Here is a 57,671-nt window from a genome sequence, read left to right on the forward strand (position 1 = left end):
ACGGTCGAAGCGTGGGACCGAGGTGGCTGCGCTTTTCTATTCGTACGTGGAGAGCGCGAAGCTCTGCGGGCTCGACCCGAAGGCGTACCTACGTAGGGCGGTCATGGCGGCGTTGCGCGGAGAGAGGATCGCGCTGCCGCATGAGGTCGCGGCTCAGGGATAGCGCAAGGCGAACGGCATGCCGCATTGTCCGGGCCGAAGGCGGCGCGACGAGGGCACTGGACTGCTCGGAGTATTGATCGCTTGCGACGAACCGGGCAGTCCCGGGAACGCGCCGGCCGCGCCCTGCCACGTCTGCGGGCGTCGAGCAAGACGTGGCTGCGCGAGGAGATACGGCCAACCTCCTCCCCGCCTCCTCCAGATCCTCCTTCAGATGATGCACATACCGCTGCGTCGTCGCGAGATGCTTGTGCCCCGCCATCCTCTGCACCACGTGCACCGGCACGCCCACTCGCAACCACATCGTGATCGCGTAGTGCCGGCAAACAATACACCGACCACCCCCCAACCCCCACCTTCCGCCGCACCCTCTCGAACGCCTGCACGATCCCGTACTGCCCCCACGCCCGCCCCCGCTCATTCAGCGCCACATACTCCTCCCGCCCCGCACCCGTCGCCCCTCGATCCCCGCTAGCAACCTCCCCAGCTCCGGCGCCACCGGCACCTCCCGCTGCCCGGTCTTCGGCGTGTGCGTCTCCCCGTGCGACCGCCCCTCCCGCACGCTCACGAACCCGCCCACGACCTCCCCCTCCCGCCGCAGCCGCACATCCCGCCACCGAAGCGCCCGCACCTCGTTCGGCCTTAGCCCCGCATACGCCATCAACGCGAAGCTCACCCGATGCCGCTCGCTCGCGGCCGCGAGGATCCGCTCGACCTCCTCGTCCGACGGAATCTCCAGAATGCTCTGCCCCACCGCCTTGAGCCGCGGCATCCCCTCGGGCATCGCGCGTAGATACTTCCGCGCCACCGCGAATCGCAGCACCGACCGGATCACACGGTAAGCCGGTGGAGAATGCGCTTGACAAATCGGTCGGGTCCGCCGAAGAGGCTGGAGATGGCCATCGACTTCATGGTAATGCCCCTCAGCCGCTATATCGCTGGTGACTTCATCTCGCCTGCGATGCGGACCGCGTGGGATGCGGGCTTGCCTTACTCGCTGCTCGGCCCTCACGGCATGCTGCAGATCCCGAAGGACACACCCTTCGGCGGTCCGGACGCACCTGCCCGGCGCGAGGCCATTTTGGAAATGCTGCTCGGCGACCTGCGCGCCCTCCCCGCGATCGGAGACGCTTCGTGGGACGAGCGCTCCGCCGCGGAGCCCGCTTTTCACCGCGTCGATCCGGGGTCGTACGAGGCTCTGCTGGAGGAGGCGGCGCGACCTCGGAAACGCGGCCCCTTCGGCCTCTTCGGCACCGCGCCCTCGGCAGTGGTGCACCTTGGCATGACGCTCCTGGTTCCGTGCGACCTCGCAGCGCCGATTGAGATGAGCTCGCCCTTCGAGCGGCGCGTGGGTTCGACCCCGCGGGCGCTTCAGGAGCTGTCGAGCAGGCCGTGGTCGACAAGGGCGGCGAGCGCCGTCGAGACGCTCCGCGCAGCGCTCCAGGACGCGGCGCGCCTGGGCCTACCCATGATCGTGGACCAATGAAGACGACGCCCAGAACGTAACGGTTTGTCAGGTGCTGACAAACTTTGGTGCCGCAGATCTGGTACAGTCGCGGCCCCGAAGATTGCTCCTGCTCGGCTCACCCTTCTGGGCTTGGCGGTGCGCCGAGCGGTGAAGCCATCCAACCTCCGGAACTGCGTGCGACCGCCCCTCCCGCACGCTCACGAACCCGCCCACGAGCTCCCCATCCCGCCGCAGCCGCACATCCGGCCACCGTAACGCCCGCACCTCGTTCGGCCGCAGCCCCGCGTACGCCATCAGCGCGAAGCTCACCCGATGCCGCTCGCTCGCGGCCGCGAGGATCCGCTCGACTTCCTCGTTCGACGGAATCTCCAGAATGCTCTGCCCCACCGCCTTGAGCCGCGGCATCCCCTCGGGCATCGCGCGCAGGTACTTCCGCACCACCGCGAATCGCAGCACCGATCGGATCACCACCTGCACTTTGTAACCGAATCTAGGTCAAACAATGTCCGGACGCGGGATTTCATGTGCCGCGTGCGCCATGGACGGTGCTATCCTATCTATATCTCGCGCGCGGCCCCCGTTTTGAATGGCGCATGACCGAGCTGGTTGTCATGCGCGTCGGCGCCGCGGGATTGATGCCAACATACGATGTCATGAGGTGACCCATGTCCAAAAACGCTGATATCAGGCAAAAGTTCGAGGCCCACGAACTCGTTGCCAGGTTCGCCGATCTCGTGAACCGCAAGGCGATGGGTGAAATGCACCACCTCCTCACGGCGGACGCGGTGCTCGACATCCCCGGCCATCACGTCGTCGGCCGCGACAACATCGTCACGTTCCTGGCCGACATCCTGAACAAGTGGAGCAGTATCATTCAGGCGGTCCACTCCGGCACCGTCGAGCTCGTTCCGGACGCGCACCCCCAGCGGGCCACGGGGCGCTGGTACCTGAGCGAGTTCGGCGTGCTGGAGGGCGTCGACACCAACGTGGGCGGCGTCTACAGCGATGAGTACGTGCGGACGGCGAGCGGATTCCGGTTCACCCGGCGTCGGTTCGATCTCCTTTACATGCGCTCCGGGACGAGCGTCACGGCCCAGCCGTTCCCCTCCGACCTGCCCTGAAGACCCTGCCGAGCCGCTCGGGGTCGGCCCCTTTCGCGAAGACCCTGCGACCGCCCCTCCCGCACGCTCACGAACCCGCCCATGACCTCCCCATCCCGCCGCAACCGCACATCCCGCCACCGTAGCGCCCGCACCTCGTTCGGCCTCTTAGCCCCGCGTACGCCATCAACGCAAAGCTCACCCGATGCCGCTCGCTCGCGGCCGCGAGGATCCGCTCGACCTCCTCGTCCGACGGAATCTCCAGAATGCTCTGCCCCACCGCCTTGAGCCGCGACATCCCCTCGGGCATCGCGCGCAGATACTTCCGCGCCACCGCGAATCGCAGCACCGACCGGATCACCACCTGCACATTGTTCCGCGTCGCCCGCGCGAGCCCCCGCTCCGACAGCTCCAGGTCGAGCTGCGCCGCCGCCGCGCCGTCCACCTTCCCGATCGCGAGCTCGCCGAACCTCGGCAGCAGCGTCCCCTCGAGCAGCGCCGCATACCCCCGCCGCGACGACACCTTGAGCTCCGTCACCATGAACGTCGCCCGATACTCCTCCACGACGTCCCGAAACGTCTTCCCCGACCGCGGCACCGCGCCCGCCTCCGCCTCGCCCGGCGCATACGGCTCGCCGTGCTGCGCGATGTTCAGGAGGTATCGCTTCTCCTCCTCGCGCGCAGCCGCCATCGTCTGCCCCTTCGCGTCCCGGCGGAATCGGCCCTTGCTGCCATCCGCTCGTCGATATCGAAGATCGATGAACAGAAACATCTTCCCGCGCCGCGTCATCTTCCGGACCGCCATGACCCCGCTCCTTTCCGGGCGCTCAAGGCGCGCCCCACGCTTCCGAAAACTTCACCCGCCAAAGCCGCCCGAACTTCCGCGCCCGCACCCCGTCGAGCAGCGCCTCCGTCCCCCCAATCGCCGGCGCGTATGGCCCGGCGCTCCATTGACTTGCGCAGCGCCCCAAAAGTGGACCTTGCTGGGATGCGACCCCTGGGTGCAGCGTGAGTCTCCGCACGGCTCACGGTGCGCTCGACAGGCTCGTTCGCGGGCAGCTCGCCACCGAGCAGGAGCCCGCCCCACGTTCGCCGAGGGGGCCACGCCGAGTCCACTGGTCCTGGACGTGGACTGCCACTGGCCGGGACTGGCATTTCCCGGTGGAAGGACCAGGCAGGCTCCGCTGGACGCCGACGCTGGTCGCGCGTAATGCGCTCCCGATGCTCTCGCGCGTCCTCTCCTCGCTCGCCCTCATGTGTCTCGTCGGTTGCGGAGTGCTCGGCGCTTCCTCGCGCGGTGCGGAGGGGCCGATCGACGCGAACGCAGCCAAGCCCCACGCCGCCATCATCCCGGCGGAGATCGACTACGTGAACGGCGAGATCGTCGCGACCATCCTCTTCGACGATGCCGCAGGCGCGGCCAACGCTGTCGGGACGCTCCGTGGTCCCGATGGTTTCTTGGCCTCGATCCCGATCGCGGGCGCGAACGGGAAGTGCGACAGCGTCTTCTTCACCTTTTTCAAGGGGGCCTGCGCGTGGCGGGTCCCGGACCCCAAAAAAGGCCCGTACACGCTCGAAGTGCGCGCCGGGAGCGAGGTGCTCAGCACCGCGACGTTCGAGCTCGTCCAGGTCCCCGCCTACGACGCGAAGCGCGATTTCACGGTGAAGCCGTCGAGCCGAACGGACTTCGGGTACGTGCGCGAAACGCACGTCGTCGCCTGGGTGCCGTTCGATCTCCGTGACGAGCCGCGCGGGTACCGCGCGATCGTCCGCCGGAATGGCCAGGTCGTGCAGGACGAGAACTTCTCGTTCCGCGCCCACAACCTGGCGGACAACCGGGCGAGCCACGCCTTCGCGCTCGAGGCGCGCCACGTCGATGGCCCCGGGGCGTATGAAGTCGGGTTCGCCGACACGGCTACCGGCGACGTGCTCGGCGCGTGGTCGTTCGCCATCACCGACTTCGACGGGCGCTCGAAGGGTGTCGACGTCTGGCTCCATTACGGATCTTACGTCTTTGGAAAGCTCACGCCTCTGCCGGCGGATAGGGCGAAGGCCTTGTTCACCGGGATGACCACGATTGCGCCGAGGGCGGTCGACGAGCCGACGCTCTGCGCGCGATTGTCCGACCCGACCTACCGGCGAACCGAAACCTGGATGGGCGAACGCGTCCGATACGGCGTATCTGCCGAATACGACCAGCTCGAGACCGCGGTGCGGGACCCCTCCACGTCCCCCTCGGAGCGAGAGCGCGCGCAGCGACGGATGGCGCAGCTCGAGCCGCAGATGCGAAAGGAATGGGCCAGTCGCAACGCGTCCGAACGAGAAGCGCGCGCGAAGCTCCACGCCGTCCGGAGCAAGTTCGCCGCCGGGTGCTTCGACAAGCTGCTAGACGAAGCCTCGGCCGCGACGCCCTGAAGCCCAGGCACGGTCCACGTCTAGCCGCTCCCCGTGCCTCGGCGAAAACGGCGTTCGGCCCACGCAATACAACGAAAGTAGCAAGATGCCCCGGTTCGGCGCGGCTGGGGCTATGGTCACATCCTCAAGCGGGTCGTGCCGCGCTTCCGCAAGGTGGGCTTGATCGACGCCGAGCTGCGCAAGCTGCTCATCGACAACCCCGCCGCTTGCTGCCCTTCACGAAGCCAAAGGCGTGAAGGCGGCCGTGATAGGGCCTTCTGTTGATGATGGGGTTTCTCGGTCCCGTTTCCAGAGCAAAGCTTGTGCAGCCGTGCGCAGTCAGGATTTGCTCGGTGCGAGGCCTAGCCAGCGGCAGGCGTTGGGGGCAGTCTCGTTGAGAGGCGGGGGCGGCTCGGCGGGGGCGTGGCAGGTAAAACAAGCTGCGACGCGCACCGCAAAACCGGGCCGGCGTCGGACGAAGTTGGTGGATGGGAAGCTACGCGGCGCCGGTCGGAAAGGGCAGGTTGTTTGCCCTGCTCACTGTCCCGCTTTCCATTCCCCTGCGGGCACCCCCTCTTTGCACGCCTTGGCCGCCGCATCCGCCGCCTTGGGGAGCGGGCCGTCGTTGTAGTAGATCTTCGTTCCTTCCGGGGTCGCGCAGGATCCAACGCGCTTGTCTGCCGGACACGCCGCCATCTTGAATTCGCCGGTACACATGTTCTTGAGGAAGTCCTCGCCGGCCGCCGAGATGTTCTCATCGCCGAACTGCCGGCAAATGCTTTCGGTCTTGATCACGTTGCAGGAGGCGACCTTGGCACTTGCGGGCTCTGCTTTCTTTTCGGCCTTCTGCTCGGCCTTGCCTTCCGGCTTGGCCTCTCCGGGCTTGGCGCCCTCCGCCGCGGGCTTGTTATCGCAACCCGCACCAAACAGTCCGAAAAACACAATGGCGACAAGGGTAAGAGACGTTCGAGTGCTGAACATGAGATATGCCTTTCTTTTTCCTGTGTTCGGGGCGAGCGAATACTCCCGATGTCAGGCGTGGTCAAGGGGAATGATTGCATGGCGGTTATCCTCGGCCAAATCGAGGACGAAGCGACGAACCCCTCGATGCTGTGAACCACAGTGTCGCGCCATCCATCTATGTACGCGTCATAGATTTCGTGCCGACGTGCCGCACCTTCACGATGCCAGCACCGCGCGAGCACATCAGAGGCGCCGGTTGGTGACGCCCTGATCAAGACTGCCATCCTACGCGCTGGGCTGGTCGTCGGACGGGGTGACCACAGCGAGGCCGACGTCGCGGTCAGCGCTGTCGGCGGCGTCTGTCGTGGCGAGTAGCGTCATCGCCCCGAGGGCGTTCCAGGCTCTCCACCAGCCCCCTCCGCACCCCCTCGCGAAAAGGCGACAGCCCCCCTGTTCAGAGCACCGAACGCATTTCCTACACCGAAGGTCGCAGGTCCAATTCCTGCCGGGGGTGCTGAGTGATTCCGTGGGGTTAGCTCCTCTCGCCGTCCCGCCGGTGGATAGATCTGGATAGATCGAGGCGGGCGGCGGGGGCGAGCAGAGCCCCCGGCGCGAGGTGAGCGTACCGCTCGGTCGAGTCCCTCGAGGCGTGTCGGGATGTGGTAGATCCGGCCGTTCTTGCGGGGTTTGCCGTGGGAGCCGTAATGCACGGTGATCATGTTCCTCTGAGGGAGGCGGACTGATCTTCCCCCGCGGCTGTGGACAAACCGACTATGCCGCGAACGCGGCCACTTGTGCTCTCCATTCGAACTCGACCGGGCTGAGGTACCCCAGGTACGAGTGCCGCCGGTCGTGGTTATAGAACCGCTCGAGGTAGAACTCATCCCATCATTCGAGATACACGAGAGGTACACGAAGCCGGCTGTGAGCGAGGCTCTCTGCTGCCGCCGCGAGGTCTTTCGATTCAAGCATCATTCCGCGAATGGACGATTGAGCTCCTCCTCATCGAAGGTCAGGTTGGTCGTCGGTCCGACATCGCGCAAGATTTTCTTCGCGATGAGCGCATTCGTGGGTTCGAGGATGCTGCCATGGTCCGCTCCCTCCACTGCGTAGAAATGAACGTTGTCGTTTCTGGAAGCTCGTGCCATGGCGTGAAGCGCACGAACGTTACCCCCCGCGGTGCCTTCGAGCACGAACACTGGACTCTGGATCGAGTGTAGCCAGCGTATCGGCGCCCGAAGCTCGGCCTCCCGTGGGTCCGAAGTATCGAATAGAATGATCCCCGGGCCCCAGCGCGTTATATCGTCGATCGGTCCGAAGGAGAAGACGGCGCGGAAGCGAGCGGTCGACTCGGCCACCAGAAGGACCAGCGCGCCGCCACAGCTATGACCGCCCAGGTAGATGCGATTGGGGTCCACGTACTCCTGCTTGGCAAGGTGATCGGCGGCGGCAATGATGTCGTCGACTTCTCCGAAAAATGCTTCCTTGAAGCCTGGGTTGTCGTTGCCACCACGCTGCGATGGAAACATCATGATGATACCGGCCCTGCGGTAATCGCTCGCATTTTGGTCAGCGTCGTCGGGCAATTCCGTCCAGAGATTGCCGATCGAGTTATAGTCGAGGCCTCCGACGACCCAGATGATCGCCGGGTGTTTCTTACCATCTTGCGGGTCGGGGCTGATGTACGCCGCGAGCTTACCGGCTGGAGCATCGTATCGGATCTTGCGGAACACGCCCGGAGGCGGCTCGGGGGCTGGTTCGCCGTAGGACTTGTACTGCGTGAGCTTCGTCCTGAAGCCGTACCGGGCCTCCGACAGCGAAAGCGATTGTTCTGGCTGGTAATCGACCGTGTACTCGGAAATGTATTTGACGGACTGCTGCTCTTGACCACCGCAACCGGCGAGGTTCGTCAATGCCAGAAGGAGCACGAGACAATGCAAATGTTTCATGACACAGCCTTTGCTACCCACGTAGCCGAACGGGTGAGGTGGAGAGCCAAGCCTCGTCGACGAGGCTCGGCAGCGGCCGTGGGCCACGCAGCATGAGGATTTCGAGCGCGCAAGCGAGCAGCGCGAGAACTCGACCGTAAAACGTGATGAAGCCGTGCGAAATGACGACCGGGCAGCCCGCAGCCTGGAAACAGACGGCGAGGTTGCTCGGCTCTTCGGCCAAACAAACCGCGAGCAGCACGCTATCGTACGTAGGTGCCCCAGCCTTGATCCGCTCGCTGAACGCAGCGCGAAGCGTGCCGAGATCCAGCGGACCGTCGTGTAGGTGCAAACCGTGTTCGTCCTGATGCGCCACGAGGATCAAGGATCGGCCAGCGCAAGGAGGCGAGAGGTGCTCGAGGAGATCAGCTCGAGTCACTGGACTCACGAGCTCGACACCGGTATCACGCGCGAGCTCTCGCAATAGAGTCTCGAGCGTGTGGATCCGCTGGATCTGCTGGAGTTGCGCAGGAGATTGCTCGAGAACGCGGCGAGCTACGGGCCGAGGCAAGCGGGACAATCGCTGCAGGAATCCGCCCTCGGCCGCGAGCGGCGCGAGCAGCACGACGGTTCGAGCTGGATCCACGAGTGGAAGCGTGTTCGTCGCGGAGATGCCGAAGAGCCTGTCGAATGCGCGAACGTGCCAGAGGGGCAAGCTCGGAAGACGCATCAATACATCCGATTCGACGACGGCGGTTCGGATCATCTCGCGGAGCGAAGCACGGAAACTGAAGTGCTCGAGTTCGCTCGCTCCGGGATAAGCTACGATCGCCTCCCGCGCGGACAACTCCGCGAGCAGCGGCGCGACGACATGTTCGGCATCCCAAGCACGTAGGATCCGCCAGGCGATCTCTGCGCGACCCGTCGCCATGTCCTGATCTGGACTGCCACTATAGGCGCCGAGACCGCCGCCTTCCCGGCGGAGGGATACGGCTTGCCGGACCATCTCCGCTCGGGAACGCACGCGATCCGCGCTGAGGATGAGCTCGTATTCGGGAGGGGCCAAGCGCACGCCGATCTCCGAGCCCTGAGGCACAATATCAAGGAGAGCGAGCTGCACGGCTTACCTCGTCGCGACCTGGGTCGGCGCCTCGTGCTCGTCATGCTCGGTCTGTTCGGCCGGCACGAATTCGAGAGCCTTTCCTCTGATGACGGCGGAGCAGTTCGTTTCGGTGCAAACGATTTCGTCGATGCGGTTCGGCTGGGTTTCGAGTGCCTTGGGCAGTAGCCGTATTGCGTCCTTCAGCCTCTCGAGCAACACTTCCTTGTTGATGTTTCCCTTGGGCAACTCCACCTTGATGATCTCGGTCCCAGCCGCCCGAAAATCGACGACCAACTCGTTGCCTGTGAAAGATACCGTTGCGGTCGGCGGTGGTGGTGTCGTGCCGGGACGTACGCCTGCGGGGATCCCTTTCGCCTCGAAGGCGGCTGCATCCATTTTGATCGGGTCTTTGGATTCGAGTCGAGAGCGAACCGATAGCTCGAGCGACAAATAACTGGGCCGCTCCACACGCCCCGCCGTGGTCGCACCCGCAGCATCGACCGCAGGGGCCTTGACCGGCGGTGCGCTGGGGAGCTCGCTCGGTTTGGTGCCGGGGACGCGCAGCTCCTCCCGCAGCTTCGCGACGACCGGGCTCGTTTGCGGCAATGGTGTCTCGACCTTCGCCGCGCCCGCGGGGGCCGAGCGAACAGGGGGACGGAGAGGCGGCACGCTGGATTTCCCGGCCCAGAGCTGCCCAGCGAGGAGGAATGCAACGAGGAACGAAATGTAGGATGCAAACCGCGATGATGACATGGTGGACCTCCCGCTTACCGTGCAATCAGGTTCTGCTCGGCGGACGCGGATTCGTAGCGAACTACGCCTGCACGGACGTCGGCGACCTGAAATCCTGGGCCGGACATGACGTACGTCGGCGTCACCAGCACGCTGCGCTCGTCTTCGGAAAGGCGCGCGTGAAACATCACGTTCGATAGAAGAAGACTATGACTGGCCTTCGAGAAGGTGATGCCCGCTTGCGACAGCTTCTTTTCGATCGAGTCCCATACCTTCTCCTGCTGGGCCAGGATCCATCGATCGTACATTTCGTTCGTTTCTCGAGAATCGAACGAGGCTGGCCAGCCGCGCAGGAACGCGTCCACGAGCACGGGTATGGGGCTGGTTAGCCGCTTCTTCTCGGCACCCTTGGCCTGAGCGATCTTGGCGCGCAGCGTCTCACGCTGGCCCTCGAGTATCTTCACGGCGCCCGCAGAAGGAGTCGTGTCAATCGCCGCGAACTCGACGTCACCGAATACGACTTCGTGCACGTCCGATCCCGACGCAATGTGGTCGAGCCGTTCGAGCACGTGCTGATTCTCCGCCCGCGCGTGCCGGAGAGAGTCCGCGAACCGAACGAAGCGGGAAGGGGCGCGTCCAAGCAGGAGCGTCGCCTCGATGGCTTGTTCCTCGTATTCGAGCGCGCGCTCGATGTTCGTCCGCGCGGCCACGATTCTCGAACGAATTTCGGGAATGGCAGTGTCATTGAATTGGGACCCCTTGTACACGATCCTCTTGGGGTACTGTCCTCCGGGGCGCAACAGGTCCAGCACCAGTTCGACGTGCTCGACCTCCGCCTCCAGATGGCCAATTTGGCGCGTCATCCCGTCGAGGGTCAGGCCTCGCAAGACTGCATTCGGAATTTTGAGTTCTTCCAGGGAGAGATGGATCGTGAGCGGCGCTCCATCGGCGCCCATGGCCACGGGCACGAACCGCGGGAGCCCATCGAAGGCGTTATGCCATAAGAGGATGGGCCGGCCCACTCGTTCCGCGCTCTGGAAGACCTTCCCTGCGAGCTTGTGCATCTTTTCGGATGCGGCATGGATCTCATCCGCGCGCAATCGATGTAGCTTGACTTGGCCACTGCAGTCCTCGTGCACCGTCGTGTTGGCGAGCTTCTCACCCAGCTCACCCAAGCGCTGTTGCTGCGAAAGATCAGCCGCTCTGATCAGCGAGACGCCGTACGTGATCCATGCGCTCTTGAACGCGGGGTCATTTGCGATGTCCTCCAAGAAGCCGGAGATTCGCAGATTGCATGCAGCGTCTGCGCGGCCCACCATATAAATGGCCTCTGCTCGATGCGCCGCCCGCGCAGCGATCCACACATGGATCGGACCGTCGTTCAGATCAGCCGTACGTTCGCCGCTATCGACATCACCGCGCCGCAGACTTCCGACCGAGGAGGGGTTGCCGCCGGGGATCACGACCTCGACCGAGAACTGCGAGAGCGGTATCCCTGCGCCCATCACCGGTTTCCGCACGGGCGCCGGAGGTTTCGGCGCCGCGGCGCTGCAGCCGATCGCGGACGGCAAGAATGACATGAGCAGCAGCAGCAGCGACGACATTCTATGCAGCATCGAGCTCACTCCAAGTCGTGGCGGCCTCGAGCAGCGTTAGTTCCTCGACGGCCGTGGGGCCGAGGCGCTCGTCGAACCATGGCATCAAGTGCTTCGACAGCGTGGTAAGCCCCGTCCAGACCCGCGCCTTGAGGCCAATCAGAGGGCTCTCGACCCCGGCCTGGACGCGCACGGCCACGCCCGCTTCCTTGACGTCGACCTGAATGACAGTCTCTTTGGCGACCGGTACCCTCGCGCTCCGCGTGGATCCAACCGTGCCGCCGCACGCATGCCCTGGTGCCCGGAATTCGAGCATCCAGCCATCGCCGCGGCGGCAAAGCGAAATCCAAAGCGCATCCATCGAATCCGACCCATTGTCCTTGGCGGCGGCCGCGAAGCGTCGCACGGCAGCGGCTGCGGCGATCCCTGGCCGATCGAGGCGGGAAAGCGCGTCGGCGAGGACATCGAGCCCTCGCGCCCGATCCGCGTGCGCGAGATCGAGAAGCAGGCATTCGCACCGCGCCTCGAGCGAGCGTAAGGCAGGGATGCGCGCGCACGAGACGCCCACCCGCGCGAGGAGCGCGGCAAAGGAGGCTTCGTCCGGACAAGCCGCCGCGAGGAGCTCGGCCGTGGTCGCGAGGAGATCGGCAGGCTCGCTCGCCGTGCTGCCGCGGAAGCGATCACCTGCGCCGAGGCCATCCCTCGCCGGTATGCCGTGATCGTGAGCGCGCGGCACGGAAGCCGTGCCGGCGAGGCGCTCGGTAGGCTCGAAGAGAATGGTCCGCGCGACATCGACGCCGGCGCGCGAGAACAGCATGGGAATCTCTGCACCGGGCAGGCCGTTCAGTCGCAATGCGCTCCGGGCGACCTCGAAAGCATCGCCGAGGGAAAGTCCAGAGGCGATCGCCTGGTAGAACGCCGACGCGAATGCGATTGCGGCACCGTCCTCGATGGAGCGGGACATCCCGATCGCCGCATCGATATGCCGGATCATTGCCTCCGCATGCGATTGGGAGTCGCGCGCGTTGAGAACGACCAACCGGATCTCGTCCCGCAGGGCACCAAAAAGCTCGGCAAGCACATGACCGCTGACCGCTCTCGTGTCGCCGACATCGTCTTCGAGCAGGATCCCTTGGGGCGTCATGGCATATCCGCTGAAATGCACGATGCGCGGGCGTAGGTCGAGCACGGCCTGCAATACATCGTCCGGACATACGGCCCAGCGTACGTGCACGACCATGCCTCTGCCCTGATTGGTCTTCAAGAGTCGCTCCTGGATCTGCCGGACCTCGCGGTCACTCCGTAACCGCGCCTGCCGATCTGGGTTTGCCGCGAGCAGCAGCATGACGAGCTCCTGTTTTCCGGGCGGAGAGCCTTCGAGGTTCGGCGGCGATGGCCTCGAGGCAGTCCGTAATCGGATGGAGTCCGGATTTCGCTCGGGTCGATGGTGTAGCTCCGGCACGTCTTCATCGGGAAGGCCCCGCAGGTCGATCTCGTTGCATCCGAAGTCGAACGCCGTCTTGACGCTGCTGCCTTTGGCGAGCGCCCGGTAGAAGCCCACGGCGAAAGCAATCGCGGACGCATCGCCGATGGCGCATTTCATGCCGATCACGCAATCGACGTGCCGCGCGAGATCCTCGGCCTGCTTTTTCGTGAAGCAGGCATTCAGCACCACACAGCGCAAGGGTGTGCCTCGCTGCACGATCTGGATGAGCGTGGTCAGCGCCTCGGGGCGCACCGCCACGGCGTTCCCGTCCCGATCTTCCAGCAGAATGGCGCCTGCGTCTTGCTCTGCCGTCTCGTCGATGAATTCTCGTGTGATTCCCTCTGCGCCCGACCGAGCCCCCGAGCGCCCCCTTCTCCCACCGCCATGACCGCTGAAATGAAGCACTTCGGGCGCGTGCTTCTGCAGATGGCTCTGCAATTGTTCGGGTCTCACGGCAAACTCGGCTTCGACGTGAAGAAAGTCGCCGGCGCCAGCCTTCGCAATTTCGTCTTTCACGTGGCCGACCTCGAGACCGACCTGGAGGCGCGTGGTATTGCGCGCATTCGCGCCGAGAAACAGGATCTTCACCCTTCCCATCGATGTGCCTCCTTCGCCCTGAGCGTCATGGTGCGCAAGCCGCCGCGACGAACCACACCTCCGCGTTCGTCATTCAGCACGTCGTGTGCCACATTCTCTCGAGCAGCCGATAGGGTACCAGCCGTTCTTCTCGCCTGGCGCCGGCCTTCTGTCTGCGACACGGACGCGTCAGCGCCCCTCGTGACGCGTCAGCGATCCTCTTGACGCGTCAGCGATCACCTGACGGAGTCGACCTGCGCGTGCGTCACGGGGGCGTACTTCTACACGCCCCGCGCACGGTTGCGCCAAGAACACGTTTACGAGGTTATTTGCCTCAAGCCCTCGCGCGACCCAGATCGAGTGGAAATACCTGGCATGAAGGTTGCCCCCGATCCCCGCGCGCGTTTGTCCTCGAAACACCTCGCCGGCCGGACCTCTGGCACCGTCGGCCCCTCCCGCCGTGCGCGGCTCTCGAAAAGAAGGCTCTCATGGCTCGAACATTTTGGTTTGCCACCATCGCGCTCGCGCTCGCCGCCCCCGCGCTGGCCTGCAAAAGCAAGCCCGGCCCCACGCCCGATGCCGACGCAGGCGACGCCGCGCCCGCCCCGACGTCGACCTCGCCCATCCAGTCGCTCCGCAAGCTTGCCGGCGCGGAGGCCCGCGTGCTCGACGTGATGTTCTCCGAAGACGGCTCGCAGATCTTCACCCTCGAGGAGAGACCGCCGAAAGACGAGGCCTCCCGACAGCCTCCGACGAACGCCGTCGTGCGCCGCTCCATCGCGGGTGGACCCGCGGTGGAGCTGCTCGTCACGCAGGACGAGATCCTCGCAATGGCCGTGCTCGGCGGCGACGCCATCGTGATCCAGAGGCCCGCCCTGCCCAAGCAGGACGACGACGAGGACGGCGACGATTACTACGAGAAGCTCGGCGACGCGTTCGCGAAGACAGCGCTCTACCGCCTGCCCGCAGCCGCAGGAGCGCCCGTCCGCATCTCGCCGGAAGGATACCGCTGCAGCACGGTCGCCCAGGCCGTTTCACGGCGATGGATCGCCTATTCGATCGGCAAGGTCGATTCCAAGGACGGCAGGGCAGCCTTGCGGTCGTACGAGGCGGCCGACGAAGAGACCCATGTGCTCGGCGCCATGGGCGAGGACGTGAAGCTGACGCCCAAGGGAATCGTGCACGATATCTCCTCCGACGGCGCGCGCGTCCTCCTGAGGCGACCCGCAGAGCCGAAGAAAGACGACGTGCGCGACTGGTGGAACCAGAGCGACGCCCGGCACCTCGCGCTCGTGAACGTGAAAGACCAATCCATCACCGACCTGCCCGCGTCGATCTCGGTGGACGGCGCAAAGATCGAGACAGGAAAGCTCTTCACGGCGTTCGTGGGCGATGGGCTCCTGTTCCGCACGGGCGAGGGCGCGATCTACCGTGCGGGGCTCGACGGCTCGGGCGCCAAGCGTCTCGCCGGAGAGCCTCCGCCGCCGGACCCGGACGCGGGCGCGCCGGATGACGCAGGCCCCTCCGATGACTCCGTGGCGCCCGCAGCCCCGCCCCCCAAAACGAGCCGCGTCTTGAGCCCCAAAGGCACGCTCTTCGAATTGCGAGAAGAAGCCGATTCCGTGGTCCTCGCGGCGGCAGGCTCGAGCGAGCCGCTCGCCGAGCTCGAGGGGCCGCTCGCAGCAATCGGCGCATTCACCTTCGACAGCGACGAGACGCGCGTCGCCTTCGTCTCCCTCGCGGACACCTCGCGGGACGGGCGCTTCGACCGCTTCCACGACAACGCAGAGGTCTTCGTCACGGACAAGGCGCCCGGCGCGCTCTCCTTCGGGCGGGCCGAGATCACCCCACTCTCGAGCGAGCTCAGGCCAAAGATCGCCGAGGCCGCGATGGTGCCGGAGCCGGACGTGCAGTTCATCGCGGGCTGGGATGACCTGTACATCATCGTGGTCTTGCCCTGGCTCGACGGCGAGGGCGCGAAGGAGCTCATCGAGCGCGTCTTCGTCGACGCGCGCGCGCTCGTGCCGATCGTGACGGGCAAAAAGATGCGCCTGCACCTGCGCGCAGGCCCGATCGATTTCCAGGTCGAGCGGGAGGAAGACAGCCAGGGCAATGCGTACGCGACGCTCTACGCGTCGGGCATCGGGATCGTGGATCCGGCCGCGACGCCGCTGGTCCTGAAGAACCCGGTGAACATGTCGAGCTGGATGCACTCGAACCGTACGCTCTCGGGCTCGCTCGAGAACACGGGCAAAGAGCCGACGCCGCCGATCGAGGCGTTCGCGCGGTTTCGCCAGATGCGCAGCTCCCCGGAGGGCCGCGAAGAGGTGCGCGAGGTGAAGAAAGCCCTCGGCGTGATCGAGCCGGGCAAGGCGGCCAAATACTCGCTCATCCTCGCCGATGTCTCGTACGGGAGCCATCCGACGGTCTCGTTCCGCGCGGGCGACAAGAAGCTCGTGGTGCGGAACGAATACGCGACGAACCACTCGATGGATTGGCTCGGGGTCTCGCTCGAGGCCTACGGCGCGCACAACGCCTGGGCGAAGCACGGCCTGCGCACGAGCCCCTTCGGAGGCCCGCCCCCCTCTCGCGTCTTCCTCACGCCCGAGCAAACCAAGCTCCCGGCCGCAGAGCGCGAGGCCCTCATGAAGAAAATCGCCAAGGTGCTCGACAAGCACAACGACCGGTTCCACCGCGGCGACGCCGTGGGCGTCGATTTCATCGATCCCGCGGGCGGTGGCTGGCGACTCGAAGTTGGCAAGAAGATCGCCCGCTACGAAAAAGAAGAAAAAGCCAAGGCGCCCTGATCGCCCCCGCCGTCCCTGTTCGCTTGCATTCTGTATCTGCAAGAACGTAGCGTCTTCTCCATGGAGGCCGAAGACGAGATCCACATGGTGTGCATCGTCGCGGATACCTGAGCCGGGTTATGCCTCGTCGCGGATGAGGCCGTACGCGAAGGGGGCAGAGCTCGAAGGCTCCCAGCTGCTCAGGGCGAGAGGCCGAGCGCCTGTTCGAGAGCCGCGCCGTGCTGCGCAAACCACCCGCCCTCGGCTTGCTGCACCATCGCGGTGATTCTCCGCCGCGTAGGTTCGTCCTGGCCTCTCGCCGCCGCAATGATGGCCAGGAGGCGATCGGGTCTCTGTCGCGCCATCTGCACGGCGGCGAGACCGAGCAGGTTGGCATCCGCGCCCGGTTGAGCTCCCACCCGCTGGAACAACGATTCGACCTCGTCCGTCAACGCGCCGCTGGAGAGCGCGAGCAGGCGCAGATCACTCCGTCCGGCGCGCTCGAGCACCGCATGAACCCGCTGCGCGAGCGCCTGGTCGCCCGCAGGCAATCCCTCCACGAGGCGCTGCAATGCATCCCCGGCGAGCGTGCCGCTGCGCTGGCCAGGTCCATCGGGCACCCCTCGCCCTTCCAAGCGCTCGAGCAACGCATCGAAGAAGGGGCGGTGCGTCGAGACGTTCGCGATATTGACGATCATCCGGAGCACGTCTGGATGATCGGAGCGCCGCAAGAGATCCGTGGCCGCCTGGTGAATCGCGACCGCGTTGCTGGTCCGATGCACCTCTTCGCTGAAGCGGTCCGACGGGAATCGCTGCCCGCGATGTTCACGCATACCGAGTCGTGCCCACCGCTCCATCTCCTCCGCCAGCGAAGCCGGAGGCGCGCTCGGGGCGGCCGATCCCGCATTCGCTCCTGAGACCGCGTCGTCTTTCTTCATGGGGTCCTTCAAGATGAGCTCGGCGAATGCGTGGTCGGCGATGGCGCGCGCGGCCCGGCACTGCTCCGTGACCAGGACCTGAAGACCGGCCACGAACCGAGATTCTGCAGTATCGCCCCACTTCACCAGCGCCAGGTCCTCCGCGTAGTACACGACCGACGCGGCTTGCAAGATCGCCTGCGTCGTCTGTGGCGTGACGATATAGGCCTGCACGGGGCCGAGCTGTCCGAGCGTCATCGTCGTGCCCAGCAAGGTCTCGAGCGCAGCTCCGCCGGTGCGCGCCGGCTGGGTCGGCGGGCGCTGCACCCAAAGCGGGCTCGTCAATCCATCATAGGGCGACGGGCGAACCACCTGCACCGAAGTGGCATCGGGGATGTTGAAGCGCACGAGGCCATACGGGTACCACTCCGGCGCGAGCGAGACGATCTGACACATGGCGGAGAAATCGTCGTTGCCCTGCTCGAAGCTCGAGCTCGAGGGTCTGTCCATGCGCGCGTCCGGACTCCACCAGCCATAGAGTTCGGCGGCGGCGCTGGATGGCTCCAGCATCTGGGCGGGAATCTCGCTACCATTGGTGATGGCGGCGATCCAGGATGCATAAACGGGCGTGTCGGGGCTGTCGTAATTCACCTTGGAAGGATCCAAGCCCAGCAGGATCGCCGTGGCCACCTTCCAGGACAACCTCACGTTATACTGGTAGAACGTCTGCGCCCCTGAAACATGGTGCAGCGTGCTGAACGGGGCGGGAGGGGGCGCCGAGCCGAGTCCGTCGAATGCGCTCGCTGTCGCGCTCATGGCGTCGTAGAGGGCGGTGAATCCGGATTGGCTCGAGAGGCTCACGCCGACCTGCTGCCAAAACTCGGGCAGCTTCTCCTGAACGACCGGTGTCAGATCCCGCTGCAGCTCGCCGAGCTTGCGGGCGGCGGTCGAAGAGAAGACCTTCTCGAACGCGACGTCGGGCGTGATAATAATTTCTAGAGGGATTGAACTGGGAATTTCTTGATGACGGGAGCTGTTTGTCAATGGAATCTCCTGTTCAGGAGCGCCGCAGCGCTTTCAAGGACCAGCGAAGCGTTTCGCAGTCTCTCGCGCCCGTCAAGCGAAAGAATCTGGGCGCGCTGGCTCGAAGCGCTCGTATCCCGAACGTTGAGCGTCTCGCCGAGCCATGTCTCTTGTGGTACTCCTCGGCCGCATCCCGGTTCAGCTTTGTAAACAATCCCGAGGAAGGGCTTGCGATGATGAAGGACACGGAACGGAAGAGCGGGGGCTGGCGGCGTCGCGGCTTCGCTTTCGCTCTTATGACCTGGCTCTTCGCCTGCGGCGCCGACAGCGCGCCACCGAAGACGGAGGGCTCGGCGTCGGCGCCGCCTTCCACGACCGAATCCTCGGCGTCCATGCCGCCTGCGCTGCGTGCCGCCTACATCGAGGCGGTGCAGCGAGCGGCGCCCGAGCCGTATGTCGCTGTGGACCTCGGACTGGGGCTCATCCGCGCCGAGAATGACGCCCAGCGGTTCTCGGCGACGCTGGGCCCGTCGGGGATTTTGGTCTCGTCGCGCGAATGGTCTCTGGCCATGCGCGCGGCGGCCCTGGGCTGCGAGGGGGCGCTGTCGCCGTTGCCCGCGGCGGAGCCCGAGGCGGCGGGCAACCGGGTTCGGTATCGGCGCGAGCGGATCGAGGAGTGGTACCTCAATGGCCCGCTGGGTCTGGAGCAGGGATTCGTGCTCGACGAGCCGCCGAGCTGCGCGGGGCCGAAGGTCATCGCGCTCGAGCTCGGCGGGGAGCTCGACGCCGAGCTCGAGGACGAGGACGGCGACGGCCGTGGGGAGGCGCTCCGGTTCGTGGACAGCGAGGGTCGGAGGGCGCTCGCCTATACCGATCTGTGGGTAAAGGACGCGCAGGGGAAGAGCCTCGCGGCGTGGCTCTCGGTGGAGGCGGGGCGAGCGGCGATCCACGTCGAGGACGAGGGGGCTCTGTACCCCATCGTGATCGATCCGTTGGTCTGGACGCAGCATGCCAAGCTCCTGCCCAGCGACGGCGCGGCGGAACACGACTTCGGCCTCGCGGTCGCGCTCTCGGGCGACACGGCGCTCGTGGGGGCGCAAGGCGACGACGACCAGGGGAGCAACTCCGGCTCGGCGTATGTATTCGTGCGGAGCGGCGAGGTCTGGACGCAGCAGGCCAAACTCCTGCCCAGCGACGGCGCGGCGGACCACCACTTTGGGTTTTCCGTCGCGCTCGCAGACGACACGGCGCTCGTGGGGGCGTACGGGGACGACGACCAGGGGTCATTCTCCGGCTCGGCGTATGTGTTCGTGCGGAGCGGCGCGGTCTGGACGCAGCAGGCCAAGCTCCTGCCCAGCGACGGGGCGACAAGCGACTTCTTCGGCAGATCGGTCGCGCTCTCGGGCGACACGGCGCTCGTGGGGGCGGAGGGTAACGACGACCAGGGAGCTCCTCCGGCTCGGCGTATGTGTTCGTGCGGAGCGGCGCGGTCTGGGCGCAGCAGGCCAAGCTCCTGCCCAGCGACGGGGCGGTAGAAGACTCCTTCGGCATATCGGTCGCGCTCTTGGGCGACACGGCGCTCGTGGGGGCGTGGGGCGACAGCGACCAGGGGATATACTCCGGCTCGGCGTATGTGTTCGTGCGGAGCGGCGCGGTCTGGGCGCAGCAGGCCAAGCTCCTGCCCAGCGACGGGGCGGCAAGCGACTTGTTCGGCGGCTCGGTCGCGCTCTCGGGCGACACGGCGCTCGTGGGGGGCGCAACGCAACGACGACCAGGGGTCATTCTCCGGCTCGGCGTATGTGTTCGTGCGGAGCGGCGCAACCTGGATGCAGCAGAGCAAGCTCCTGCCCAGCGACGGGGCGGCGAACGACTTCTTCGGCCATGACGTCGCCCTCTCCGAGAATACGGCGCTCGTTGGGGCGTACGGGGACGACGACCAGGGCGACGCCTCCGGCTCGGCGTACGTGTTTTTCTTCGGCGAGCTCAAGAGCAACGGCGAGGCCTGCACGGCCGGGCTGCATTGCGCGAGCGGCATTTGTGTCGACGGCGTGTGCTGCGACGACGCCTGCGGCGGTGGGTCTCCGAGCGATTGTCAGGCGTGCAGCGTCATGATGGGCGCGGCCGTGGACGGGGTCTGCGCGGCGCTCGCTGCGGGCACCGAATGCCGCGCTTCGACGGACGTATGCGACATGGCGGAGACGTGCGACGGCACGGCGAAAAATTGCCCGTTCGACGGCGTAAAACCATTCGGCACCGAATGCCGCGCTGCGGCGGGCGCATGTGACGTGCCGGAGGCGTGCGACGGCGTTACGATCAATTGCCCGTTCGATGTCATGAAGCCATTCGGCACGGAATGCCGCGCTTCGGCCGGCGTGTGCGATGTGGCGGAGACGTGCGACGGAGCTCTGGCCGATTGCCCCGCGGATGCCAAAGCCGCGCCGGGCACGGAATGCCGCGCTTCGGCCGGCGTGTGTGATGTGGCCGAGACGTGCGACGGAACTCTGGATGACTGCCCTGGGGATGCGCAGGCGCCCGACGGAACGCCGTGCCAGGGAGGCGCTTGCATCAGCGGCGCGTGCGAGTCGGGGACCGGCGGCAGCGGCGGCGGCAGCGGCGGCGGCAGCGGCGGCAGCGGCGGCGGCCCAATCGCCGAGGAGGGCGGCTGCGATTGCCGCGCCGCACCTGGAACCCCGAGCGGCAGCCCTGGCCCGCTCCTCGGTTTGCTCGGCCTTGGTCTGCTCGCCTTGCGCCATCGTCGGTCTGCCGCCCCGAAGAGCGGGTGCTGATTACGACGTGGGCAACGGACGCATGACGATTGTATGCGTCCTACGCGTTCCAGCGCGGGACACGCACGACTCCATCGGCCGCCGGATAATCCGTGGGATCAGGGCGGCCGCTCCCCATGGCCGCCGCGTGGAGATCCCGAGCGACGCGCTCGATCAGGTCCCTCAATTCGAGCTGCGAGAGCCAATGCACCGGCAGCGCTGACGCGCCGAACATGACGCCGACGAGGTTGCCGGTGATGCTCCCCGTGCTGTCGCTGTCGCCGCCATGCGCGACGGCTCGCCACAAGGTCTGCGCCACGCTGCGCGCGGTCGCCTGGAGTACGCAGGCAATGGCGATCGCGAGCGCCTCTTCCGCGACCCAGCCCCCGCCGAGCTGCTCGATGGCCGAAGGAGACAGGGCGCCTCCCGCCGCGAGCGCTCGCGCGCGAGTGAGCGCCGCCGCGACCTCTTGGTGCTCACGCTCGCGCACCAAGAGCGCATCGGCCAGGCCCATGGCCTCTTCGAGCGTCGCGCCCCGCGCGATATCGTGCACCAGCGCCGCCAGATACGCGGCAGACAGATAACCGCTGGGGTGCCCGTGCGTGAGCACAGCGGCGTCTCGCGCGACGACGAATGCATCCTCACGGGTGCGCGCCGCGAGCCCGAAGGGGGCCGCGCGCATCACGGCGCCACATCCCTTGCTGCCGTTCGGAGGGTCGTCGATGGTCGCGATGGAGGGACGCGTGAAGCTCGACGAGAGAGCGCTCAAGCACGTCTGTCCGGGCGCGCGGCGAGCGTAGAGGCGCGGATCCGCGAGGAGCAATCCTTCGCCGCTGCGGTGGCGTACGCGATCACGCGGTGCCAATTCTTGCGTGACGTACCACCGCTGGTAGGCGCCCAATGCGAAAGGTACGATCGCGCCGCTGCCGGCGCTCCGCGCGCGCAGGAGGGCTTCGGCGGAGAAGAGGGTCATTTGCGTGTCATCCGAGACGCGTACCTCCGACGCGTACGAGAGGTCCGGAGGCGCCGTGGCGCCGAACCGCTCGATGATCTGCTTCTCGGATCGGACGAACTCGATCGGATATCCCAGCGCATCGCCCAGCGCTCCGCCGAGCAAGCAGCCCAGAAAGAGGTCCTCGCTCGGCGACGCTTCCCGTGTGGTCATGCGATCCTCCATGGAATCCTTCGTCCTTGTACCACGTGCAGCGTCGAGGCACTCAAACGAGCCTGCCCTCTTGACCGGTCACATGCTCGCGGATGCTACCGCATCAACCCCCAACGCTTTGGTGATCCGCGCGAGCACCGCTTCCGAATTCCGCGCCCAATCCCTCGCCGTCACGCGTATGACCTTCCAGTCTCGCGCCCGCAATGCAGCCGGACGATGAACGTGCCGCTCGAACGCTTCGCATGTCTCGTCCCCTTCGTCGCACAGGACCGCAACCGCATAACGCGACGATTGGACGCGATCTACCACAGCCAGCGGCACCTTGAACTCGGACGTTCCAACATCGAGCTCGCAGGTCATCCCGCGTTGCTGTAGCGCCATGGCAATCTGCGCCTTGAGCGGGACATAACCCGGCGGCAGGTCCGTGGTCGCCGACGGAGTGCTCGTCGGACGGCTCTCGCGAACGACGCGAAGGACCCGCTCCGCCAGTGCACGCTGCCCGCTCGAAAGGTAGAAAGCGAACTCGAGGAAGAGCTTGAACAGCTTGGGACCTTCGTTCTTGGTGCGGGCAACCGATAGCATCCCTGGCTCGAACGAGGCGACGATGATGCACTCGCGTTTCGCACGTGAGATCGCCACGTTCAGACGACGCTCGCCCCCACGCTGCCCAAGAGGCCCGAAGCGCGCTGGAACGACTCTTTCCGTGCCCTTCTTGGTGACGCGCTCGACGGGCGCATACCCAGGCGAGAAGATGATGATGTCGCGCTCGTCCCCTTGCACGTTCTCGAGGTTCTTGACGAACGGGCGCTCGTCCAGCCGTTCGGCCGAACACGCCTGATCCCAGCGTTCCGCAAACACGCGATCCGACGTGCGGCGCCGATCGATTTCGTCGAGGATCGTCTGCCGTTGCTGGATGTTGAGCGTCACGATGCCGATGGTAGGCACGGGGGTTCGTCCGAGAAGGTCCATCACGACGTCCATGACCACGCGGGCTTCTGGCTCGTTGCGGCTGGCGTCGTACTTGCCATCGGGGACCATCACGGTACGAATGGCCGGTGGCGCCGTGCGGCTCGCAGTCGAGGGGATCGTGAGCAGCGAGCCGTCATACATGGCGTAGTTGGAGAATGCGATCAGCTCCTCGTGGGCGCAGCGGTAGTGCCACGAAAGGCCGCTTCGAGGCACTCGTGATCGGGCGAGCGTGAGCAACGACTCCGCCTCGAAAAGCTCGCGCGCTCCGGTCGCCTCTTCGTCATCCGTGCTCTCCCCCTCGTCCGTCGATTTGGCTGTGAAAAACGACGTCGGCGGCATCTGCTTCTCGTCACCCGCGATCACCGAGCGCTGCGCACGCAGGAGCACCGGGAGCCCGCTCTCCACGGTGCATTGTGAAGCCTCGTCGAAGATCACCAGATCGAAGAGCGGCTGCCGGGGGAAGAGCACCGTCATGGTCTCCGGCGAGAGGAGCCAAACGGGCACGAGATCGAGCAAGCCCTCCGGCGCGAATTTGCGCATGAACGTGCGCATCGGCATGACGTTCCGCTGCTTGCGACACTCCTTGAGCATCGCCTCTTTCATGGCCTGATCCGCCGTGCGACGACGACCTCGCTGCGCCGTACCCGCGCGCAGCAGCGCATGGTTGTCGAGCCGTGCAGCGATACGTTTCCGCTCGAGGTCCGCCGCACGTCCGACCGTCGCAGCCATCCGCTGCTCGGCGGTCTCTTCGTCCCCGAACGGCGTGGGGCCATCGAGCTGCCGGAGCTCCGGCGTCGATCGCTCCAGCGTGTCGAGACGGGCAACGGCCCAGGTCTTGACCAGCGACTCGGTCCAGGCCGAAGCATCCGCAGTCGGGAGATGCTCCGCGAATGCATGAAAGACGGCGGGCGCCTCGGGGCACAATGTACTGAATGCAGCAAGGCGACGATCTGCCTCGGCAACCCGACGAGCGTCGCGCCGGAACATTTCCAGGAAGGCCTCGAGCTCGGCCCGTCCTGGCAGCCGCCCGAGCCAGGGGAAGAACCCCGCAAGCGACTGCGCCGCGGTATGGTGCGCGTCCCGTGCTGCGATCACTTGAAGCCTCGCGTCGAGGGCGCGATCCCATGCCTCGATCTCCTCGACCGAGAAGCGGGCCGGCCACGCGTTCACGGCCTCGAGAAGATGCCTCGTCGCGACGAGGGCAGTCAGACGCCGATACGTCTCCCCCACCTTCCGGAGCAGGCCCCCCACATGGGCCGCGGAGTTGGATGCGAGCGAGCGTAGACTGAAAGCTTCGAGGCATGCCTCGGCTTGCTCCCAAGCGCGCGTCGCACGCGCACGGGACAAGAGCTCCGTGAGAAGCGGCGGGTCGAGCGGCGCGCCTGCTTTCTCCGGGAGGAGCGCCGTCATGGAGCCTCGAACGACGCCCCTCGCGCGCCACCAAGCGGGCGAGAAGTACCGGAAGAATCGATTCCCCCATTGCAGAAGCACCCCCATGGCCGCTTCGACCGTTGGCCCTGGATTGAATGCCACGCGTTGTGCGAAGTGCAGCAGCACTTCCTGTGCCTGCGCCCACGCCTGCTCGGCCTCACCCAGGTTCCGGGCGCGGTCCGGGTAGAGCGTCGCGACCGTGAGGGCATTCGCGAAGAGCATCTGGTCTTCCGGATGGATGCGAAGATCGCGCGTCGCCCGCGCTGCCTCCAGCATGCCCTTCGCGGACTCCAGGCGATCGATGGGCGTCGGTGCCACCGCGGCAAGCCATTGCTGAAGCTCCGCGGCCGTCGTCACGGCCCTGGCAATCGTAGGCTCGAAGGTCTGGAACCAGGACTCCGCCTTGTCGGCGAGGGAAATGCGCCCCGACCGCCACTGCGAACCCTTCCCGAACAGATCGGCATAGCGTCTGAGCGCCGCCATCTCGGTTTGAGCGCGGCGCAGATCGCCGTCACGAAGCCCCATGCAGCCGGATGCAGCTGAAACGGCGGCTGCGGGTAGTCCTGAGCTGAGCGCATGAAGCTGCCCGACATGAATCGAGCATCCTGGAAGTTTTCGCCCGAGCAACTCCGCACGCCGATCGAAGACCTGGGTCAACGCGGCGAGCTCCTGCGTGGTCTGCGCGGCCGACGCCGTATCGAATTCCGCCGATGGTCCGGCCTCGAGACGCGCAGCGATTTTCTGGTAGACGGGCTTCCGATCCTCCTGGACGTCGTGCACGAGAGCAACGGCGTGCTCGAAACCCGTTTGCTGCAGTCGTTGCGCCACGACGTCGAGCGCGGCGCGCTTCTCGCTGACCACCGCGACCCGCTCACCTCGCCCGATGGCATCCGCGACGAGATTGACGATGACCTGGCTCTTGCCCGTCCCCGGAGGCCCGTCGACCACGAGCGCGCGCTTCGTCCGGGCGAAAGCGAGGACCTGCCTCTGGCTCGGATCGGACGCGATCACGGGAACACCGAGGCTCTCATCGCTCGTGGTCTGCGGAGGGCTCGGCGTCAAATTCGACCCGAACCTGTCCCGCATCTCGGCCGGTAGAAGCTCCAGGGCACCGCCAAGCAAGGTACCGATCGGGGTATCGCCGCGTGCCAGGTCTGAAAGGAGACCATCGTAGTCCTGGAGGAGATCCGAATTCGACTGCGGGAACAGGCCAAGGACCGCGATCTCCTCGACTTCGAGGAAGTCTTCGCGTCGTCCCAGCACCTCCTCGCGACGATCTTTGAGTGGGGAAAGCTCGCCCGTCAATTTGTTGGAGCTGATGCCGAGGCGTGCAAGCTCTCCAAGCAGCGCCTCGGGCCCGTGCGCCAGATCTGCAGCCAATTCATCGAGTCGTGCCGCGAGGTCGTCCGGCAGGGGAAGTCCCTTTTTGGTGAACAGCGCTCGAAGCAGCGCGAGGTTTGCCGCGGGCGGCTGGTCCTTGTGCGGCTTCAAGGCGAAGCTGCGTGCGCCGCGATCGTCACGCTCGAGATCGACGGGGTAAAGGACGAGAGGTCCTCGCACGAGGTATCCCCCGGCGAGCCCGATCAGGAACGGATACCCGAGCGCCAGATCGTTTGCCCCGGTTTCCTCGAGACGCGCGTTGTGCTCCCGATCGAGAATCAACAGATCTCGCAGCGCCTGGTTCGCCCCTGCATGCCGTCCGGCCTCCGCGGCCTTCACGAGAACGGCGCGCTCTCCGGACCGTACCTGCGCAAGCACACGCTCCGACAAACCGACCGAGACCTGCTCGAGCGTATCGATGTCGAAAGCGCGTCCGGGGCGGGCCTGGTACAGGCGAACCGACGGGCTACGGCCATCGCCCGAGACGAGCTGCTCGCGCAACTTGCCGATCCCGCGAATCACAACGCTTTCGGGGCTCCCGGGGACGACCGATGACGTCGATGCTGCGGGAGGAGGCGGCGTGGCGCCCCGTGCCTCCAGGTGAAGCACGGTATCGAGCTCGACGGAGGCAATGTCTTCGGCAGACCGCAACCCAGCGCGCGGGATGGCCTCCTGCACGGTGCGCAGAAGCTCCGAACCTTTCCGTTTCGCGCCGAGGAGCCGCAAGAGACGGCGAAGCGTCGCCTCGCCTCCGCCTCGGCGTGCCATGGCTCCCAGGAAAGCGTCGAGCGCGCTCTGCGCCTCCCTCGCGCGTGGAGGGAGCGGAACGTCCAGCACCGGCTGCGGAATCGTATCGGGCGACAAACCAAACCGGCGGACGAGGACGGCTGCGAGGCGCTGGAACAAAGCTCCTGCGCCGATCGCGTCGCCGATGGCCAAAAGCGTACTCACTTCGCGAGGATCCAGGACCCCATCAGCTCCGATCACATGTGCCAGCAGGCCGAAGAGAGAGCGATGGGAGGCCGCTCCGAGAGAGGCCATCAAGCCCGCGAGCTCGCCAAAACGCCGGCGAGCGAACTCGACGTCGAAGTACGCCGCGTAATCCTGAACGAGCGGAGCAAACACCCGCTCGATCGCCTCTGCCTCGGTGTCTGCCATCTCGCCGTCGGCGGCCGCCACGAGGACGCTGCTGGCGAGCGCGCACGCATGAAGCTCGGTAGGCTGGGGTTCCAGCATGTGATAGCTGGTGTCGAATCCCGGCACTGCGAGGACCTTGGCAAGCACGGCATTGATGTCGGCCATGCTGCGCGAACCGGGGCCACGGCCGGTCAGCGAACGATAAAGATCCGATTCGCTGAAGAGCCATGCTGCATAGGCGCGAAGGTTGTGTTCGGGATGCGTGACGCCCAGCGTGCCGGATCCTTCGCGCAGGCACTGCTCGATGAGCTCCTTGCACTGTGTCAGATACGCTTCCGTATCCCACGTGAGTGCATTCCCGGGTAGCCCCGTGGTGCTGATCATTTCGAGCCGAAGGAGCGCATGCAAATCCTGGCACGCGAGCAAGCCAAACCGATCGGCCGTGAGTTCGCCTGCCATGCTCAGTGAGCTCGCGAGCTTCTGGATGGGCTCGGGTACATCCTCCGCGTCGGCAAGCACGCTCGCGATTCGACCCGACTGTCCGAGCGGGGTCCACGGTCCGTGTGCAAGGTAGTGCCCCAGCTCGTGACCGAGCACGGCGCGCATGCTTCCCGGGTCGAGCAAGGTGATCATGCGTCCCTGCACCTCGACGAGGATGGGCTCCTCGATGAGGTGAATCGATGCGTTCTCGATCCCCGCCGACTGGTAAATTTCGATTGGGCGTTGGATGCCAAGAATGCCCAGGCATTCCTTGGCGCTCGCGTGGAGCTCGGGAGCCATCCCCTCGCTGAGGCGCAGCGACTGCCCCATCAACTTGCGACGAACCGCGGCGGGGTCGGGCAGCGCAAGGGAACCTTGGATCGATGCCACGAAGGGCTCACGCTGGAGCTGGGCAGCGAGCTCGCGTTCGAGCGGGAGGCGTATGGCCTCCGCGTCGAGATTGCGGATCGGGGTGGGCTTTTCTTGGTTGGAAGCGACGCCGGTCATGACGATGGTTCCTGGCTCAGATCATTTCTGCGGCGGCATTGCGACGAAGCTCATCGAGATCCACGCGATAATCGGGCTGCAACCGGTCGAACCGTGTCCCGTGGCACGTGAGGAGGATGATCTGCAGTTCCTTGGCCGCATCCCGCAGGATCCGCACCATGGAGAGGAACCGCGCATCGTCCGTCCAGCCCATCGTGTCGTCGAGGATGAGGGGGAGCGGTCTGCGATCCTTGGCGAATACCCTCGCGAGAGCGATTCGCACGATGACCGAGAGCTGCTCTCTCGTTCCGCCCGAGAGCTGCCCGAAATCCTCCTCCATTCCACGGCGAACCACCTTGTCGAGCCGGAGATCCTGCGTCATCCGGATCTCGGTGCCGGGCCTCAGGTTGTTCAGGTAAGGCGCGGCCTCGTTCAGCACAGGCCCGAGGAAAATGCGTTGTGCCTCGGTGTATGCCTCTTCCGTCAAATCCCAGAGAATGCGTGCCGCGCGAGCTTTTTGCTCGATGCTCGCGAGGACCTCGGCTGCTGCAGCCTGCTCTGCCTTCGCCTCGCTGAGATCCTCGAACCGCCCCTCGGAGGCAGCTTTGGTGAGCAACGCCTGCAGGCTGCTCACATCGTCACGCAGCTTGAGCAGATGCTTCTCGTGCGATTCGAGGGCGGACTGCGCACGCGCCACTTCATCACGAAGCAGCTCGGGCGTCGCGGCGGCGAGCTCCGAGGCCGCGCGTTCGGCGCCCGACCTTGCCTCCTCGAACTCGACGCGGGCCTCGTCGAGCTTCGCTTCGAGCACCGAATCGAGCGTCTCTTTGCGAGCTGCGACGAGCTCCTCCACGCGCCTCTCGTACTGGTTCTTCTGCTCCATCCACCCCCCGCGGAACTCCCCTACCTCGTGAGCCCAAGCGCTCTTGTGCTTCTCGAGGAGGATGGCCTTCTCTTTCGACGAAGCCTGCGCGGCCACGAGCGGCAAGAGCTCGGCTTCGAGCTCCTCGATCCGTCGACGCAACACCTCGACGGCAGGCCCCTGCTCGATATCGGTTCGCTCGCTCGTCGCGGCGGCCTCGAGCGCACGCTTTCGCCCGCGCAGCGCGTCCAGGCCATCGGGGGCCACGAGCCTCAGATTCTCGACGAGCTGCTTCCGTCTGCCGACCAGATCTCGCGTCGTCGCCCAGCGTTCTCTCGCCGCGCCCAGATTCGCGATCTGCGCCCGCTGGAACGCCTCTTCGAGCGCGCGCTCGGCCTGCTCGAGCTTCAGCCAGTCGCTCGATTCGCCAGGAATCACCGTCCACTCCGGGCCTACCTCCTCGAGCGTCATCGGTTCGGCCACGAGGAGCTCGCGGCCCGAAAGCGCACCCGACAAACCGCGGAGACGCGCCGACTTGGTTCTGACCGTCGTCTCCCGTGCGGCCAAGGCCTCTTCGAGCTCCACGAGCCTCGTGAGCTTCTCGGCATGAACGGGGTTGGCCCCGAGCTCGACCTCGACCTCGGCCTGCCTGGTCAGAGCCTCCCGCGCGGAAGCAAGCTGCGTCTCCGCCGCCTGCGCTTCGCGCTGCGTGCGCTCCGCCTCGGCTCGAAGCGCATCGATCCCGCGCGGCGCCACCTCGGCGAGGCGCTGCTCGAGCGCGGATTTCTTCCGCGCAACATCCTCGCGCGCCTTCGCCATGGCCTCCGCCTGCTCGAGCGACCCGACGCCATGCACCCGGAGCGCAGAGACGAACGCGCGTTCGGCATTCTCCAGGCGCACGGTGGCCCTGGCAAGCTCCTCACCACGAGGCGTGAGCAGCACGTCCGCCGCATTCCCGATGGAAATGGCCGTGGGGCGCGTGATCTGGCGAGCGAGCGTTTCTCCTTTCGCGAGGGCCACGGGCGGCTCGTCCTCGCCCACGCGAACGGAGATCTCCGAGACGGCGCGCAAAAGGAGCTCCGTACCCATCGCGCCGCGCGACTCCCGGGCCAGCGCCACCTGCTTCTCCGCGTGACGAAGTGCCTGGATCGCCTCGGCATCGACCGAATGCTTCCCGTGCTCCACACGAACGCGGTCGAGCTCCTCTTGCGCTTCGAGGGCCAAGACCAGACGCTCTTCCAGGCGCTTCTGCTCTCCCATCCGCTGGGAGACACGGACCGCCAGCTCGTCGATCCCGGACGGCGCCAGTTGCTTGATTCGACGACGTAGCGTCTCCGCCTCGCGCTCGGCCTCCTCTCGCGCGGCGCGTCGCTCGCGTGCGCGCTGCACATCAGCGACGCCGAGGCTGTAGAGCGCTTCCTTCAACGCGGAGCGAGCCTCCTTCGCCAGAACCACGGCTTGCCCGAGCCCCGCCTGCGCAGGCACGAGCTCGACCTCACCGAGCTCCGAGATCTCGATCGCCTTGCCCATGCCGATCCAGATCCGCCCTTCGGATCGAGCGACGATCCTCGTCCCCTCGACCGACAGCTTCGCGCGCAGCGTATCGACACGCCCCGAGAGCTCCTCGATCTGCGTGTAGACCCGCTCGTCGAAGCTGCCGCTCGTGCGGGTCCGGTCGACCTCCTCGATCTCGAGGGCGATCACCTCCGCTTTCCGCAGGCTCTCCGAAACCCGGAGTGCTTCCGCGCGCTTGTGCTCCCGGTCGAGTTGCTGCCGCGATGCATCGAGGGCCTGACGCTTCTCCGTGACCTGTTCGTCGGCCTGTCGCAGCGCTTCTTGCCCTGCCTGCGCTTCTTGCTCGCGGGTCAGGAGGAGCGCCTCCATCTCGTCGAGGTTCTGGCGAGCGCGCCGGACATCCCCCTCGAGCTGAGCCACCTGCGCCACGAGGGTCGCCCGCGCGGTGACATCTTGCCGACGGGCAGCGGCCCGCGCTTCCACGGCCGTCACCTTGGCGTTCGCTTCACGTAGCCGAGCTTCCTTCTGCTGGACCGCATTCGCCTGCCGCTCGGCGTCCTCCCGTTCCGCCTTCAGGACCGGAAGCTGCCTCTCCGCCTCGGCGAGCCGCGCCTTTTGCGCCTCCTGCCGCGACGCCAGATCCTCGACATCCCGCACGGCGTTCTCGATCTGCCGCACGCGCTCGTCCGCCGCTTGCTTTCGATCGAGAGCCTCCTTGTACTCCCCCGTCGGTTTGTCGGTCTTCGGCGTGTAGAACTTCTTGAGCTCCTCGTGGACCTTGGCCCGTATCCGCTCACCGTGCTTGCCGCCCATCACCTTCCCGACCTGACGGCTCACGGCATCTGCGAGCGCACCGCGCACCTCTTCGTCGAGCGTGCCTCCCGGATCCGCGTACGCGGACTCGTCCTGCGTCACCCAGAGCAGCCCCCAAACGCCCATGTCCTCGCGGGACACCCCATTCCTGCCCTTCGGCGCTCGACCTTCGAGCTTGCCTCGTAGGAAATCGTCGGCCTCCTGCGCTTTGAGGATGGAGCCATCCGCGAGCTGGACCTCGGCCATGGGTTTCTCGATGAACCGCTTGAAGACCTGGAGCCGCTCGCCCTCGTAGTCCATGACGATCTGCACCTCGGGCGCGAGCCTCGTCCCGTGCGGTTGCAGCGCCATCACGGTCTTGTTCTTCGTCGCATGACGTTCGAACAAGCCGACCTTCAGAGCCTCGACGAGCGTCGACTTGCCCGCTTCGTTGCTGCCGCTGACGACGTTGATGCCTGGCGCGAAGGGCCCGAGATGGATCGGGCCACGCAGCGTGCCGACGTTCGTGACACGCAGCTCCACGAGCCGGATCGCGCGACTCACGACGCCTCCTTGTGCAGCCGATAGAGCAACCGCAGCGCCCGTGCCGTGTCCTCGGTTGGTTTGTCGGGCAGACCCGTCTGGAGACGCTCCGCGACGCGTCCGATCCATCCGCTCGTGCGCAGCGCGGCGATGTCCTCGTCGCCGAAGATCGTGTGGAGGTTTTCGTCGCGGACCCGCAGGAAACGGAACCTGTCGCGCGCGCGCGCGAGGACGTCGTTCTCGAGGCGACTGCGGAGCTCCACGCGCGGCGCACCCTTCAAGGTCAGCTCGATGAGCGTCGAGCCCTTGCCCTGGTACGTGTCGAGGAAGCGCTCGAGCCGCTCGAGCTCCTCCTCCGTCTCGACCGTGAACTCGTGCTGCTTCCAGTGGAACGTGCAGACCTGTTCGTGCGCGACCACGGGCCGCTCACCTCTGCCGCCGACCTCGACGAGCAACACGCTCCCGGGGTTCTGCTCTTTGAAGCGCGTCGCCTCGGGTGTCCCCGAGTACCACGTGCGCTCGTCGATCTGCAGGCGCCCGTGCCAGTCTCCGAGTGCGAGGTAGTCGAGCCGCGCACGCTCCGCGAGGTCCTTGGGGATCGCGTTGTGGATCTGCTCCTCGTCGTCGACGAGCGCGGCGAGGAACTCCTTGATGCCCCCATGCGCGACGCCGATGCGGACGTGATCCTGCGGCCCGTAGTCCGCTGTGAGGTGCTCGGTCACGTCGCCGAGCTCGTGGCGCTCGAAGAGCGGGCACGGCAGGAGCACGACGCCCTCGCGGAGGATCATCGGCTCGCGAGAGCCGAGAACGCGGACGTTTGGCGGGCATTCCTTCTTCCAAAGCGTCGTCCGGTAAAGCGCCTCGGGGGTGAGCGGGTCATGGTTGCCGGGAAGCAGGAGCACCTGCGCGGGGATCTCGCGCATCTTGTCGAGCGAGCGCCGGATGGTGTCCGGCTTGAGGCTGTGGTGCTCGAAGACATCCCCCGCGACGACCACGAAGTCGGCCTTGAACTCGCGGGCGATCGTTCCGATCTTCTGCACGGTCTCGAGCCGCGCGTTCCGCACGACCGCACCGGCGTCTCCCGGGATGAAGTGCGCTCGAAGGCCGAGCTGCCAGTCAGCGGTGTGGATGAAGCGTACGGGGCTCATGGTGCTGGGGCGCGAAACCTACCGTCAACTCGGATCCAGGAACGTACAGCAAAACCGTTTGAAAGACAAACCACATCTGAGGGGCGGTTCGTCCTGCAAGTTGCACCAGAGCGAGATGGGTGCGCCAACCCACGCGCGTCAGCCTCCAGGGCCATTGCGACACGGCTGCTCAGGGCATTCATCGACCATTGCCCCGGGAAAGCATTGGAAAGACGCAAGTCCTCCGGCCCTCCTGCCCCTCGAGCCCGAGGATGGTAGGGAAAAACCTCGCTTGCACAAGGGGAGAAGGAGCCTGCGCCGCACGCGTGCGGGGGCGCGTCTCAGAATCTGTCCGGGAACGTCAGGAGAGAATACGCACGCCGTCAGGGCAGAGGGGAAAACAACTCGGCGGACCACTGGACCTGGCCGAATCCGCCGACGACGAGCAGCCGGTTGTCTTCGAGCAAGGTGGTCGTATGCCAGTAGCGCGCCACGACCATGGATGGAAGGACGCTCCACGTATTGCGGGCCGGATCGTAGACCTCGGCGCCGCGCTGGATGCCCGTGTAATCATCGTAGCCGCCGGCCACCAGCACCTTGCCCGAGGGCAAGAGCGTCGCCGTGTGACGACCGCGGGGCTGATTCATGGCCGCGACCGGAGACCAGAGCCCTGTCGCTGGATCGTAAAGCTCGGCCTTCGTCGCGGGAACGCCGTCGACACCCCCGCCGGTCACCAGCACCTTGCCCGAACGGAGCTGCGTGGCCGTGTGGGCCGTGCGAGCCGTGGCCATGGCGCTCACGGTCGTCCACGCGCCCGTGGCCGGATCGTAAAGCTCGGCCGAGGCAAGTCGGGTCGAATTCGCCTCCCCGCCGGCCACCAGCACCATGCCGGAAGGAAGGAGCGTGGCCGTGTGGCGCTGGCGCGCCGTGCCCAAGGAGCCGGCGGCTGTCCACGTGCCCGCGATCGGATTGTAGATCTCGGCCGAGGCCAGCGCCGTACCTCCGTGCTCTTGGGCGGTTCCACCCGTCACCAGCACGCGGCCGTCCTGCAGCAGGGTGGCCGTGTGATAGAAACGTGGCGTGGCCAGATTGCCCGTCACCGACCAGGTGCCCGTGTCGGGATCGTAAAGCACGGCCGACTTGCCCGTGCTGCCAGCGCCGGCGAGCAGCACCTTGCCCGAAGGGAGGAGCACCATCGTGGCCCCGCGATAGCTGCTCGGAGCATTGGCGGTGCTGCTCCAGGTATTCGTGGCCGGGTTGTACAGCTCGGCCGGGGGATTGTAGCCCCCGACGACCAGGACCTGGCCATTCCGCAGCCGAATCGCCGTGTGCAAGAGCCGATCGAACGAGAGGCGCGCGGTCTGGACCCAACCCATGACGTGACCGCGGAGCCGCAGTCCCGGGCCGCTGACACGGCCACGGCCCTCCACGATGAGGTCGTAGGTCTCCTCGAACGGCCCCGGCTCGGCGGGGACGCGGATCTCGAACTGGAGCGTGGCGACCTGCCCGGGGCCGACGGTCGACTCGACAGGGCCGCACGGACGCGAGGCGCTGAGCCAGCTCGGCGCGGCGAGGCGGCCCGGGTGATCCGGAGGATTTGCCGTGGCGAGGCGGAGCGCGCCCGGCTCCGCTTGCTGCCAGCCCTCGAGGCCGATGTTGTGGACGTGAAAGCGCACGACCGCTGCCTGGCCAGGGAGCAGGAGGTCGAGGTCCACCGGCTCGGCGCTGCTCACGCCGCTCGCGCCGCTCGTCATGCGAAGGGCGACGACATCATGAGCGAGCGGCAGCAACGGCGCCTGCCAGGGCTCTGCAGAATCAAACACGAGGCCGCTGGAGGCCATGCCCCGACCGGCGCGCTTGCGCACGGCGGACCACAGGTGCGTCGACCCGTCGATCCAGCGCGCGTACTGCCAGGTTCGGGTCAGGCGCACGCCCTCGGCGGGGACCTCCTCCTCGGGCACGAGGAGCTCACGTCCCGGATCGAGCAAGCGGCCGCGCGGGAGGATGGGCTCGGGCGGCCCGTCCTCGGTGGCGCGCTCCAGCGCCGCGACACGCAGGACGTTCGTGCCCGGCGCGGCCTCCTCGGGGACGAGCGGGATCCAATGCTCCGGCACCTCGGAGGCCAGCCGGTAGACGAGCGGCGCGATCTGCACGGGCGAGCCCGCGTGGGACGCCGCGTCCCCCTGCAGCCGGCGCTGCTCGTGCCATGCCTCGACGCGGTTGACGCGCGTGCCCGCGGCGCCCTCGACGGTGCGCTCGATGGCCCACGCCACGTTGGCGTCCTCGTCCCGCAAGAGCACGACGTCCTCCAGCGGCTCGCTCTCCAGGCTGGTCGTCAGGGCCGGCGGAAGGAACAGGCGGTTCAAGCGCTCGCCCGCCGCGGCCGCGCCCAGGCCGACGGCCGTGAGCTCGTACATCGCCCAGTCCGGCGCGGTCCCTCGTTCGATGAGCCAGGTGTCACCGAACGTGTCACCGACCACCAGCGAGCGGACATGGGTGAGCGTACCTACGTTTAGCTCCAGCGGGATGACATACCAGTCGTTGCCGTAGATCGTGGCGAAATCCAGCACGAGCATGCGCGCGAGGTCCGAGGGGGCCGCGTCGATGCTGCCCAGGTCCACGCGGCTGTCCTCCAGCTCCCAGAACCGAGCCGCGGGCATGCCCGCGTAACTCGCGCGGACAGGCAGGGTGGTGGCGACCACGCTGGTCGGGGTCCCGGTGACAGGCAGCGCCGCTTCGGTGTCGTGGATGAACGAATGCCAGTCGAGCGCGCCGCCCTGGTGGTTCGCCGCCTTGAGCACCACCGTCGCGCCCGCGGACTGGGCCGCGACCTCGAAGTGGTACTCGAACTGCTCGCGATGCAGCGCCGTCTCGCCGGCGGGCGCGACCCGCACCAGGTCGTCGAACCAGGCCAGATAGCGGTTGGCAGCGGCCTGGACGCGCGCCACATCCTCCGGCGCGATCTCGATCCCCGCCGGGAGGCCGCTCCGCAGCGCGGCCGCGAGCGAAAGGCCATCCGGGGCGCGGCGGCGCATGACGGCGAGGTAACGAAGGCTCGCGGCGTCGATCTCCCCGGCGGGCATCGCCAGGGGAAACGCTTGCCGGAACGGATCGCGGTAGGCGCCGGCCCCCTCGAGGTCGAGCTGGCGCAGGAAATGGAGCCCGGCCTCGGCGGCGGTCCGACGGTCCACGGCGCCCACCGCGTCGTGCTCGATCTCCACCTCGAGTGGCATCGCGGCGCTGTACGATCGAGCTTTCCCGCGCGGCGCGCGCACCGCGCCGAGCGGCGCCGCCTCCGCGCGCAGGCGCGCCCAGACCGGCGAACCGGCATCCTCTCCCTGAAACTCGCCCACCTGCCACTGCCGACCGAGCAGCCACAGGGGGTCGTGGACGCGGGCCTCGAGGCCAGGGCGCATGTCGCCGCTGCGAGCGCGCGGCTCCAGACGGGTCCAGGTGGTGATCGAAGGCATGGTCAGGTGCTCCCACGGGTGAAGTCCGTGGCGATCGCGTCGCCAGGCTGGACGTTGGTGGCGAAGTGCGCGGCGGGCAGGAGTTGCCCGATGTCGGTCATGGCGTCGGGGTCGGTGGGGTGCAGCGCCTCGAGATCGACCATGCGCAGGCGGGCCAGGGAGAGCGCTTCGGCGAGCGTGTTCTCCAGGAGCTCCGTGCTCCAGTGCGGCCGCTCATCCGGGCTGACCGCGAGCAGGATGGCCTGCGGGGCACAAGCGCCCGGCGCGTCGAAGTGGAAGGCAACCCCGGTCGTCTCGGTCCTCGACGGGATGACCTCGACCCATTCGTCGATCACGAGGCCGGCCACGGTGGGCCCGACCGCCTCCGGCGCGTGCAGCAAGAGCGACAAGCGGCTGCCCGGAGCGCTGCCAGTCTGCGGCAGGCCGAGCCAGCGCTCGTGCGGGGTGTACGGGAGCTGCACGACCTGCGCGGTGAGCGTGTCGCCGGTCTCCAGCGCCTCGGCGTACGCGAGCGTCGCCACGAAACGGTCGACGCCGCGACGCACGCGAGCCACTCGTTGCAGCCAGCCAGCCGCGGCCTGCGGGTCGCCGCCCTGCGTCTCGGTGGAAGCAGCGAGGGCCGCCGAGAGCGTGCCCGGATCCGGGACGGCGCTGCTGGGGAACACGCGGAAGCCCGCGCCGAACACCGCCTCCAGCCGGCCGCGATCGTAGGCGACCTGCGTGAGCTCGCCCCGATCCCTGCGGGCCGCGAGCGTGGCCAGGGCGTCCTGCCGGCGGCCGAGCTCGGCGGCGATGACCTCGGCATGCACGCGCAGCGGTACGCCGCCGGGAAGCGCGCCGGCCACGCCGAGGTGCGCCGCGCGGAGCAGGCCGCGCCATAGCATCTCGTCGTCCACGCCCGTCGCCAGGTCCCCCGCGGCCCGGCCGAGCGAGAGCACGGCGTCCGACGCGCGCTGCGCGAGGTCGGCATCCACCGCCGGGGCCGAAATCCCTGCCTCGGGCAGCGCCAGGTCGCCCGGTCCGAGCGGCCGCGCGGTGTCGAGGAGCCCCCGCAGCGCCCGCAGCACCTCGAGCAGCTCGGCGACGCTGACCACGTCCGGCCCCCACGCGTCGGCGCGGGTGAAATCGAGCCGTACCGTCGCCGAAGGGCCCACCTCGGGCCTCGCGCGCACGACGGCCTCGATCCGCAGGTCGAGCTCCCCGGCTTCGACCGCCTCGCCGCGTTCCGGCAGGTACAAGAGGTCGAGGGGCGACAGGTGCAGCGCTTCGAGGGTCATCTCGATCCCCAGGGGGACCGTCGCCGCGGCAAAGGCCACCTCCGCGCGGAAGCGCACGCGGCCCGGCGCCGGCAGCAAGCGCGAAAGCCACTGATTCAGCCGCGGCTCGGCCATCGCGCGCGCCTGCACGTCCGGCTGGACAGGCCAACCCGAAGGCTCCGCGTCCCCGTCGCCGAGAAGGACCATCACGCGGTGCGTGACCGCGATGCCCGTCCGGGGGGTGCGGGCGACCTCGAGCTCGGGCGGCGGCGCTTCGCCGCGGTCGGCGGCGTCGAGCGTGGCGCCTGCCCGCAGCGGGTTGCCCTGCACGACATGATGAACCGCCTCGGCCAGAAGCGCGTCGCTCACCGTGTCGACCGCCTCGGCCAGGCCGGAAAGGACGTCGGCAAGGGCGGCGCGCTCGCCGGCGTCGGTCACGCCGATGTCCTGCTCGAGGTCGAGCTCCCCCGCCGACCACGCCCGGTGCAACGAAAGGCCGTCGACGACGCCAAACGATCGCACGGTCTCCTGCGTGCCCCCCTCCACGGAGATGCCCGTCGCCCGGCGTGGAAACCGCGTACGGAACGCGGGCAGGTGCGCGGGCAGGCCGATCCGCGGGTGCTCGTGGAGCGCGCGCTCGAAGCGGTAGCCGAGCAGAGCGCCGATCGGTTGCCCCTGCCGCGCGCCCTCGAGCAGCCAGGTCGCGAGTTGCACGCGGTGGGAGCGGAGGTCGATCGCGAACGGGCTCTCGCCGTCCGCCGCGTAGGCTCGGTAGCCGCCGCGCAGCACGGCGGCCGTGGTGGCGTGGGGGATCGACGGGGCGTGGACGTAGCCGGCGCTCGCCGGGTCGATCAAGTGCGTTCCCGGCTCATCGGTCACCGTACCCGCCACGGGCACAGAGCCGCGGGGCCGCAGATCCTCGAGCCACGCATAACCACCGATGTGCACCCCGGCCGCCCTCGGCGGGTCCGCCGGCTGCCGCAGCCAGGAGAGCCGCCGGGTCGCGAAGGACGTGAGCCACGCATCGAGCCTGTGCGATGCCAGATCCAGCGCCTGCGCCATCAGCCGCTCGAGCGTGGCGACGGGCTTGCCCTTGAGGCTCTGGAGCGCCGTGCGGAACGCGGTGAGATCGGCGAGGACCGGGTCGGTGCCCGCGGTGCGGGCGATGTAGGCGTCGAGCCGCTCGTTGGGGACTTCCGGTGACCACGCATGCTGGAGTTCAAGCTGGCGCCAGATCGTCGGCGTGGTGGGGCCCGGGATGATGTCCACGAGCTCGGGCTCTCGGTACGCCGGGTTCAGGCCGGCTCGCCGCTGGACACGCGTGGCGGCCTGGGCGTGCTCGAGCAAGAGCCCGTGGCGGACCAGGCGATAGAGCAGCGGCGTGTGCTCGGGGGGACCTGCGTCCAGCCGGTCCCGCGCGGTGACCGCGCTCAAGTTCGCCTGCGAGAGCAGGTCGAGGTAACTGCTCGCCGCCTCGCCGAGAGGCGACTCGACCGGGGGGCCGGCGACGGGAAACGACTCCGTCGCGAAGACGGCGCGGCCCACGCGCGGATCCCATGCGCCCAGCCCGAGATCCTGACCGAGCCGCCCGGCGGCCGCCATGAGCTCCGTCTCCCAGCCTTGGCCGAGCCCGATCTCCGGCTCGGAGAACCGCCACAGGTAGGCGATGTACTCCATCCCGAGCAGGCTACGCGCGTAGTAGGCGTGGGCATGCGCGCCCATGCCCAGGATCCGCACCGCCGTCTCCGGGCCGCGGCGATCGGCGGCGCGCGGAACGGAGGCGATCGACGGCTCCCAGAGCTGCGTTCGCAACCGCTGGAGGAAGGCGACGGTCCCGGCGCCGAGCGCGATCGGGCCTGCGCCGTCCTGGCGCTCCGTATAGGCTGCGGTGGGCAGGATGGGCAGCAGCCCATAAGGCTGGTTGGCCACGCGCAGCGCCGGCAGCGGGCCTCCGGGCCGCACCCAGTCGAGGACATGCTGGCGGACGCGGTTCGCCTGCTCATCGCCGATGTCCGGCCCCAGCATCTGCGTCAGGAAATAGCCCCACGTCACCTGCCAGAGCGCGGTGTGCATCCAGCGCGCGGCGGCCTGCTCCGGGTCCGCGGCGCCCGTGGCGTGGGCGATGGCCCCCTCGAGAGGCAGTCCGAGCGCCGTGGCCAGCACGCGGGCGTTGGCATCGGAATCGGGGGGAAGCCCGGTCGCAATGCGGGGGCGGTACGCCGCGCGATAGGCGGGATCCTCGCGGCCGGGCGGGGCCACCGCGCCTGGCGTGTTGTTGGTCGGCGTCCCCTGGGGCAGGTAGCCAAACCCGTCCGTGTAGTAATGCGCATCGAACAGGGCGGAAAGCGTGCTCGCGCCCTCCGCGCCGCTCGTGGACTCCTGGACCCCGTACACGAAGATCTGCGCCCAGCCTTGAAACTCGCTGGCAGGGATCTCGGGCGGCGGGGAGAGGACGAGGCCCATGCCACGGCCGACCGCGGTATTGAAGTCGATCAACCATTTCGTGGCTTCGTCGACGGGCGCGACATGGTCGGGCAGAGCGGACGGGTCGAAGCCCGGCGACGGCCCCACCGCGAGCGGCAAGGTGATCTCGCTGCCGGTGGCGCGTGACCGCAGGTCCGCCCGCCCGATGGGAATGCCGACGACGTGCCACCGCGTGGGCATGGCCTGCGCCAGCGGCGCGCGCGTCCAGACCGCGCCGCGCGGCTCGACCGTCGGGAACGCGGGGGCGCCGCCGGGCCGCGAGGCGAGGTTCGTCGGCTCGAGCGCGCGGGCGATCCAGGCGCCGCGCTCGGGCCCGAACGCCGCCACGAGCGTGTCCCACGCCGCGACCTCGGTGGCCTCGTCCGCCGCCGTCCACATGGCGTTCCAGTAAGCCTTTCCGGTCGCCTCCTCCTCCGCGGTCAACTCCGGCTCGTGGGTGTCCACGTGGATCTGGTCCGGGTAGACGCGGATATGCAGGTTCGTCCCGCGAAAGCGGGTCTCGAGCCGCACCGGGAGCAGGGCGATCGGTACGTCGGCAGGCAAGTTCCACTCAGGCATCACGCACCACGGCGAAGGAAGAGGGGTTGATCGGCTGGTCGCCGTCGTTTTCGAACTCCGGCAGCATGTCCGTCGCGTGCACGGCGACGAGCACGCTGCGCTGGAGGGTGATGTGCGCGAGGTGCGCGCTGTTGCGGGCCCAGGTGGCCTGGGGGTCCCCGCCGTCGCGGCGCGTGGGTCGGGTGACGCCCCCCCACGGCGCCGCCCGGACCGGCGCGTGCCGCAGCGCCGCGAGGCCTGCTTCATCCTGCGCGAGCGCCGCCCAGTCGAGCTCCTCCCAGCTCGCCGGCGCTGCGCCGTAGGCGGCGTCCTCGGGCGGATCGTCGATGCCGAACCGCGGCGCCGTCGGATTCTCGGCCAGCACGAAGAACCAGCCGGGGTCCCCATCAACGCCGCGCGCCTTGTCGACGGTGAGCGGGAATCCGAAAAGCACCTGATCCGGCGGCAGGTGCGCTTGAAACTGCGGCAGCAGGATCTCGGTGCCGAGGACGCGGGGCGCGCTCAGGTCGCCGCCTGGCCACGCGGCGCGGCGCGCGAAGACGCTCGCGTTCGGGTAGCGGTGCAAGAGCTCGCCTCGGACGATCAGGACGACCATCTCCGGGCCGCCCACGCCCGTCGCATGGCCGCCGAGCTCCTTGTCGGACGCCCATTCGTGAATGGGCGGGATGTCCGTGAGGGGCCCTTCGTCCGGGTCACCGGCGCGCGCGTCCCAGAACTGCCGGAAGAACGTCGCCCGCCGATCGCCGGGGAACTCGCGCCACAAGAGCTCGCGGGCGAACTCGTGGTTGAGGCCGACCATGTAGGCCTCGATGAAGGCCGTGTTGGCCCGGACGAGCGTGATCGTGTCGGGAGGCACGTCCCCGCGTCCGCTGAGCAGGAGATCCTGGGAGAGCTCGGCCAGCGGCTGCGACATCGCCTGCGGGAAGGTCGGCGCGACCGCGAGCGGGTTCAATCGGTCCGCTCCGTCCGGCAACTGGTCGAAGTCGACGCCATCGATGCGGTCGGTCACCCGCTGCGTGACGGTCCGATCCGGCTCCAGCGCTGCGCGCACGCCCTCGGCGATGGTCGACAGCTCGAGCTGCGCCTGGTCATCGGCGCGGGCGAGCGCTTGGCCTCGCTCGATGAGCTGCTGGTGCAACCTCGCCGCCGTCCGGAAATCAGCCCCGAACTTGCGCTTGCTGGCCAGGAGCTCGTTATCGAGATCGCCGACCGCAATGCCCGCGCCGAGGCTCTGCTCGCCCCAGTACCCGCCGGCGTGGACCTCGCGCGGCTCGCTCCAGCGGCGCGGGAGCCCCGAGCTCTGGAGGTCGAATCCGACCCGGTAAAAGGCGCGGTTCTGGCCGGCCAGGTTCTCGAGGTGGAAGACCACGAGATCCGGCAGCTGGCTCCCCGAGAAGTCGGCAATCGCGATCGAAGCGCCCTGCGCGTCCTGGCCGAGCGGCCCGCCGCCCACCTCGTGCGGGCCGGTCCATCCGCCAATGACGCGGCCGCGGGCATTGATGTCCCAGCCGATCATGTAGCTCGCGCGCAAGCCCGAAGGGGTCCACTCGAGCAGCAGCACCACGAGCTCCGGCCGCAGATCGTTGTTGATATCGGCGAGGGCGACGCCGACGCCGCGCACGGGCATCCCTCCGGGAACACGGCCAGGCCAGGGCACCTCGATCGACTCCGTCCAGCCGCCGGTGACGTCGCCGGCTTCGTCCACGCGCCAGCCAATCCGGTAGAAAAGCCTTTCCTGGTCGGGAATGCCGGAGACGTACGCGGCAATCATCTCGGGCCGGTCGTCGCCGTCGAGGTCGCCGAGCGTGATGTCGGCCGCCAGAACGGGGTAGGCCGCGGTGAGCCCGCTGCCGCTCGATCCGAACTGCGTGCTCATCGGCGTGGGCATCCGCTTGACCGGTCCGGACCAGTCGGCGGCGCCATCCGGCCCCACGTTCCGACCAATGCGCCAGGAGCCGAAATAGCCCAGCGTCAGCTCCTCGACCCAGAACAGGACGATGTCCTGGCGGCCCGAGCCGTCGAGGTCCCAGAGCGCGATGCCCACGCCCTGAGGCTCCTGGCCCGCGCCCTCGGGGTGATCACCGATGCCGGTGATGCCGGGTTTCTGCTCCCACCCGCCGCGCACCTCGCCCTCGAACCCGAGGTCGCGCCCGATGCGCAGGTGGGCGACGTTATCGCCTCCCGGCATATCGACGTGGGCCACGAGCAGGTTCGACATGAAGCCGAGCATCCCGCGCCAGGCCGGTCGCATGGGTGGCAATGCGTCGTCCGCGCCGGCGCCGGACGACGTCGGGAGCCCGAAATCGTTCCACGTGTAGCTCGCCCCGACCCGCAGCACCAAGAGCTTGCCGTCCGCCGCAATCCACGGCTCGCCATTACGAACCACACCCAAAGCACGCAGCCCCCCCACTGGGCCAATGGGCTCCCACACCGGATCGGTCGCGTCCGGCGGCGTCCAGTATCGCCACACGCGCCCGCTGGACGCGGAGGTGACCCACATTCCGCTGTACCACCCGAGGATCCCGGAGATATTCTCGCCGGTCGGTGAAAACGGGCCCCAGAGGCCTCCAAAGAACGGGTAACGCACAAAGATCTGGCCGCTCGTGGTCCGCACGAATGCGGGAACCAATGGGGGAGTGCCCTGAACCAGCGGCGGGACCATGGGATCGATCACGACGTCGGGGAAGCCCTTGTCCGCGGGGCAACCCCAATCCTCCCATACCCAGGTGCTACCGTCTTTGTAGCAGCAGTAGAGGTGCCCATTGAGGCCGTGGACGAAGAGATTGTCGCCATCCGCGACGCTCGGCACACCGTGGACAGGGATAACCGTGTTGGGCGGCGGTTCGATGACGCGCCAATGGGCGACGTGGTGCAGCTCCCACAGGTTGCCGCCAGCGCAGACATACACGTCGTCATTCGTGCTGGACTGGGTATTCCGCGCGATTGCCACGGGTCGTCCGGTGATGGGATTACCTTCCGGCATTCCGTGGTCCTCCCATAACCAGCGGTCGCCGTCCCAATGGAGGGAGCAGAGGCGGCCGTCCGCGGTGCGCACGAACGCGTAAAGATCGCGGAGGGCCACCGGCTGCGAGGTGGCGATGCTGCCCGGCGGAAAGCCGTGATCATGCCACGCGGCGGGATCATCCACGCGCGACAGCACCCGGCCGTCCTCGGCGACCATGAACAGGCGGTTCGGCATGGCCGCGCCGACGGATAGAACCCGCGGCGTCACTTTCGTCCGTGTTTCGCTCGGAAGCTCATCCGTGTTCTCCCACCACCGCGGCTGTACCCGCGACGCAGTGAGATCGCGCACCCTGTCGTTGCCGGTGAGGTGCTCCAGCGCGACCATGCCCGGCGCTGGTTTCAGGAGCGGATTGACCGTCAGGTCCCGGGTCGCCAGCGCTTCCACCGGCGGCTCGAGCGGGTCGTCGGTCGCAATCCGCCGGGCGAGCGGGCCGCCCGGTCGCGTCAGCCGCCGGAACGCGGGCGATACCGCCGCCTGGACCTCCCGATTGCCGCCGAGCGGCGTGGTCTCGGTCAACGCAGCATGCGCGGGGGCGCTCACCTGCAAGAGTCGCTGCTGATCCAGGGCGGTGCCGCCGAGCAGGCGGCGCTCGTAGGCCGACGTGCCCGCCATCCGCGCGAGCTGGCCCTGCCGGAGCGCATCGTTGACGCGCGCGACCGCCGCGGCCTGCGACCACGCCGAGGCCATGAGCGCCTCCTGGTGACGCCGGATGATCTCGGCGCCATACGCGGCAGCCACGCGGTGCCGCGGGTCGAGGTTGAGCTCGCGCAGCCACTGCGGGCCGTCGGTCACGTTGCCGACGCCGGCGTGGCCGCCGCCGTAGAGGGGCGGGCCGAGGCGGCCGGGGCGCTGGGCGAGCAGCGGCGTCAGCGCGTCCGCGAACGCCGCGGCCGCGTCCGGGTCCCAGGGCGACGACGGCGTCTTCGCGCCGCGCAGGGCCCCCACGAGGTTGACCACGGCGGCCGGGTCGGCGGGGTCGATCGCCGGGAATCCGGGCCCCGCATGGCTCACGTCGAGGGGCCGCTGCCCGAGGTTTCCGGGCGAAGGGCGGGCGCGCAGGCGCCGCACCAGCGCCTCGAAATCGCCCTCCAGGCCGGTCCCGAACGTCCAGTGATAGTAGGCCGGGAGCGCGATCTCGTCGTCGTTCGCGCCCGCCGTCCACGCGGGTGCGAGCGCCGCTTCGTCGGCGGCGTTCAGCGGGATCCCGAGCCCGCGCTTGCGCCCGGCCTCGAACGCCGGAACCACACAGGCGATGTAACGAGCGCCGGCGCGTAGCCGGCGGGGGCAGAGCAGGCGTGACAGCGAGCGCTCCGGCGGGCCGCTCAGCAGCCCGTCGAGCGTCCCGGCTTCGAGGTCGCCGTCGGTGGCGAGCTGCACGTGCGCCCAGGCCCATGACTCGTCGAGGTTCGGCAGTTCCCGGCGCGGGCAGCGCAGCACGGGCAGCGGCGCCCCAGGCTCGGGCCCTACCTTGCCGATCCCGGCCTCCACGACCACCAGCACAAGCCACGGGCGGAGCCGCTCGCCGTCCTGGGCCTGTGCGGGGGTCAGGAGCCACGGCAGGTGGGGAGCGTCGAACTCGATCAGCGGGAAGAAGCTCGGCTCCGCGGAGTCGACGCCGGACGCGGGGTCGGTGCGGATGACCTGACGCGGGTCGAGGCCGGTCACGTCGCCGGGCCCGTACAGCCGGGCGGGCAGTTGCACCTCGGCCCGCTCGTTGAGCCGTACGCCGATGCGCAACGCGCCATGCGCCGGCAGCGGTCCGGTGAGCGGGTCCGTCACGCTCGCGTCGAGCTGGGGGCCGACCCGCGCCCAGGAGAGGAAGGTCAGGCCGCTCATCCTGCCACCCCCAACTTGAGCGCCGGACCGCGGAAGCGGGCCGTGCCGGTGCTCCGCGCCTTGGCGTGCGCCGCGGCCCCCGAAGCCGCGAAGCGCTGGAGCGTCGTCATCGCCGACGGTGCGGCTCGGGATGTAGCGGACTTCGCCGCAACCTGGGACCTCGCGAACATGGGCGCAGCCTCGGCTGCCAGACGGGCGGGCCCGTCCGGCTTATCGATGATGATGGTCTCTGGCTCGAGCGTCGTTTCGAGCGGGGGGGCGCTATCCCGCGAGACGCCCCTCCCGCCGACGCGGCGGCCACCTTCCCAGCGCTCGAAGCTCGATCGCGCGAGCTTCTCGTGGTCGGAGAGATCGAGGAACTGGGCCGGCGCGAAGTACTCGTCGATGGGCTCGCCGACGAGGTCCGTGCCCCCGACCCTGAGCTGGGTGATGTCCAGACGGGTGGCTCCGGCGATGCGGGAGCTACCGAAGCGCTGGAGCTCCCGGCCGAGAGGCGCGACCCGCTGCGTGACCGAGAGGGTGGCGAGCGGATGGATGAGCAGCTCGCCCTCGGCGCGTGGGATCTCCCGCACGGACACCAGCGACTCTCCCTCCGGCGGGAGCTGCGTGCTCCAGCTCCGCGGGTCCTTGAGCGCCGCCTCGACGAGCGGCTCGAGTTCCACCAGCGCCGGAGCCGGCTGTGGGGCGGCGGAGCCCAGGCGTACGTCGAAGGAGACGTCCGCGGAGATGAACAGCAGCTTGAAGCGTGCGTACCCGCGCGCGTGCCAGGGCGACGGTCCGGTGAGCGTCACGTAGACGCTGACGCTCATGAGCTTGCGTGACCCCTGCTTGAGCGCGACCGAACCGCTCATCTCGACGAGCACCGAGAAGGGCTCGAACTGGAAGAGCGCGTCGAAAGCGAGGACGCCCTCGATGCTGAAACTGGCCTTCGAAGCGTACAGCTCGAGCCGCGCCCCGAACTGCGCGGTGTTCGAGGTCAGGGCCAGGTAGGACTCCAGGCGCAGGCGGGGGTTATTGCCCGTGCACAACGAGAGCGCGAGGCGATCGAGCGCCGGGAACCCGGGCGGCGGCTGGAAGCGCGGATGGAAGCCGCCGGCGGCGAGCGCGAACCCAGGTCGGTCGCCCCAGCTCATGCGCATCGCCATGTCGCCGGTGAGGGCGAACCCCGCGATGGTCGAGTCGTAGAGCGTCGCATCGACCGACGCCTGGCTGCGCTCGAAGTCGACGACGCCGAGCACGTCCATGTTGATGGCGACGATCGGCACCTCTTCGTGCGGCAGCGCCATGCGCAGGCGGCCGAGGACGATGAGCCGCACCGGCGCCGGCAGCTCCAGGATGAGCCCGAGATCCAGCGTCACCAGTGTCGGCGTCCCCCACCCGAGGCGCGCCATCGGCCCGATCACGAACCGGCCCTCGGCCGGCGGGAACACCGCGCTCAGGTTGGAGATGAGCTGCGGCGCGTTGGCCACCGGGTCGCGCGGGAACATGATCGAGTCCAGCGTGCGCGCCTTGATGCCCGCGCGAAGCACATCGACCACGGCGGTCCGGTTGACGCCGATGAGCCCACCGACGCCGGACAGCGTGAACCCGAATCCGAGCTGGATGGGCGTGAACTCGGCGGAGATGATGAGCAGCAGCGAGTAGCCGTCGCGACCGTCGGGCAGCCGGGTGGTGATGATCCCGATCGCCTTGAGCGCGATGCCCTTGAACTCGAGCTGCACGACGCCCGCGTACTGCCCCTTCGACTCGTCCACGAAGAGGAAGCCGCCGCCCCCGACGATGCCGGCGTCCATGGCCAGGCCGACCCCGTCCGGCGCGCGGAAGCCGAGCTGGTTGCCCGCCGCGCCGAAGGATGCCTTGAGACCGACACGCTGCACCGACGCGTGGAACGGGCCCAGCGAGGCGTTGCCGCTCAGCGCCGCCTCGAGGGACACGACCCCCTCACGCGCCTTGAGCGCGAGGTAGAGCTCCTGGAGCTGCAGGATCGCCAGGTCGAGATTCAGCGGGAAGGTCAGCTCGAGCCCACCGCCGGGGGAACCGCCGTGCAGGATGAGCCCCTTCCCCTCCCGCCACGCGACCCCGAGGGCGAAGGGGGCCGCGAGCTCCGGCGGCAGCACTTTCTTCAGGAAGGAGTCGCCGTCCTCGGACGAGACGCTGATCCGCGCAGCGTCGAGCTCCGCGCTGGCGCCGAGCTCCGAGACGTCGACGGCGAAGGCGCGCGCGGCGTCGAGAAAGGTCATGCGGAAGAAGAGGAACCCGCCCGCCGCGCCGATCTCGAACGGACCCTTCACCAGCGCCTCGTCGCCGGCGCCCGAGAGCACGACCCCCAGGCCGGTCACGTCGAGCGCTGGCGTGATGCGCACCGGCGGCATGCCCTCCGTGTCCTCGAGCAGCCACAGCGTCACGCCCGCGTCCGCATCGTCGAGCCACTTGGCCTCCCCGAAGCGCACGCTGACGTCGACGTCGCCGCCGCTCAGTTCCTGCCGCCCCTTGAGCCGCAGCCCCCGCCGCCCCTGCTCGGCGACAGGCGTCAGGCTCAGCGTGTCCGAGACAGGGATGGTGACATTCGTCACGAGCGCCTTGAGCGCCCGCAACGCGAGCTCCGGGAGAGCCGGTCGCACCGCCGCGAGCGCTGGCGGTGTCGTATTCGGCTCCACGAGCCCGGACGCATCGAGCACCGCGCGGACGGTCGGCCCGCCCGCCCAGAGGGACCGCGGAAGCTCGGCCTCGAACGTGCGCAGGAGGAGCTGCGCGACGAGCGGCACGCCCCAGCGCTCGAGCAGCGTCATGGCAGCGCCGGCCGCAAGGACGAGCTCCGGCACGGGGGCCACACGCACGGCGAACTCGTCCTTGGCTGCGGCGCCGAGCGGATGGATCTCGAAGGCGGGACGGCCGTCGTCGACGGCGAAATCGATCGACGGCTGCAGGAACGCGAGCTCGCCCGCGGCGTCGAGGCGGAGCACGAGGTGGCAGACGAGGCCCTGGTCGTAGCCCGCCGAAAGCTCGTCGGCGACGACGGGACCGAGGCGGACCCCCTGCACGCCGAGCGTGAGCGCCGGCGCGGCGGCCGCGCCCGCCCCGGTCCAGCCGAGCATCGCGGACACGGTACCGCCCGTGGCGAGGGGATAGGTCCATCGCACCGTCGAGCCCACGCCGGTCACGCTTCCGGGCAGCGCGACGAGCGGCGTCGGGCCCGTGAAGATCTGCGTGATCGCATCCGCGATGACCGCGCCGGAAGTGGCCTTCGACTCGAGCCAGCCCGGTTGCAGGATCTTCCCGAGCTCGGCGGCGCGTGTCGGCTCTTCGAAGCCCTGCGCGTCGAAGTCGTAGATGCCGAGCGCCTTCGCGATCGACAGCGCGATCCGCACGAGCCCCGAGGCCTGGTCCGGTTGCGGGGCGAGCTCGTCGACCACCGCCTGCAAGACGGCCGGCAAGAGGCTCGCGACCCCGCTGGCGAGATCGTCGAAGCCGCTGAAGCTCGGCAAGAGCTGGATGCGCCCGGCGTTGTTCGGCTGAACCGACAGGGAAAGGCCACTCGGGTCGGCGCCGACCTCGATCTCGATGCCCGCCCACCCGCTGCCGGGGAGCCCCACGCGGAGCATCCCCTTGCCGGTCGGGGTGACGGCGAGCGCGCGATCGAGCTTCAGGCCGAGTTCGAGCTCGAGCTCGTCCGAGCCGGCTCCCAGCGGAATCACGCCCGAGAGAGCAAGGGTGAGCGGGTCTGCGCCGCTCGCCGTGAGGACGAGGCCCCCCGGCAGCTCGATCCCACCGGCGTTCGACAGACCGAGCGCGCTCGCTACCGCCTGGAGCAGCGCGCTGACTTTGGCCGGGTCGAGACCGCTGCCGTCGTCCGCCCCCAGGGCGAGCGGGGAGAGGAACAGACTGGCCGGGGACGTGAGCAGCCGCTCGATCCCGCGCACCCGCACGTCCCCACCGACCAGCGCGCCGAGGACGCCGGAGATGACCGCGGAGGCCACGAGCATCGGGACATGGCGGGCGAGCGCGTCGCGCAGAACCTCGACGGGCGGCGCCGGCACGAGCTGGATGGGCTCGAGCCACGGCGGCGCCGCCAGCGTCACCGTCCCGCTCGACCAGCGGAGCTGGGTGGCGGCGAGCGAAAGGCGCGCGTCCACCGAGCTCGTGAAGTCCGGAAGGGTCAGCTCTGCCGCGACCCCCACGCCGAGCGCCGGGGCGAGCGCGAGCGTATCCGCCTCCGTCGCTGGGTCGAACGTCCGCAGACCGAGCTTCCAGGGATTCGCGGACACCGTCAGCGCGATCGGGAGCGACGCGAGCTGTCGCGTCCAGGTGGGACCGGCGCCGCGCGTGGCGCCCACGGCGTCGGCCACGACGTCGAGCAGCGCTGGCAGCCGTGGCCCGAGCTGCGCCGTGGGCTGCGCGGCGATGGCCCCGAGCTCCTCCAGGGAGAACGAAAGAGCGCCGGTACCGTCTCCGACCACCAGCCCGAGCGCCATGAGCGCGTCCAGCAGAAGGGCTTCCCGCGTTCCCGCCGCCGGCCGGGGGCCTGCCAGGGAGGCGAAGCGCGGGAGCGACGGGAGCCGATTCACCAGGTCGGAAAGCTCTAACCAGGGGCGGAGGGCGTCCGAGCCCACGTCGTGCAGCCGCAGGAGCGGGATCGCCGTGGCGCTTCCTCCCGCGTCGGGCCGTACGGACACCCCGAGCTCCACGCAGCGGAGCCGCTCCCCCGGCATCGCTTCCGGCCCGCCGACGAGCCAGGCACCATCCGACCGGCTCACCTCCGCGTGCACATGCACCGCGGGGGTCGGGCGCACCGGATCGGGGGACGCAGCCGCGAGGGCGGCCGAAAGCGCGTCCACCCGCACGGCGGCACGGAGGTCGAGGTCGCCGGGCTTCCCGTCCGAGAGGTGGAGCCGGGCCCGCACGCCGAAGCCAAAACGCGTCGGCGCTGCCAAGCTGCCGGCTGCGGCCAGCGCCCGGTCCGCCACGACCTGCGCGAGATCCTCGATCAGCCCGGTCGGGAGGTAGCCCGGAATCGCGAGCCCTCGTCCGGTGCTCTCGGCGCCTTCCAGGCCAGCGAAGGCCGCGAGGCGATCGGGGCGTGCATCGTCGAGCATCGCGACGAGGTGCGCGATGGCGCGCCCAGCCGGCGTACGGTCCGCTGCCGGATAGAGCACGTTCACGAGCCGCACCGCACCGGCCATCGTCGAATCGAGCAGCGGGGCGAGCGGGCTGCCGCCGTGCGGAGTTCCCAGGGTCACCACCCCGGCCACCTCTGCGGGGACGACCGCCCCATAGGCCCGCGCGACCAACCCGGCCGTCGAGTGGCCGACAAGGTAGACCTGCGTCTGGCCCGTGAGCTCCCGCACACGAGCTACCACCCGCGCGAGCTGCGCGGCCATGAAACCGAGATCCCCGTCGGCCAGGTCGGCCGTGTAATGCGTCGCGGTCGCCGTCACGTGCGAGAGCGGCACCGTGAGCGGGTCGATGCTCGGCGCGCGCAGGTCGAAATGCGCGCCCTGGGGTCGGTCCGGCTCCGCCACCTGGAGATAGGCGCCGAAGGCTTCGTGGTCGGCGAAGGGCGCGGAGAGCAGGACGACCGCCCTGGCCACGACGTCCTTGCTGCCGCCTGCCCAGCCGTCGATGGCCTGCCCGATCTGCGCGATGGCCGCGGGGGCGGCGGGCAGCTCGTGGTGCGCCGCCGGCACCGGCGTCCCCCTCCCCCAGCTCGCGACTGCGGGAGCCTGCGCAGCGGCCGGCACGAGCCCATCGCCGAGCGCGAACCAGTCGGCGAGCGCGGTCAGCGCGGCCGCGGTCTCAGCCGGGTCGCGCCCCTCGAGCGCGCCGGCCACGTCCGGCAGGAGCGCGGACACGTCCTCCAGAAAACCGACCAGGGCATCGCCGTCTGCGGCCAAACGGACCCGCTCGGCACGCGCCTGCCACCACGCCGGAGGCGGCCCGTTCGGATCGAGCCAGCCGAGGAGCTCCACACTTCCATCGGCCAGCGGCAGGATCCAGGGGCGCTCGTACGTGCCGGCCCCCGCAAGCGGGAGGCTCGGAGGGTACGTGTCGGCGGGGCGCGCCGGCAGCTCGCTCACGAGCAACGCGCGCAGCCAGGGGAGCGCGGCGAGCGTGAACGGTGTCCCATCGGCCGAGCTGCCCGCGAGGACCTGCTCGAGGTGCGCGCGGACCGCGCCCAGCGGGTCTTTGAACAGGCTGCCGAGGTCCGCGGGGTCCGTCGGTCCGAGGAGCGGCCAGTCCGCGGGCAGGCCGCGGAGCTTGCGGTGCAGCCCGAGAAGCGCTCCGATCGTCAGGCCCGCCGGCCCGCCGGCGCTGTGCAAGACCTCCGTGAGGAGAAGGCGGAGCAGCGCGAGCGCGGTCCCTGCCCCGAGTCCCAGGCCGAGGTCCGGCGCGGCCGGATCGAAGGAGGCCATCGGGAACGTGAGCGTGGTCGGCCCGACGGGATCGCCGCTGCCCGTCGCGACCAGCTCGTCGACCAGGATCCGCCACGTAGGCGTCCTGGCCAGCACCCAGTCGAGGTGCCCGGAGATGGCCGTCGCCGTGAGCCCGAGCCCGGCGGCGGTTTCGAGCTCCGGGATGGGCGTCAGCGTGAGGGAGACGTGCTGCGCATCGAGGAAGCGCAGCGCAGCCGAGCCGCTCGGCGGGAGGTCGAAGGCGAGGAGCTCGGCGACCCAAGCCCCCTCCCACGGTCCCGTCGCGAAGGAGAGCCGCAGACCGAGCCGGAGGAGCTGCGTGCCGGAGGGCGTCGCCGCGTCGCGCGCGTTCCAGGCCGCCAGCTCGATCTTGGCGACGCCCTGTTCCGCGATCACCACCCGCCACGGCTGCTGCGGCGTTCCGTCGCCCGCGTGGGGGGTGAGGATCCCGAAGATCGCCGCGAGCTCCGCGAACAGGTGCTCCCAGCCGTGCTGCGTGTCCCCGAGCGCGCTGCGGTGCACGTTCGCGATGGCGCGCGTCGGATCCGAGAGCAGCGCCGCGATGTCCAGCGCGTGCGAAAAGCTCGGATCACTCGCCGGGGCCCGGAGCCCCACGAGCGCAAGAACGGCCTCGCCAAGCCGGGATGACCCGAGCGCCGCCTCGATCGCGCCCTGAACCGCCGCTGTCCCCGAGCTGACGAGCGCGTTCGTGTTGCTGAGGTCGAGCCGCGGATGCGTCGCGCCGTTGAGGATGACGTCGCGCAGCTCGAGCCTCGGGACGAGCCGCTGCCCCTCCCAGGCGATGCCACAGGCCACGGTCCCGAGCTTGATGGCGGGCGCCACATCGATCACCGAGCCCGTCGTCGGGGTGACGAGTTCCAGGTGCGCGGCGGGGAGCACCGCCACCGGAGACGCCTCCGCCAGCGGGAGCCCGAGCAGCGTCGCGGCCCCCTGAAGGCGGCCCGCGGCCGCTGCGAGCGAAAGGGCGACCCCGAGGAGCAGCACCGGCGGTCCGCTGGCCGGCGCGTCCACGCCCAGCGTCAGGGAAAGGCTGGAATCGGAGCCGAGATCGAGCACGGGCGCCCACAAGGGGCTCGCCGCCGATCCATCCCCGCTGACGGTCGGCTCCGCCGCCGGCAGCCCGGAGCCGAGCAGCCCGACGAGCCGGGTGAACCAGCTTCGGAGCGACACCGGATCGGCCGCGATTTCAGCGAGCCAGCTCCGCAGCGCCGCCGGGTCGCGTAGCAAATCGTGCACGCGGAGCGCCGGCAATGAGCCATCGAGCCCCAAGAGCCCGGGCAGATGGGTCAAGACGCGGGCGACGTACGGGTCATCCCCGCTGAATTGCGCAAGCGCTTGCGTGATGAGCTTCGCGAGGACCCGCGCTGCGTCCGCGTCGAGTTTCGTCGGATCCAGATAGGTGCGCGTCCCGGGTGCGGCCGCCGGATCGAGGTCCTCGAGCACGATGCGTAGCGCACCGCCCGCCTCGATATTCACCGAAGCCACGGCTGCAATGCTCGACGGATGCGAGCCCGGTGCCCATTGTGCTTCCAGCACGAGCTCGAACGGCGCCTCTGCCGATCCGGCGACCGCCACCACCGTCCCGTTCGATACGTCGACGAGCGGCAGCCGTAGAGAGGCGCGGGCCCCCGGCGTCATGGCTGCCGGCGTCTCGAGCGAGGCGGCCACGCCGATCAATTCCCCCTGAATCGTGAGATAGACGTTCCCTCGACCGGTGGGTGAAAGGAGTGGATACCAGCGGGCATCCCCATCGAAGCCCGAGACGGGCATGGATGGCAGGATTTCCTCTAGCAGGCCCAGGAATGCCGCTCGCTGGTGCGCATTGGATACAATCGTACGCAGCCGATCGAGTGGGTTATCGAACCAGCCGGCATCGACGTAGCCATCGGCTGCGACGAGGCCAATGGCCCTGGCGAGAGAAAGGAGCTGGGGCGAGACGTGAGAGGTAGCGCTCAACGGACCCGTCCAAGATGTTGAGGCCAGCGGCGCCTGAAATCGCGCGCCCAGTGGCCTAAGTTGAAGAAAGCCGGATAAGTAATCCGCGGTGGCGGCGGCCAGAGGCAACGCTACACGGAATCGTGGCACGAGGCAATCACCAAACAGCTTTTTGTCGTTTGTTGAATTTCGAATCCCGAGACCTTGACGTGCCATTCTAAATTCGCCAATGTGCGGGCTCGATATGCGACCTCACCGGTCTCGCGCGCATCGAACGCCAGCATATTCTTATCGCTCCGGTGTCGATAACCTACCCGTCATCCGTAACGTAGCGTTATTCGTGGCCTCCACGGGACCGCTGTTACGAGGAGTCCACCTGTGACCATCGTCAACGAGGTCTTCAGCGTCGTCTCGTGGATCTTCGGAAGCACAGATCCGAGGAGGCTCATCACCGGGCGTGTGATCGATCCGATTGGCGTGCCGCTCGTGGGGGCTTCGGTGCGAATGCTCGCTACCGGCGCTTTCAGCGGCAGTGAGCTTTCGGTGATAACGACCGACGACGAGGGCCGCTTCGAGCTCGATGGAGCTGCCGCCCCGGACGAGTACCTCATTATTATAGAGGCGCGGGAGGGGGAGCGCCGCATCGTCGAGACGCGCCGCCCTCCCTACTTGCTCGGCGACGTGCAACTCCCCGTGCCATTCCGCCTGACGGCATCGGTCGGGGATGGCGGTGACAACCGACCCCATGACGTGCGCCGCGTGCAGGATCGGCTCCATCGGCTCGGCCGCCTCACCGACGCCGACGTCGCGGCGGAGCCGATCGATCTCGCGGCCTCACCGCCCATGCAGCCAGGACCGCGCCTGCTCGCCGCGCTCGCAACGCATTTCACCGCGTCGTTCGGGCGCCCACTGCCTTCGATTCGTGTGGAGCCCACCGGTCCGACCGTCGCGGCTCTCGCAATGGATCCACCGTTTCCTCTCATCCATATCGGCCTGAGCTCGGCGGTGGGTGAGCTCCCCGATGCCGACGCCTCCGTCCCCCGCAACGAGCCCGCGTCCTTTGCCGCCGTGCAGGAGCGGCTGCAGCAACTTGGGCGGCTCTCCCGCGCCCAGCATGTCGCGGAGTACACGGATGTCACCGCTGCGGGCCCGGTGGCTCTCGCAACCAAGCCGCAGACGATGGCCGCGATTATGGCCTTCGACAGGGACGTGGCGGGCGGAGCCTTGCGCGCGATCGTACCCGGCGCGCGGAACGAACATCTGCTGAATGACCCCTTCGTCTTCGGGCGGCAGCCGCTCCCGCTCACCGCGAGCGTGGGCACCCATGGCCGAAATCGCCCCGCCGACATCCGCCGCGTGCAGGATGGGCTGCATCGGCTCGGGTTTCTATCGGGCGCCGCGCATCAGGTGGAGCGCGCGGTGGTCGCCGCCACGAACGAGAACGGCCGCGTCGCCGACACGAGCATCCCACAGACCCTCGCAGCCATTTCGGCCCTACGCCAGACGCGGCTCGGCGAGCCGGCGCCCGCTCCATCGCTGGTCGACCCGGTGGATTCTGCGCTGCAGCGCTTGAATCGCCCGCCGCGGCTCGAGCTCACCGGCATGGTCGGGTGGGGTCCAGCCATGGCGGCTGCGAATCGGCCGCCCGACGTCCGCCGGCTGCAGGAGCGCCTTCTGCTTCTTGGCTTCCTTTCGCAGGCCGATTTCGACGCGGAGCGCGCCGACCCCTACGCGACCGAGCGGATCGACCAGGCGGACGTCGTGCACACGGCCGTCGCGCTTTCGCTCGTCTCCGAGCAACGGGGCCCGCTCGTGTTGACCAGCTCGGTCGGCGCCGGCGCCGTGAACGCGCGCGCCGACGTTCGTGCCGTGCAGGATCGATTGCGCGGTCTGCGTTTTCTCGCCGAGGCGGATCATCAGAGCGAGGCTGTGGACCTCGAAGGCGCGGGCCCATTGGACGTGACCACGCTCGTGGCGACATTCGCGGCGATCGAGCAACTCCGGCGGCGCGTCTTCGAGCTCCCGCCCGCCGCGGACCTCAGCCCCTGGACGGCGCAGCGGCTCATCGAGCCCGGAGACGAGACGCATCAGCTCCTCGTCGATCCGCTCCATTTTGGCCGGCATCCGCTGAATCTCACCGGATCCGTCGGCACATATGGGTGGAACTTTCCGGCCGACGTGCGCGCGCTCCAGGAGCGGCTGCACGCGATGCGGCTCCTTGCCGATCCGGACTTCGAAGCCGAGGCTGTGGATCCCGCGCGCGCCGGCCGGATCAGCGATTCCGAGCTCGTGGCGACGCGCAAGGCGATCCGGCGCTTCCGTGCGTCGCTGCTCGGCGAGGCCGCGCCCGTGCTCGAGCGGGTGGAGGCGCGCAGCCCGGAGCTCGTCGCCCTGGAGGACCGCTTGGGCGCCCTGCGTACGCCCATCGAGCTCGTCGATTCCGTGGGGTACGACGGAAACAATACTCCGGGAGACGTTCTGCAAATCCAGCGGCGCCTGCATGGACTCGGCTTCCTCACCGACGAGGACTTCGATGTTGAATCGAGGGCCGTGCCCGACGCGGAGGAGACGCGTCTCCACGACCATCAGATCGCGTACACGATCGCGGCCATCGGAGATTGGCAGGCGTTGATGCTCGGCGCGCCGCAGCAGCCACGTGTCGCGCCGTTCTCGGAGACGCTCCGTTCGCTCATCTGGCCGGTGATCCCGCGCAGCGTGCAGCTCACGCTCGGCGACAAGGTCGGCACCGCCGGGGTCAACGCGCGTGCCGACGTGCGCCCCGTGCAGGACCGGCTGTTCGAGCTCGGCCTGCTCGGCGGCGTCGATTACTTCGTCGAGCGGGTCGATCCGTCTGTGGGTGGGTCCGCGCCCGTGGCCACGCTCACGGCGACGATTGCGGCGATCGGGCTGCTTCAGCAGACCCTCGCCGGCCTCGCGGCGAAGGCGCCCGACTTCGTCATCAATCCCGGCGCGGGCGGCCGGGCCCGGCGCATCCTCGAGGATCCGGCATTCTCCACGCCCACCGCACCGAACCCGAACTGCGTGCTCGTTTTCGCGGGGCCGAAGCGACCCACCTTCGCGGACGCGGACCTGACGCGGCTCATTCGCGCGATCGAGGCGGTGGAGGGAGGCGTCTCGACCGGGGAGATTCCGGCGCTCCTGCGCAATGCGTCCGGCACCCCCGCTTCGTGGGGCTCAGCGCAGGTGGTCGGCAGCAAGGCGCTCGATACGCTCCTCGGCTCGACGACCTTCGCCACCTTTTACGGCCTCAGCACCACCCGCCTGCAGGCGCTGCGCGACAGAGCGGTGGCGACGGTGGAAAGATTCGAGGAGATCACCGCTGCGGTCGCGGCGAATACGACCGAGGCCGCGCTGAAGACGCAGATCGCGGCCTACGTGACGGCCCACGCGGCGGCGGTGCGCGCCACGACCGGCCTCGGGCCCGACGACATCGAAGCGATGTTTCGGACCGGGCAGCTACGCCGGCACCTCTTGGCGCTCGGAACGGGCGGAAACGCGGCGGTGCTCTGCAATCCAACGACCCACCCCCACGCTGCGGCCAACATCGCCCGTCTCCGCCTCGCGCAATCGGACGTTGAGACGTACCTGCGCGAACCATACTTCGAAGAGCACAAACAAGGCTTCGTCAACCGCAGCATTTTCTTGACGCCGGAAGGTCAGCTCCTCCGCAATGCGTTGACCGATGACACCGGATTCAAGATGGGGCGCCACGCGATCCGGAGCAACTGGAACACGACCGGAAGCCTCGGGCTGGATGCGCGGACCCGAGCCCAG

The 57,671-nt window shown here is 68.4% G+C and carries 27 protein-coding genes and 1 pseudogene (1 of these 28 running past the window's edge); 9 read left to right on the forward strand and 19 right to left on the reverse strand.

Annotation, left to right across the window (positions count from 1 at the left end):
- Positions 1–88: 88 nt before the first annotated feature.
- Together KEG38_RS56250 and KEG38_RS44160 are read right to left on the reverse strand one after the other, a co-directional pair.
- Positions 89–580, reverse strand: coding sequence for a tyrosine-type recombinase/integrase (locus KEG38_RS56250; protein WP_372518237.1), 492 nt, complete (start codon positions 578–580; stop codon positions 89–91).
- Positions 581–982 carry a site-specific integrase gene (locus KEG38_RS44160; RefSeq protein ID WP_272426769.1) on the reverse strand — a complete coding sequence of 134 codons (402 nt, stop codon included), beginning with the start codon at positions 980–982 and terminating at the stop codon, positions 581–583.
- Positions 983–1,018: 36 nt separating this feature from the next.
- Here KEG38_RS44160 and KEG38_RS44165 point away from each other — a divergent pair, with 36 nt between their 5' ends.
- Positions 1,019–1,645, forward strand: a complete 627-nt coding sequence (locus KEG38_RS44165; RefSeq protein WP_272426770.1) for a hypothetical protein — start codon at positions 1,019–1,021, stop codon at positions 1,643–1,645.
- A gap of 27 nt (positions 1,646–1,672) precedes the next feature.
- Here KEG38_RS44165 and KEG38_RS44170 read toward each other — a convergent pair whose 3' ends face one another.
- Complete coding sequence (locus KEG38_RS44170; protein ID WP_272426771.1) at positions 1,673–2,098, reverse strand: site-specific integrase; 426 nt, start codon at positions 2,096–2,098, stop codon at positions 1,673–1,675.
- Between the two features lie 194 nt (positions 2,099–2,292).
- On the opposite strand from KEG38_RS44170, the gene KEG38_RS44175 reads away from it, so the two are divergent.
- Positions 2,293–2,748, forward strand: a complete 456-nt coding sequence (locus tag KEG38_RS44175; protein WP_272426772.1) for a nuclear transport factor 2 family protein — start codon at positions 2,293–2,295, stop codon at positions 2,746–2,748.
- A gap of 67 nt (positions 2,749–2,815) precedes the next feature.
- Here the strand turns inward: KEG38_RS44175 and KEG38_RS44180 are convergent, their stop codons facing one another.
- On the reverse strand, positions 2,816–3,532 hold the full coding sequence (locus KEG38_RS44180; protein ID WP_272426773.1) for a site-specific integrase: 717 nt from the start codon (positions 3,530–3,532) through the stop codon (positions 2,816–2,818).
- A 416-nt stretch (positions 3,533–3,948) separates the two neighbouring features.
- Between KEG38_RS44180 and KEG38_RS44185 the strand changes: the two genes are divergently transcribed.
- Positions 3,949–5,142, forward strand: coding sequence for a hypothetical protein (locus KEG38_RS44185; RefSeq protein ID WP_272426774.1), 1,194 nt, complete (start codon positions 3,949–3,951; stop codon positions 5,140–5,142).
- A gap of 111 nt (positions 5,143–5,253) precedes the next feature.
- Positions 5,254–5,406: pseudogene (locus KEG38_RS56440) on the forward strand (hypothetical protein); the annotation flags it as partial.
- Positions 5,407–5,658: 252 nt separating this feature from the next.
- On the opposite strand, the gene KEG38_RS44190 reads toward KEG38_RS56440, so the two are convergent.
- The 6 genes from KEG38_RS44190 to KEG38_RS44215 all read right to left on the reverse strand — a co-directional run bounded on the left by KEG38_RS44190 (position 5,659) and on the right by KEG38_RS44215 (position 13,524).
- Positions 5,659–6,102 (reverse strand): hypothetical protein, encoded by a 444-nt coding sequence (locus KEG38_RS44190; protein ID WP_272426775.1) that lies wholly within the window; start codon positions 6,100–6,102, stop codon positions 5,659–5,661.
- Positions 6,103–7,055: 953 nt separating this feature from the next.
- Positions 7,056–8,033 carry an alpha/beta hydrolase family protein gene (locus KEG38_RS44195; RefSeq protein WP_272426776.1) on the reverse strand — a complete coding sequence of 326 codons (978 nt, stop codon included), beginning with the start codon at positions 8,031–8,033 and terminating at the stop codon, positions 7,056–7,058.
- Positions 8,034–8,046: 13 nt separating this feature from the next.
- Positions 8,047–9,084: a hypothetical protein gene (locus KEG38_RS44200; protein ID WP_272426777.1), complete on the reverse strand. Its 1,038-nt coding sequence runs from the start codon at positions 9,082–9,084 to the stop codon at positions 8,047–8,049.
- A 51-nt stretch (positions 9,085–9,135) separates the two neighbouring features.
- On the reverse strand, positions 9,136–9,720 hold the full coding sequence (locus KEG38_RS44205; protein ID WP_272426778.1) for a hypothetical protein: 585 nt from the start codon (positions 9,718–9,720) through the stop codon (positions 9,136–9,138).
- 161 nt (positions 9,721–9,881) lie between these two features.
- Positions 9,882–11,450: a hypothetical protein gene (locus KEG38_RS44210; protein WP_272426779.1), complete on the reverse strand. Its 1,569-nt coding sequence runs from the start codon at positions 11,448–11,450 to the stop codon at positions 9,882–9,884.
- Between the two features lies 1 nt (position 11,451).
- On the reverse strand, positions 11,452–13,524 hold the full coding sequence (locus KEG38_RS44215) for a CHAT domain-containing protein (RefSeq protein ID WP_272426780.1): 2,073 nt from the start codon (positions 13,522–13,524) through the stop codon (positions 11,452–11,454).
- 467 nt (positions 13,525–13,991) lie between these two features.
- Between KEG38_RS44215 and KEG38_RS44220 the strand changes: the two genes are divergently transcribed.
- The gene (locus tag KEG38_RS44220; RefSeq protein WP_272426781.1) at positions 13,992–16,310 is read left to right on the forward strand and encodes a hypothetical protein; all 2,319 of its coding nucleotides are present in this window, start codon (positions 13,992–13,994) and stop codon (positions 16,308–16,310) included.
- 179 nt (positions 16,311–16,489) lie between these two features.
- Here KEG38_RS44220 and KEG38_RS44225 read toward each other — a convergent pair whose 3' ends face one another.
- Positions 16,490–18,250, reverse strand: coding sequence for a hypothetical protein (locus KEG38_RS44225; RefSeq protein WP_272426782.1), 1,761 nt, complete (start codon positions 18,248–18,250; stop codon positions 16,490–16,492).
- Between the two features lie 212 nt (positions 18,251–18,462).
- Between KEG38_RS44225 and KEG38_RS44230 the strand changes: the two genes are divergently transcribed.
- The 3 genes from KEG38_RS44230 to KEG38_RS44235 are packed head-to-tail and all read left to right on the forward strand — an operon-like array spanning position 18,463 to position 21,015.
- Positions 18,463–19,764, forward strand: coding sequence for an FG-GAP repeat protein (locus KEG38_RS44230; protein WP_272426783.1), 1,302 nt, complete (start codon positions 18,463–18,465; stop codon positions 19,762–19,764).
- On the forward strand, positions 19,704–20,114 hold the full coding sequence (locus KEG38_RS56260; RefSeq protein WP_372518238.1) for an FG-GAP repeat protein: 411 nt from the start codon (positions 19,704–19,706) through the stop codon (positions 20,112–20,114). Before KEG38_RS44230 ends, KEG38_RS56260 begins: the two co-directional genes overlap by 61 nt.
- The gene (locus KEG38_RS44235; protein ID WP_272426784.1) at positions 20,056–21,015 is read left to right on the forward strand and encodes an MYXO-CTERM sorting domain-containing protein; all 960 of its coding nucleotides are present in this window, start codon (positions 20,056–20,058) and stop codon (positions 21,013–21,015) included. Before KEG38_RS56260 ends, KEG38_RS44235 begins: the two co-directional genes overlap by 59 nt.
- Before the next feature lie 40 nt (positions 21,016–21,055).
- On the opposite strand, the gene KEG38_RS44240 is transcribed toward KEG38_RS44235, so the two are convergent.
- The 8 genes from KEG38_RS44240 to KEG38_RS44275 form a co-directional block, all read right to left on the reverse strand.
- Positions 21,056–22,159, reverse strand: coding sequence for an ADP-ribosylglycohydrolase family protein (locus KEG38_RS44240; protein WP_272426785.1), 1,104 nt, complete (start codon positions 22,157–22,159; stop codon positions 21,056–21,058).
- Between the two features lie 78 nt (positions 22,160–22,237).
- On the reverse strand, positions 22,238–28,063 hold the full coding sequence (locus KEG38_RS44245) for an AAA domain-containing protein (RefSeq protein WP_272426786.1): 5,826 nt from the start codon (positions 28,061–28,063) through the stop codon (positions 22,238–22,240).
- Between the two features lie 16 nt (positions 28,064–28,079).
- Entirely contained in the window at positions 28,080–31,775 is a 3,696-nt protein-coding gene (locus KEG38_RS44250; RefSeq protein WP_272426787.1) for an AAA family ATPase, read from the reverse strand.
- On the reverse strand, positions 31,772–32,902 hold the full coding sequence (locus tag KEG38_RS44255) for a metallophosphoesterase family protein (protein WP_272426788.1): 1,131 nt from the start codon (positions 32,900–32,902) through the stop codon (positions 31,772–31,774). The genes KEG38_RS44250 and KEG38_RS44255 overlap by 4 nt, the downstream gene beginning before the upstream one ends.
- A 362-nt stretch (positions 32,903–33,264) precedes the next feature.
- Positions 33,265–36,351, reverse strand: coding sequence for a Kelch repeat-containing protein (locus tag KEG38_RS44260; protein WP_272426789.1), 3,087 nt, complete (start codon positions 36,349–36,351; stop codon positions 33,265–33,267).
- A gap of 2 nt (positions 36,352–36,353) precedes the next feature.
- Positions 36,354–40,649 carry an amino acid adenylation domain-containing protein gene (locus KEG38_RS44265; RefSeq protein ID WP_272426790.1) on the reverse strand — a complete coding sequence of 1,432 codons (4,296 nt, stop codon included), beginning with the start codon at positions 40,647–40,649 and terminating at the stop codon, positions 36,354–36,356.
- Positions 40,642–45,510 (reverse strand): hypothetical protein, encoded by a 4,869-nt coding sequence (locus tag KEG38_RS44270; RefSeq protein WP_272426791.1) that lies wholly within the window; start codon positions 45,508–45,510, stop codon positions 40,642–40,644. Before KEG38_RS44270 ends, KEG38_RS44265 begins: the two co-directional genes overlap by 8 nt.
- A complete protein-coding gene (locus KEG38_RS44275; RefSeq protein WP_272426792.1) occupies positions 45,507–53,897 on the reverse strand; it encodes an alpha/beta fold hydrolase in 8,391 nt (2,796 codons plus the stop codon). The genes KEG38_RS44270 and KEG38_RS44275 overlap by 4 nt, the downstream gene beginning before the upstream one ends.
- A gap of 357 nt (positions 53,898–54,254) precedes the next feature.
- Between KEG38_RS44275 and KEG38_RS44280 the strand changes: the two genes are divergently transcribed.
- Positions 54,255–57,671, forward strand: partial view of a carboxypeptidase-like regulatory domain-containing protein gene (locus KEG38_RS44280; RefSeq protein WP_272426793.1) — the 5' portion only. 120 nt of this gene lie beyond the right edge of the window; 3,417 of the gene's 3,537 nt are visible here — the first part of the coding sequence; it begins with the start codon at positions 54,255–54,257; its stop codon lies off the right edge, out of view.

The organism is Polyangium jinanense, from assembly GCF_028435265.1.
Taxonomy (GTDB): Bacteria; Myxococcota_A; Polyangia; order Polyangiales; family Polyangiaceae; genus Polyangium; species Polyangium jinanense.

Excerpts from the sequence above, each read along its gene's own strand:
- KEG38_RS44270 (WP_272426791.1), bottom strand. The coding sequence starts at position 45,510 with ATGAGCGGCCTGACCTTCCTCTCCTGGGCGCGGGTCGGCCCCCAGCTC.
- KEG38_RS44195 (WP_272426776.1), bottom strand. The coding sequence starts at position 8,033 with ATGAAACATTTGCATTGTCTCGTGCTCCTTCTGGCATTGACGAACCTC.
- KEG38_RS44235 (WP_272426784.1), top strand. The coding sequence starts at position 20,056 with ATGCAGCAGAGCAAGCTCCTGCCCAGCGACGGGGCGGCGAACGACTTC.
- KEG38_RS44180 (WP_272426773.1), bottom strand. The coding sequence starts at position 3,532 with ATGGCGGTCCGGAAGATGACGCGGCGCGGGAAGATGTTTCTGTTCATC.
- KEG38_RS44265 (WP_272426790.1), bottom strand. The coding sequence starts at position 40,649 with ATGCCTGAGTGGAACTTGCCTGCCGACGTACCGATCGCCCTGCTCCCG.
- KEG38_RS44185 (WP_272426774.1), top strand. The coding sequence starts at position 3,949 with ATGCTCTCGCGCGTCCTCTCCTCGCTCGCCCTCATGTGTCTCGTCGGT.
- KEG38_RS44230 (WP_272426783.1), top strand. The coding sequence starts at position 18,463 with ATGATGAAGGACACGGAACGGAAGAGCGGGGGCTGGCGGCGTCGCGGC.
- KEG38_RS44215 (WP_272426780.1), bottom strand. The coding sequence starts at position 13,524 with ATGGGAAGGGTGAAGATCCTGTTTCTCGGCGCGAATGCGCGCAATACC.
- KEG38_RS44245 (WP_272426786.1), bottom strand. The coding sequence starts at position 28,063 with ATGACCGGCGTCGCTTCCAACCAAGAAAAGCCCACCCCGATCCGCAAT.
- KEG38_RS44220 (WP_272426781.1), top strand. The coding sequence starts at position 13,992 with ATGGCTCGAACATTTTGGTTTGCCACCATCGCGCTCGCGCTCGCCGCC.
- KEG38_RS44210 (WP_272426779.1), bottom strand. The coding sequence starts at position 11,450 with ATGTCGTCGCTGCTGCTGCTGCTCATGTCATTCTTGCCGTCCGCGATC.
- KEG38_RS44260 (WP_272426789.1), bottom strand. The coding sequence starts at position 36,351 with ATGCCTTCGATCACCACCTGGACCCGTCTGGAGCCGCGCGCTCGCAGC.
- KEG38_RS44175 (WP_272426772.1), top strand. The coding sequence starts at position 2,293 with ATGTCCAAAAACGCTGATATCAGGCAAAAGTTCGAGGCCCACGAACTC.
- KEG38_RS44190 (WP_272426775.1), bottom strand. The coding sequence starts at position 6,102 with ATGTTCAGCACTCGAACGTCTCTTACCCTTGTCGCCATTGTGTTTTTC.
- KEG38_RS44240 (WP_272426785.1), bottom strand. The coding sequence starts at position 22,159 with ATGACCACACGGGAAGCGTCGCCGAGCGAGGACCTCTTTCTGGGCTGC.
- KEG38_RS44255 (WP_272426788.1), bottom strand. The coding sequence starts at position 32,902 with ATGAGCCCCGTACGCTTCATCCACACCGCTGACTGGCAGCTCGGCCTT.
- KEG38_RS56250 (WP_372518237.1), bottom strand. The coding sequence starts at position 580 with ATGAGCGGGGGCGGGCGTGGGGGCAGTACGGGATCGTGCAGGCGTTCG.